Below are 55015 nucleotides of genomic sequence, written 5' to 3'. Positions count from 1 at the left end.
CCGGCCTCGGCGATCTTCTCCGTATCGGCGCCCTGCAGCGCGAATATCCCGCCCACGCGGGAGGTTTCGCCATCCGGCCCGGTCAGGGTCGCGCCGTCCTTTATCGCGCCGCCCAGAACCCGCGCGATGGACAGCTTGCCGCTCTGCCCGGCATGGAGCGTCTTGGCGATATAGGCCGCCGCGCCTTCCGCTCCCTCCGCGCCCAGGCGCCTGGCGGTTTCGGCCACGTCCGGCGTCTCGTGCCGCAGCGCCTTCATCAGCCGCCGCACGCCGAACCCGTTGGCCGCCGAACCAAAAAGGACCGGCACAATCTGGCCGGCCCTTGTTTCCTTGATCAGGTCTCCGAACACCTCGTCGCGGGAGGGTTCGATATCGCTCAGCAATTCCTCCATCAGGTGATCGTCGAAATCGGCCAGCTGCTCCAGCATGTGGAAGCGCGCATCGGCCTCCCGCTCGGTCTCGCCTTCCGGAATCTCCGCCTGTTCGGAGGGGCCGTCCGGGCGATAGATGAAGGCCCGCTCCAGCGCCAGGTCGATAAAGCCGGAGATGGACTCGCCGTCCCGCAGCGGGATCTGCCGCGCCACCAGCGGCGCTTCGCTGACCGCCTGCAGGGATTCCAGCAGGCCGCGCACGCTGCCCCGCGCCTGATCGATCTTGTTCACGAACAGCATGTGCGGCACGCCCAGCCGCTCCAGCCGCTTCATCGCGGGGTGCAGCAGCGCCGCCTTGTCGGCGTCCGGCTCGCACACCACCACCGCCATGTCGGCGGCCGGCAGGGCCAGCTCCGCATCCGCGGAAAATTCTATGGAGCCGGGCGTATCGATGATGCGATAGGCGTCGCCCATCCAGTCCAGCCGCGCGAAATTCGTCTCCGTCGACATTGCGCGCTCTTTCGCCTCGGCGCTCTGGTCGCCGACACCGCCCCGGCGCCCCGTTGCGCCGGCCGCGGCCAGCATCGCTTCCATCAGTGCGGTTTTGCCGGACCCGTAAGGTCCGGTCAGTGCAATAACCCGGGGAGTTTCAGAGAGTCTGTCAGCCATTGGTTCACCCGCCTTTCGCCCGTGATCGTGTTTTCGCACCGGGCTCGCGGCGGGCCGCCGCGGCCCAACACACAAGAAGAGGATTTATCGTTTCAGGCATTTGCGCCGCGCGCAAGAAAAACGAATCGATTCCGCGGCAGGAACGCCCCCCGCGCTCAGGCGTTTGAAGGCGAGGAATCAACCCCCGGGAGACGCCCCATGAATAACCGGACCGTCATTATCATCGTCACGCTGGTCGCCGTTCTGGCGGCCGCCTTCGTCATCTATGTCGTCGCCACCCAGCCTTCGGGCAGCACCGAACTCCCGGCGCTTGAAACGCCGGAAGTCGAAACGCCCGATGTCGATGTGGATGTCGACGAAGTCACGGTCGAGGACGAGGAATAGCGCCCTATTTCAGGGCCGCGCAGAACCGCTTGATGCGCGCCAGCGCCTCGGTCAGCACCTCGGTCGAGGTGGCGTAGGAGACGCGGAAATGCCCCGGCGCGCCGAACGCCGCGCCGGGCACCGCCGCGACTTTCTCTATATCCAGCAGCGCCGCGCAGAACTCGATGTCGTCCTCCAGCACATCGCCATTGGGCGCTTTCTTGCCCAGCGCCGATGAACAGTCGGGGAAGGCGTAGAACGCCCCTTCCGGCTTCAGGCAGGCCAGCCCGTCCGCATCGTTCAGGCCGTTGACCACCAAATCGCGCCGTTCCTGGAATATGGCGGCGCGCTCCGGAATGAAGTCCTGCGGCCCGGTCAGCGCCTCCACCGCCGCCCATTGCGAGATGGACGCGGCGTTGGACGTGGTCTGGCTCAGCGCCTTGCCCATCGCCTTGATCAGGTCCGCCGGCCCGCCGGCATAGCCGATCCGCCAGCCCGTCATGGAATAGGCCTTGGAAACGCCGTTGATGGTCAGCGTGCGCTCATAGATATCCGGGCACGCCGCCGCCAGAGAGGCGAAGGTGAAATTGTCATAGACGATGTGCTCATACATATCGTCGGTCATCACCCAGACATGCGGCGCCTTGGCCAGCACGTCGCCCAGCGCCTTCAGCTCGTCCCGCGTATAGGCCGCGCCGGTCGGGTTGGACGGCGAATTGATGACCACCCAGCGCGTCTTCTTGGTGATCGCCTTTTCCAGTTGCTCCGGCTTGATCTTGAACCCGGCCTCGATGCCGGCCGATACGATCACCGGCTTGCCGCCGGCCAGCCTCGCCATCTCCGGATAGCTGACCCAGTAGGGCGCGGGCACGATCGCCTCGTCCCCCGGATTCAGCGTCGCCAGAAACGCGTTCCAGATCACCGCCTTGCCGCCGGGCGACACGCTGATCTGTTCATTGCCGTATTCCAGATCGTTCTCGCGCCGGAATTTCTGGGCGATCGCGCGCTTCAGCTCGATAATGCCGTCCGTATTGGTGTATTTCGTCTCGCCCCGGCGGATCGCCTCGATCGCGGCGTCCTTGATATTGTCCGGCGTATCGAAATCCGGCTCGCCCGCGCCAAGACCGATCACGTCATGCCCCGCCGCGCGCATTTCACGCGCCTTGTTGGTCACCGCCAGCGTGGCGGAGGGCTGAACGCGCTTGAGAGCTTCGGAAATCGGAACGCTGGGCATGGAATCGCCTTTCCGCAGGTGCGAAGGAAACGCGGACGCTAACCGCGCCCGCGTCAAAACGGAAGTGGCCGCAGCGCGTCCCGGCGCCCTTTTGCCCGCATTTGTCTACAAATCGCCCCGTGCGCGCTCCGCATCCCGCCCCTTTTCCGGCTCAGGTTCAACACTCGCCGGGGGGCGACGATCGTGGGGACGACGACATGAAAACCGCCCAATACACAACGCGCCGCTGGCTCTTTTACTGGGGCTATGCGGCTTTTTTCATATGGCTCATCACGCTATCGCCCGCCGCCCGGGCGCAGGACTTCGTGCGCATGGGGGATCCGGACTCCGGCTCCCTCCTGCTCAAGACCGATACGCCCGGCGAATATCTGGAAGCGCCGCAGGTCGCCGCCGATGTCTTCATTGACGTCACCGGCCCGATCATCCGCGCCCGCGTGACCCAGCGTTTCGAGAACCCGTCCGACAAATGGGTGGAGGGCGTCTATGTCTTCCCCCTGCCTGAGGATTCCGGCGTCGACCGCCTGAAAATGCAGATTGGCGACCGCTTCATCGAAGGCAAGATCAAGGAGCGCCGGGAAGCCCGCCGCATCTATGAGGACGCCCGCGAGGCCGGCCAGCGCGCCGGACTGGTGGAGCAGGAACGCCCGAACATTTTCACCAGCTCGGTCGCCAATATCGGTCCGGGTGAAACCGTGGTCATCCAGATCGAGTATCAGGACACGGCCCGTCTGAAGAACGGCGCCTGGTCGCTCCGTCTGCCGCTGGTCGTCGGCCCGCGCTATATCCCTGAGCCGACGCCCTTTATCGGCGTCTCCTATGACGGGACGCCGGAATTCCAGGTGTCGGATCCCGTGCCGGACCGCGGCCGCATCACCCCGCCCTTCCTGTTCCCGCACGACGAACCGGACGGCAAGGTGCGCCTGCCCGTCAATATCGAGGTGGACCTGAAACCCGGCTTCGCGCTGGGCGAGGTAACCAGCCCCTATCATCACGTGAAGATAGAAGACCGCCGCGATGGCGAGGCTGCGCAAGTCACGCTCGGCGGCGGCCCCATTCCGGCCAATCGCGACTTCGTGCTGAACTGGCGCGCGGCGGACCTCAACGCCCCGCTGGCCTCGCTCTTTACTGAGGAGCGGGACGGCGAAACCTACCTGCTGGGCGTCATTGCCCCGCCCGTTCGCCATTCCGCCGAGCCGCCGGCCCGCGAGGTCATCTTCGTCATCGACAATTCCGGCTCCATGGCCGGTCCGTCCATGCCGCAGGCCAAGCAGGCGCTCTCTTTCGCGCTGGAGCGCCTGACCCATCGCGACAGCTTCAACATCGTGCGCTTCGACGACACGTTCGAGGAAATCTTCCCCGCGCCGCTTCCCGCGACCGAGGAATCCATCGCCCATGCGCAACGCTTCGTGGACAGGCTGACCGCCGATGGCGGCACGGAAATGCTGCCGGCCCTCAAGGCGGCCCTGGCCGATACCACGCCGCGCGACGGTCGCCTGCGCCAGGTCGTCTTCCTGACGGACGGCGCCATCGGGAACGAGGCTCAGCTCTTCGAGACCATCAAGGCGGACCTTGGAGACTCCCGCCTGTTCACGGTCGGCATCGGCTCCGCCCCGAACTCCTACTTCATGACGCGCGCGGCGCGGTTCGGGCGCGGGACCTTCCTGCATATCGGCGACGTGAACGAAGTGGCGGAGAAAACCACCGAACTCCTGACCCTGCTGGAAAACCCGGCCCTGACGGACCTTGCGCTGGACGCCGGCGGCGCACTGACCGCCATATCGCCGTCGCCGCTGCCCGACCTCTATGCCGGCGAGCCGGTCACTTTCACGGCCATGCTGGACGGCGAGCTGACAGGGCCGCTCAAGGTCTCGGGCAATTTCCGCGGCCGCGACTGGGTGGAGACGCTGGATCTCTCGCAGGCCGTGCCCGGCAAGGGCGTCGCCAATCTCTGGGCGCGGGACCGCATCGCCGCGATTGAGGAGCTGCGGTTTGAGCCGCGCGCCGATTACGAGGTGATCGACGCCGCCGTCCTCGAAACCGCCCTCGCCCACTCGCTGGTCAGCCGCCTGACATCACTGGTTGCCGTGGATGTCACCCCGGCCCGCCCGGACGGTGAAACGCTCACCACGGCGGAAGTCCCGACCATGCTGCCTGATGGCTGGGAGTTCGAGAAAGTCTATGGCGACAGCCTCGGTCAGGGCCGCATGTACAAGGCTCAGGCCAATGCGCCGCAATACGCCGCCCTTCATGCCGCGCCGCCTCCTGCGCCATCGCCTGCAGCCGGGGAAGCTGACCTCGCCCCGGCCGCCGGGATGCCGTTGCCGCAAGGCGCGCTTCTTGTCCCGCTTCGTCTCACGGCGGGGCTGGCGCTGATCGCGCTGGCCGCCCTCCTTGCGGCCGGCGCGGCATGGCGGGGACGGGTCCGGTGCGCCTGACGCGCATCGCCCCGTTCGCGCTCGCAGCGGCTCTGGCCGCTGCGGGCGCAGCCCTGTTCGGGCAGGGGCTGTATCTCTCCGCCAAGGCGGAGGTCGCACAACTGCTTCTGAACCGGGCCTGGGACCGCTCCGTGCAAAGCCACACGGCGGCAAAGCCCTGGCCCTGGGCCGATACATGGCCGGTCGCCCGCCTGTCCGCTCCGCGCCTGAAACAAAGCGCGGTCGTTCTGGCCGAAGCCGGCGGCGAGGCCATGGCGTTCGGCCCGGCCCATCTCAGCCAGACGCCGCAGCCCGGCGCGCCGGGCGTCAGCGTCATCGCCGCCCACCGCGATTCCCATTTCGCCTTCCTGAAGGATCTGAAGGCCGGCGACACTCTGGTTCTGGAGACCGGGGACGGCCAGAAGGCGTTCAAGGTGACAGGGTTCGAGGTGGTGGATCATCAGGCCTCCGGCATTCACCCGGACGGCGGCCCGCCGCGTCTGGCGCTGGTCACCTGTTATCCCTTCGGCGCCATGCAGCCCGGCCCGCTGCGCTATGTCGTCTGGGCGGAGCCGGAGCCCGAACCCGCACGCACCGCTCGCCCCGCCGCGCGCCGCAAGGCATCATGACCGCAACGCGAATCAAAACGGGGTTGAACAGGTCATGGCGGGCACCGAACAGGAAGATTTCTGGCGCGGCGATTTCGGCGACGCCTATGTCGACCGCTCCAAGGGCGCGGAACTGGTCGCCGCCCGCACCGCCCTGTGGACCCGGATCCTGAAATCGACTTCGGGCGTGGAAAGCGTCACCGAGTTCGGCGCCAATATCGGCCTGAACCTGCGCGCCCTTTCAACCCTGCTGCCGAACGCGCAATTTAACGGCGTCGAAATCAACGCCAAGGCCGCCCAAGAGCTGCGCAAGCTGGACCGGACCCGCGTGCTGGAAGGCTCCATGCTGGACACCGCCCCGGGCCAGCCCGCCGACCTCGCCTTCACCTGCACGGTCCTCATTCACATCAACCCGGACCGGCTGGCGGACGCTTACGCCCAGATCGCCAAGGCCGCCGGGCGCTACGCCGTGATATGCGAGTATTACAATCCGGCCCCGGTCGAGGTCAGCTATCGCGGCCATTCTGAGCGCCTGTTCAAGCGCGACTTCGCCGGCGAATTCATGGAGGCGCACCCGCAATTTGCGCTGCGCGACTATGGCTTCGTCTATCACCGCGACCCGAATTTCCCGGCCGACGACTTCACCTGGTTCCTGATGGAGCGGACATAAAGAAACGCCCGGGACGCTGCGGCCCCGGGCGTTCCAGCGCCCTTCCGGAAAAGCGCTTGGGGAAGGCTTACGGAAGGATCACTTCGTCGATGACGTGGATGACGCCGTTGGAGGCTTTCACGTCGGCCTTCACGACATCAATGCCGTTGACCGTCACGCCGTCCGTGCCGTCAATCATCAGGTCGCCGCCATTCTTGGCGGTCACGGTCAGCTCCTGACCGTCCAGGTCCTTGGACCAAGTCTTGCCGTCCACGACGTGCAGCAGAAGGATGCTCTGCAGCTGATCCTGGTTCTCCGGCTTCAGCAGGTCTTCAACCGTGCCGTCCGGCAGCGCGGCGAAGGCCTCGTCCGTCGGCGCGAACACCGTGAACGGGCCGCCCGTGGCCAACGTCTCGGCCAGGCCCGCGGCCTGCGCGGCGGCCAGCAGAGTCTCGAACTGGCCGGTGGCGGCCGCCGTGTCGACGATGTTCTGCTTCTCTTCCATGGAGGCGGACTTGTCTTTGCCGCCGTGATGGTCGGCATGGGCCGCGCCGGCGCTCAGCAGGGCGGCGGTGGCGGCGGCTGCGAAGATGCGTTTCATTGTATCAAACTCCGTTGCTTGGGTGGGTTGCTTTCCCCCCGTACCCGCGTCCCTATACGCAGTCCGGATGCGCTCCGGATTATGTGAAACCGCCGTATCGACGCAGCCAGAAATCGCTCTATCTCCCATGAACTTTTCCTCTGACACAGCCGCCCCCGCGCACCCGGATGTCCTCGCCGCCATGGCGGAGGCGAACGCCGGTCCCGCGCCCAGCTACGGCAATGACGCGCGGACCGAAGCCCTGCGCGCGCGCCTGCGGGAGATTTTCGAGACGGACGATCTCGCCGCCACGGTCGTAACGTCCGGCACCGGCTCCAACGCCCTGGCGCTCAGCCTCCTCACCCCCGGCCACGGCGCCGTGCTCTGCCATGAGGCGGCGCATATTCACGAGCATGAGCGCGGCGCGCCGGAATTTTTCACCGGCGGCGCCAAGCTGCAGCTTCTCGAAGGCGACCACGGCCGCATCGCCATGCCCGCGCTGGAAGCGGCGCTGGCCCATCGCAACCCGGACTTTGTCCACGAGTGCCCGGCTTTCGCCCTCTCCGTTTCCAACCTCACCGAATTCGGCACGGCCTATAGCGCGGAGGCCGTCGCCGCCCGCGCCGACGCCGCGAAAGCCGACGGCCTTTCGGTTCATCTGGACGGCGCGCGCTTCGCCAATGCGCTGGCCTTCACCGGCGCGTCTCCGGCGGAGATGAGCTGGCGCGCCGGCGTGGACGCGCTCTCGCTCGGCTTCACCAAGAATGGCGGCATCAGCGCCGAAATCGTCATCCTGTTCGGTGAGACCGCCGCGAAATTCGGGGAGCTGGAGGCCCGCCGCAAGCGCGCCGGCCTGATGCCGCCCAAGACCCGCTTCACCTCGGCCGAGGCGCTCGCCATGCTGAAGGACGGCCTCTGGCTGACCCTCGCCGCCCGCGCCAACGCCAGCGCCCGGGCGCTTGCCGAGGGCTTTGCCGCCATCGACGGCGCGGAAATCGTCCACCCGGTAGAGGGCAATCTGGTCTTCGCCCGCCTGCCGCAGCCTGTGATCGACCGCCTTCAGGGCGAGGGCGCGGCCTTCTACCCGCTGGGCGGCGACCGCGTCTGCCGTTTCGTCTGCTCATGGGCGACCACGGAGGACGAAATCACCGCCCTGCTGGACGCTGCGCGAACCTGATCGCCGCCTCGCGCGTTGAAGGGGGCAACTCCCCGATACGCCAGAGCGAGAGGCAAGATCATGGAACTCAATCCCGAAACCGTCTGCGGCCTTATTCTTCAGGTCCGCCAGTTCGACGGCAAATCGCAGGAGCCGATCACCGAAGGCTCCAACCCCTCCGACACCGACGCCGGCGACGTCCCCTACAAGGAGACGCTGGAAGAAACGCCCGCCGATTCCATCGAGAGCGTCATCCGGTCCGAAATCGGCGCCATGAACCATGAGGAGCAGCGCGAACTGGTCGCCCTGTTCTGGATCGGCCGCGGCGATTTCGAGGGCGAAGAGTTCGAAGCGGTCAAGAAACAGGCCGCCGAACGCGAGGACGGCTCGACCATCGACTATCTCCTGAACGAGCCGCTACTGGGCGATCATCTCGCCAACGGCCTCGCCGCCATCGGCCAGCCCTGCCAATTCTGAAACTCCGAACTGGACAGGCGCGCGGCAAAACCCATCTTCGCCTTCCATGGTTGAAGACGAACGCCTCAAGAGCCTGAACGACAAGCCCGCGAACGCGGACGGCGCCTATGTCCTGTACTGGATGCAGGCGTCCATGCGCACCCGCTATAACCACGCCCTGTCCGAGGCCATCGCCCGCGCCGAAAAGCTGGAGAAGCCGGTGGTCGTGGGCTTTGGCGTCATGGACGACTACCCTGAGGCCAATGCCCGCCACTACGCCTTCATGCTTCAGGGCCTGGCGGACGTCGCCGCGAACCTGAAAGACAAGGGCATCCGCTTTGTCCTGCGCCACGGCCACCCGGCCGATGTGGCGCTGGAATTGGCCAAGGACGCCTGTCTCGTCATCTGCGACCGCGGCTACACCGCGCACCAGAAAGCCTGGCGCGACACGGTCGGCGAAAAAGCCGGCGTCCAGGCCATACAGGTGGAATCCGACATCGTCGTCCCGGTCGAGACCGCCTCCGACAAGCTGGAAAGCGCGGCCCGCACCATCCGGCGCAAGATCAATGACCGGCGCGACGATTTCATCCAGGAAATGCGCATCCCCTCCCCGTCCAAATCCTCCCTCACGCTGGGCGGGCTGGAGGGTCTGGACGCGTCAGACTGGGAAGGCGTGCTGGACAGGCTGAAGCTCGACCGCGCCGTCAAACCGGTCAGCGATTTCACCGGCGGCGAGGAAGCCGGCCAGCGCCTCCTCAACACCTTCATCGACGACAATCTGGCGGATTACGCCGACCGCCGCTCCGTCCCGCATGACGGCGCGGCCTCCCGCCTTTCCCCCTATCTCCATTTCGGCAGTCTCTCCCCGGTCGAGATCGCCCTGAAGTGCAAGAACGCCATCGCCCCGCAGAGCGAGGGCCTGAGGTCCTTTCTGGAGGAGATGATCGTCCGCCGCGAGCTCTCCATCAATTTCGTCAATTACTGCCCGGACTACGACAAGTATTCCGGCGCCGTCCCCGACTGGGCGCAAACCACGCTGAAAGCCCACCGCCCCGACGACCGCCCCCATATCTATACGCGGGAGGAGATGGAGGCCGCCGACACCCATGACGATATCTGGAACGCGGCGATGACCGAGATGGTGGAGCGCGGCTATCTCAACAATCACGTCCGCATGTACTGGGTGAAGCGGATCATGGACTGGACCAACACGCCGGAATACGCCCACGAGACCGCGCTCTATCTAAACAACAAGTATTTTCTGGACGGCCGCGACCCCAACAGCTTCTCCAACATCGCCTGGGCCTTCGGCCGCCACGACCGTCCGTTTCAGGAGCGCGCCGTCATCGGCAAGGTCCGCCCCTTCACCGACGCCGCCCTGAAACGCCGCTTCGACGTGAAGGCCTACGTCACACGCGTCCGGGACGGCGATTTGTTTTCCTGATTACCCGTCCAGATTGATCTTCCCCGCCCCTTCGGCGAAACTGCAGGCCGACTAAGGGAAGGTCCTGATCATGACATACCGGAATGCGCCATTCGCCATACTCGCCGCCTTGTTGCTGTGCGTCAGCGCCGCAAGCGCCGCGCAGGATGACGCCGAGCGCATGAACGCGCTGCTCGGCGCCGCCGACAAGGCGACCGCATCCGGAAATCACGAGACTGCGGCAGAGTATCTCGGCCAGCTCCTCAACATGGAGCTGCGTCCCGTGGAGCGGTTCGAAGTGCTCCTGATGCGCGGAAACGCCTACAAGGCCGCCGGAAACACCGAGCTCGCCGCGCAGGACTGGCGGGCCGCTCTGGACACCGGAGAGGCCACGCTCGCCCAGCAACACGCGATCCTCAACGCCACGGCGGCGCTCTGGGTCAAGGCCGACGAGCGTGAACGCGTCGAGGAAATCATCGACAACTGGCCGCTCGAACAACCGCCCAGCGAAGCCCCGGTTTACTACCTCGCCAAGACCTGGACCATCGACCACGAGTTCGGCAATGCGCTGGACTACACGCGCCCGCTCGTGAACTACAGCAACTCACCCAACCACATGGAATATCTGCGCCTGATGCTCTTCCTGCTCACGGCGGAGGGGCGTGACGGCGAAATCGAGAACCTCATCAGCCGTTTCGAGGAACAATGCACCGAGATCCTCAGCGTCTCGGACGCCGACGCCTCCCCGGCGGTCAGGATCGCCGTTCAGTATCCTTATCAGGCGGCCAAGTGGGGCCGCGAAGGCGCCTGTGACATGACGTTCGACGTAAACCGCCGCGGAGAGACGGAAAATATTCGTGCGGATTGCACGAAAGAGATTTTCGAACGGACCTCGATCAAGACCGTGGAGAAGTGGCTCTACCTGCCAAAGATCGTCGATGGCAACACAGAGCCCCGATACGGCATCCAGACCCGCCTGACCTATGACATGCAGGATTAAGGCTTGAGTTGATCACTCTCCAGATCGGCTACCTCACAGGGAGACTCCGAATGAACCTCTCAAGGCCGCTTTGCTTAGTGTTCTGCGCGGTTTTGGTTTCAGTTTGCCTCCCCGTCGCCGCTGCCGCCGCACAGCAAAACGTGGCCGATCAACTCAACGATCTCGTCGGGGCGGCCAACGCCTCGGCCGAGGCGGGCGAGTATGACCGCTCGATAGACTATCTCGATCAGGTGCTCGCGCTGGATCTTCGCCCTGTGGAGCGGTTCGAGGTCTTGCTAATCCGCGCCAACACCAATCGCCGTGCGGGCAATCACAAGGCGGCCGCGACGGACTGGCGCGCCGCGCTGGAGACCGGCGAAGCCACGCCCGGGCAACATGACGCCATCATGGGTGGAATCGCGGATGTCTGGATTGAGGAAGACAATAGGCAGGCATTGGCCGGCCATGTCGCCGCCTGGCAAAATCCGGGGCCTGCCGCTGCGCCCGCCTTATTCTGGCTAACGCGCGAATGGCTGCTCAAAGACGAATTCGATCATGCGCTGGCCTATGCGCGTCCGCTCGCTGAAATCGACCATCCGGATCGCCTCGAACATCTGAAAATTCTTATCGCCTTGCTGGTTCTTGAAGAAAAAACCGCCGAACTGGACGCGCTGATCAGCCGGTTTGAGGATGAAACCACCGCACTGATGAACGTGCCGGACATGGACGCCGAACCTCTTTTCCGCAGAGCCGTGGCTTATCCGGACCGCGCGGCGATGCAAGAGCGAAGCGGTTATTGCGATATGACCTTTGGCGTGAACCCTCGCGGCGAAACCGAAAATATTTCCGCGGAATGTTCGTCGGAGGTTTTCAAGGACATGTCCGTTTCTACGGTGAAGAAGTGGCGCTACCTGCCCCGTATCGAGGGAGGGAAGCTCAAACCCCGCAAAGGCGTCAAAACCCGTCTGAACTACACCATGTCAGAAGGTTCTCGCCGCATGCTCAACCAAAACAGGCCAAAGTAACAATCCGGATCGCCCTTCGGCGCCGCACAAAGACCTCCCGCATGACGTGTGCTAACGTGCGCGTCAACAACCGATCAGGGAGGATTCGCTTATGCCCGCCATGCTTCGTTTCGCCTTAGGCGTTCCGGCCGCGGCCGGCATAGCCATTCTCCTTTTCATCGGAATGCGCGGCCTCATCGCCATCGGGGCCATTCCGGTGGAGGAACCGGAAGTGCGCGAGAAGGTCGATATCTTCCAGAAACCGCCGCCTGATATTAAAGAACCCGTTCGCACTGAACCGGAATTTGTTTCGCCTCCCCCCGCGCCGAAGCGGTTTGAAACGGAAACAAAAGTCACGCCAACGGCGCCGGAGCACAAAGTCGCGGGCATCGTTCCGGCCTTCAGCCTGACCATTGAGGGCGGGGAGACCGGCCCGATCCACATCGACCAGAACCCGCAGCCCATCGTCCGCATCCCGCCATCCTATCCCCCGCGCGCCAGCCAGGCGGGTAAGGAAGGCCATTGCGATCTTGTCTTCGATGTCGGGCTGAATGGCGCGCCCATGAATATCCGCGCCGCCTGCACGGATGCAGTCTTTGCAAAATCGGCGGAACGCGCCGTCGAGGGCTGGAAATACAATCCCGGCGTGCGTGATGGCGCGCCCGTGGTGATGCGCGGCGTCCAGACGCGCATCCTTTTCGACTTGGACGGTTGATCTCCCACCGTCCCTTTCCCGCCGTTCGTCGCTGAAATTTATCGGACGGACGGTTCACTTCCCGGCCGCCATGCGCAAGCTTGGCGGTCGTTTTTTATTCCACGGGGGACGCCGCCATGCAGACCATGCCCACTCAGCAACAGGATGATTCCGGCGGACAGGAAGGCGAACCGGTTGAAAGCGCCGGGGAAACCTTCACCGATGTCACGGAAAGCCTGCAGGAAGTCGGCGTTTCCCTGACCGACTGGGTGACCGGCATCGGTCAGGAAGAGATGCTGGTCATCGGCGTCGCCGTCGGGGCGTTTGTCATCCTTCGGTTGCTGCGCTCCGTCGTGGCGGGCCTGTTGAAGGGCGGCAAGAAAGTGCCCGATCTGGCCTGGCGCAAGATCATCGGCCGCGTCCTCAACTCGACCCATTCCTTTTTCATCCTGATAGCCTGCCTGGTCGCCGCCTCGCCCTTCCTTGGCCTGCCGGACCCGGCCTCCGGCGCGCTGACCGTGATCTTCCGCATCGCGCTCATCATTCAGGCCGCGCTGTGGATCCGTAAATTCGCGCTGGCCTTTGTCCAGCGCCGCGCCGGCGTCGGGAAGGAAGGCGACCCGACAACGCTCGCCAACGCCATTTCGGTCGTCACGGTCATCATCAATGTCGTCGTGGTGGCCTTCACCTTCCTGCTGTTGCTGCAGAACGCCGGCATCCAGATCACCCCGCTGCTTGCCGGTCTCGGCGTCGGCGGCCTCGCCATCGGCCTCGCCGCGCAGGGCATTTTCTCGGACCTGTTCGCCGCACTCTCGATCATCTTCGACAAGCCGTTCGAGCGCGGCGACTTCATCGATTTCGACGGCACCGAGGGCACGATCGAGAAGATCGGCCTGCGCACCACCCATATCCGCTCCCTGACGGCGGAATTGCTGATCGTCACCAACGCCAAGCTGCTCGACACCATGATCCGCAATTACCGGCAGATGAGCGAACGGCGCATTTTCTTCAATGTCGGCGTCACCTATCAGACCCCGCCCGACAAGGCGGAGAAAATCCCGGAAATGCTGAAAGAGGCCATCGAATCTCAGGAAGACGTGCGGTTCGACCGCGCCCACTTCATCGATTTTGGCGACAGCGCCCTGATCTATCAGGCGGTCTATTACGTGCTCTCCCCCGACTTCGTGAAATACCGCAATACGCATCAGGCGATCACGTTCAAGCTGTTCCGGAAATTCGCCGATGAGGGCCTGGATTTTGCCTTCCCGACCCGCACCATCCATTTCTCCGCGCCGGACGGTTCGGGCGTGGACCCGCGGGAATTTGGCGCTTCCGCCGCCAATTCCGGCTCCATGCCGGTGACCGATGGCGGGAAACCGGGCGGCGGCGAAGGCTGAAACCGCTTGCGCGGGGGCGTGTTCGGGCGCATAGCCGCGCGCCGATGAACGCGATTGCACCCATCCCGCCGGGCGATAACGCCCTCACCGCCATGGCTGACGATCTGGCCGGAAAGGGCTGGGCGCGCGCCGATGGCTGGTTCGGGGCGGAGCTTTGCGCCGCCCTTCGCGAAGACGCGCTGGCCCGCTTCATGGCGGAAGAGGACGCGCCCGCCGGCGTCGGGCGGGAGGGCGATTTCACCCTCGACCGCTCGGTCCGCCAATGCCGCCTCGCCTGGCTTGACGGCGGGGACCCGGCGCAATCGGCCTTCCTCGCCCGGGCCGAGGCCCTGCGGCTGGAGCTGAACCGCCGCCTCTATCTGGGCCTGCTGGAGTTCGAGGCCTGCTACGCCTTCTATCCGGAGGGCGGCTATTATGGCCGCCACCGCGACAGCTTCCGCGGCGCCCGCAACCGCGTCGTCTCGCTGGTCCTCTATCTGAACCCGGAATGGGACACGGACTGGGGCGGCCAGCTGATCGTTTATGAGGACGAAACGCCCGTCTCCGTGGATCCCGCCTTCGCCTCGGCCGTCCTGATGCTGTCAGAGGAGACCGAGCACGAAGTCGCCGAGACGCGCCATCCGCGCCTGGCCGTCGCCGCCTGGTGGCGGGTCAATCAGACCGTGGTGCGGGAGACCCCGCTGGCCGCCATCTGAAGGCGCGGCGTCAGGCGTAGCGTTTGCGCCGCCCCATCCCGCCGAACAGGAAGGCGATAAACGCCCCGATCGCGCCGAACACGCCCGCCCCGGCGCCGGCATGCGCCGCGCCGTCCGTGGTGGTCGGCACGGCCGGCTTGTAGTCCTCCACCGTGCGGCCAAGGATCTCCCGGTCCGGGTGGCGCATGATGATCCAGGTGCGCTCGAACGGTCCGGCATTGCGCAGCTCGGCATAGAGGTTCCGCAGATACTCGTAGCGCGCCACGGTTTCCCGCATCCGGCCACCCTGCCCCTGCACGAAATTGCTGCCGGTATTATATTCGTCCAGCGCCTGGTTGCGGTCCAGCCCGCCCTGCGCGGCATCCGCGTCGAACCGTTGCACCACGGCCTCCAGCTCGTCCGCGGCGCCGCCGACGCGCTGGGTGTATTGCTGGCCCAGCTCCGGCGCCTGGGAGGCGCCCAGCGCCCCGGCCGCGGCCATGATGGTGATGAAAGTCTTGGTCGCCATTTGTCCCCGCCCTTGCCGCGCGCGTGGCCGCGCGCTTCATGATCAACACCCCGTTAACGCCGATCATAACGCGAAGTTGCGGCGCACGCACACTATCGCAAAAGAAAAGGGCCGGCGCCTTTTCAAAAGCCCCGGCCCGATCCCGTTGTCTGCCGCGCCTACTCGGCGGGCGTGTAGCTGGCCTTGTAGACTTCCGTCCACTCGGCGTCCTCGTCGCCGGCCGGGCGGACTTTCACTTTCCGCTCCATCGTATCGCCGGTCTTGGCGTGCCAGACCTTGGAGTAATACTCCTCGCCCTTGTCCTTGGTGACCATCGTCCAGCCGTCCTCGCTGACATCCCAGCTCTGCAGCCAGGACATGGATTCCTCGCCCTCGGAATCGACCACCGTCATGCCGTCTTCGTGGTAGCTCATGGTCCAGCTGCCCATCGGCGCCTCGGCGCCGTCGGCGTGCACGGTGACCGTGACCAGGCCGTCATCGGCGTCGACGACGGAGACCGACTCCGTCCCGTCCACCCACTCGCCGGACTCCTTGTCCAGCCGCGAATATTCGCCGTCCCATTCGCCGACGATGTCGCCGGCCCAGGTTTCGGCGTCGGCCTCGGTCCAGCCGGCGGCCTTGTCCTCTTTCATCTCGTCCGGATTGGCCATTGCCGGGGCGGCCATCAGGGCGGCGGCGCCCGCATAAAGTGCAATACGCATCATGTCTTCACTCCCCACTCTTTTATCGTGGGAGGGCGGCGCGGCGCCGGGATGGCGCGGCGTCCACGCTCCCGATGCCGCGCATTTTACACCAAAGCGCAGGATGGAGTCTCGAAATTCGGGCCCGCAGCCCTTAATTTCACCGCCATGTCCGAAGACTTCCAGCTCGACGACCCGGCCGCCCGCTGGGTCCCGCACAAGCCCGCCCGTCCCGAGAAATCGGAGGGCGGCAAGCGCTTCAAGGTGGTCAGCGAGTTCGAGCCCAAGGGCGACCAGCCCGCCGCCATCAAGGAGCTGGTGGCCGGCGTGAACGCCCATGAGCAGGACCAGGTCCTCCTCGGCGTCACCGGCTCGGGCAAGACCTTCACCATGGCCAAGGTGATCGAGGCGGTGCAGCGCCCGGCCATCATCCTCGCCCCCAACAAGACCCTCGCCGCCCAGCTATACGGCGAGTTCAAGTCCTTCTTCCCGGACAACGCGGTCGAGTATTTCGTTTCCTATTACGACTATTACCAGCCGGAAGCCTACGTCCCCCGCACCGACACCTATATCGAGAAGGACTCGTCCCGGAACGACGCCATCGACCGCATGCGCCACTCCGCCACCCGCGCCATACTGGAGCGGGACGACGTCATCGTCGTCGCCTCGGTCTCCTGCATCTACGGCATCGGCGCGGTGGAGACATACGCCGGCATGGCGCGCACCGTGAAGGCGGGCGACCGCATCGACCCCCGCGAACTGATCCAGCACCTCGTCGCCCTGCAATTCACGCGCAACGACGCCGCCTTCGGGCGCGGGACCTTCCGCGTGCGCGGCGACGTGGTGGAGGTCTGGCCCGCCCATATGGACGACCGCGCCTGGCGCATCGATTTCTTCGGCGACGAGATCGACAAGATCTCCGAGTTCGACCCGCTGACGGGCCGCGCCTACACGGAGCTGGAGGGCGTGAAGCTCTACGCCAACTCCCACTATGTCACCCCGCGCCCCACCCTGAATCAGGCCGTGCAGCAGATGAAGCGCGACCTGAAGGAGCGCCTCGCCTGGTTCGAACAGCACGGCCAGCTTCTGGAGGCCCAGCGCCTGCAACAGCGCACCGAGTTCGATATCGAGATGATCGAGGCCACCGGCTCCTGCCCCGGCATCGAGAACTATTCCCGCTATCTCACCGGCCGCCAGCCGGGCGAGCCGCCCCCCACCTTCTTCGAATATCTGCCGGAGGACGCGCTGGTCTTCGTCGACGAATCCCACGTCGCCATCCCGCAGATCGGCGCCATGTACCGGGGCGACTTCAACCGCAAGAAGACGCTGGCCGATTACGGCTTCCGCCTCCCCGTCTGCCTCGACAACCGCCCCCTGAAGTTCGAGGAGTGGGACGCCATGCGCCCGCAGACCCTCTCGGTCTCCGCCACGCCGGGCAAGTGGGAGCTGGAACAGACCGGCGGCGTCTTCACCGAACAGGTGATCCGCCCCACCGGCCTCATCGACCCGCCCGTGGAGGTCCGCCCCGTCTCGAAGGACGGCTTCTCACAGGTGGATGACGTCATCGCCGAGGTGAAGGAAACCACGGAGAAGGGCTACCGCACCCTCATCACCGTCCTCACCAAGAAAATGGCCGAGGACCTGACCGAATACATGCATGAGCAGGGCGTGAAGGTCCGCTACATGCATTCGGACATCGATACGGTGGAGCGGATCGAGATCATCCGCGATTTGCGCCTTGGCACGTTCGACGTGCTGGTCGGCATCAACCTGCTGCGCGAGGGGCTGGATATCCCCGAATGCGCCCTCGTCGCCATCCTGGATGCGGACAAGGAGGGCTTCCTGCGCTCCGAGACTTCGCTGGTCCAGACCATCGGCCGCGCCGCCCGGAACGTGGACTCAAAGGTCATCCTCTACGCCGACAACATCACCGGCTCGATGGAGCGCGCCATGGCCGAGACCAGCCGCCGGCGGGAGAAGCAGGAAGAATTCAACGCCGAACACGGCATCACCCCGCAATCCATCAAGCGCAACATCGCCGACATCATGGACAGCGTCTATGAGAAGGATTCCGTCACCGTCAAAAAATCCCTCCCCGGCATGGCCGAGGACGCCGAGGCCTACAAACCCGGCGACAATCTCCAGGCCGTCATCAAGGACCTCGAGAAGAAAATGCGCGAAGCCGCCTCAAACCTCGAATTCGAGGACGCCGCGAAATACAGGGATCAAATCAAGAAGCTGGAACAGGCCGAGGTGTTGGGGGACGTCGTTTGATCCTGTTAAACCCTAAGGAGCGCCCGAAGGGCACGTCACGAAAGGCCGCGACCAGATCAAGAGCTGGAACAGGCGGAAGTGCTGGGGATGTGGTTTAAAGCGTCATGCTCGTAATAAAGCCGAATCGATTAGCTTTTTCGAAAGCAGGCCTCTGTGTTGGTGGATAACCTTCCTACCCAATTTATCAATATCCACGCTATTTGAACTGGCCTTAACACCTTTCAAACACTTAAAGATAATAACGAGGCGCTGTTCGAGGATATGTCCAGGCATTTCCACAAACCACTTTGGTAAAGAGTATTTCAAACCATTCAGCGTTTCAATATTTTGTGCCCCTTCTGACACTATTTCAAACTCGTCAGCTATCCTTTTGCAAATGCTATCTACTATAAACTGCGCATTATTAGAAATATAATCGGCAGTTAGCATGTAATTGTCAATTTCACCAACATCCAGACCAGCAGCCCCGTAACCCTCGGATCGTGCTAAAGAAGCCAGTATCAACGGATCCAATAAAAAGTTTTCTAGCGTGTAGCGTTCCCCCGCCCCTGATATATAAATACTTTTTTCATGAAATTCGTTATTGTCATAGTCAATTATTCCAACGATTGAATCTATGCCATTACCTCTTATCAACCGAACTACATCAATAACCCCCTCTCTAGAAGATTTACTTGAAAGAGCTATGTAATTTAATTTCGGTAGACCCGCATAGCCTTCTGACCAGAAGTGGCTCGCATACAATAATTCGTAAAATTCTTTATCCTTAAAAGATTCGCATACTACAGAAATGTCATCATCAGTGAACACCTTAAAATACGGCACACCGTCTGTTAACCTGCTAAGTGCTGTATGGCGATCTGAAGCGACAGGGACCCTTTTATCATAGTCCATCAGAAAAAGGTTTTCGGGGAGCGCAAAACTCACTGTCGCTATGGAATGCGTAGCAAGAACAATGTGGATATTATTATTATCCTTTATTAGTTGCTCCATTATATCTATCATTTTTCTAGAATATGTTGGGTGTAAAAATGCGTCCGCCTCATCTAATAAAATCAAACTTGGGAATGATACGTTATATGTTTTTTGAAATAAAAATATAGCAAGTGCAAGCAAGGTTCGTTCACCGCTAGAAAGATTTTCTATATCTACAGAGCTTTGCCCCACGCCCTTAAACTTAAAGGCCCCTCCCGCGACAACTTCCTTATGACTGGACGATAATTCCAACCCCACCTCAGACAAAGATTGTTGAATTCGCTCCCAAGGCGGCGGGCCATAGGACTCTTCAAACCTCTCCAAAGATATGCTTTCCATGTCCTTATCTATATACTCTTCGTTCAAATCCCCTTGCTTTACCGCAAATGCCCAGCGTTCAGTAGATCTTACAAATTCACGACAAATATCATAAGCTCTATATATTAAACCTATCTCTGTTTTCAGGACGAGCGCCTCGTTATCAACGGAAATCGTAGGCTTTGATAAATATAATATAACATCGAAAGTAGACACACCATTGTCGTAGAAATTTTCGTTCGATGATAATTCTTTTGCCGCCTTGAAAAATACATGCGCGACCGAATCATAGTCAAAATCTAATTTATTCTGAATAGTAAGCGGCTCATTCATATAAGAATGATAATTCTTAGTCGACGATCGAATTAACTCTACATATTCTTTTATTTTAATTATCGCCTGCTCAAGCGTTCTGAGTGTTTGGTAGATTTTTTGGGTTTCTCGTGTGCTTAGGTTTCCAGAGAATTCACTTTGATCAAATAAAGCTATCGAGTGTATCTCCTCATCATTGAGTATCGCCTTAGCGGTTCGGCCCTTGATTGCTTTTAGTAAGTGGGTTTTTCCGGAACCATTTTTCCCTGTAAGGATAGTTAACCTTGGGAGATCAATCTCAAATGGCTTGAGAGATTTTGATGAAACGCTAAGTTTGATCTGCATATGTTGGCCTGTCAGGCTGACAATGGAAACGGAATTGATGGCAACTTTGGCGCGGTCATCTCCCTACGTCAAAGTGTCGTGTAACAATATTTAGTTTTACTCTTAGCCCCTTATAAACGGTCGCGGATCGACGCCCTTCGCCGCTAACCGCTCGCGGATCCTCTGTTCGACAAGGCGGTCGACCTCCTGGTTGAATTTCTCCTTGAGGGCCTGTTCCTCGGCCCGGCGTTCGGGGGAGCGCTCATGGCGCAGGCGGCGGGCCGCGGCCGCCTCGGACCGGGCCGCGCGATGGCGGGCGAGCGCGTCCGCCAGCTGCGCCGCCTCCCGCGCCCGCCCGGCCTTCACCGCCGCCTTCACCCCCTGCCCCAGCGCGCATGTAAGGTCGGCCCGCTTGCTCTCCGCGCGCTTGCGCCCGCGCGTCCGGCGTTTCGTCGGTGTCGTCATGCGCCAAGCATAACCCCGTTCCGCCCGCCGGGGATGAATGGGCAATTATCAGACGGAAACTCCCCAAACACCTCCCCTCCCCCTCGTGGGGAGGGGATCAAGGGGTGGGGGGCGTCTAACAAACCCAACCCCGTTGCGGATCAACCTCATACGCCCCCTCATCCGGCCTGCCGGCCACCTTCTCCCACGAGGGGAGAAGGAACGCCGCCACCGCGCAAACGCCCCCTTTCATCCAAGGCGCCTTGGCCGCCGCTATACTCCTGCCCGTTTCCGTCATGGGGAGGGGGCCGGGCCCGGCTTCCGGCCCGATGGAGACGGCGGCTTTAAGGCGACCGCCCGCATTCCAGCCGGAACGGGAAGGACCTTTGCGCTCCGTCAGGCGCCAGTCTGAGGCTGAAATGCCCTGGCTATTAAGACTCTGACGGGTATGCGGATGGAGAGGCCGGTCGAGGCGACTCCCGCCCTCCGCAAACGCCGCCGCGGCGCGTCAGAGGTGGCGCGAAACGAAAACACATACGGTTCCCGGCGTCCCCTCACCGACGCGCCGCACCCTCCCCGCCCACGCCCTCCGGCTTGACCGGAGGGTCCAAGCTCCGCGCCACAAGGCGACGGAGACAGAGGCGTTCAAAGATTGAGCTGACGAAAGAAACAGTCCCCTCGCCCCTTTAGAAGGGGAGAGGGCAATGAAGCCCCAAAGCCCAAAGGTTTTGGCCGGCTGAATGGGTGAGGGGATGGCGGGCAGGATAGAGCACACGGGTTCAACAAGCCCCCTCACCCTTTCGCGCAAAGCCAGGCCGCTCACGCGCCTTGGGCGCTCAAAACCCTCTCCCCCTCGCGGGGGCGAGGGTGAAGCGCGCCGCCTAAGCCGCCTGGCCGTCGCCGGTCATGCAGAAGACATTGAGCTTGTTGCCGTCGAGGTCGCGGAAATAGCCGGCATAGAAGCCGGGCATGGCGCGCGGGCCGGGCGCGCCCTCGTCCTGTCCGCCCAGCGCCAGCGCCTTGGCGTGGACGCGGTCGACCGTGTCGGTGTCCGGCGCCTCCAGCGCCACCATGACGCCGTTGCCGACGCTGGCCGCCTTGCCGTCGAACGGCGTGGTCAGGCCGAGGCCCGGCTGGTTCATCGCGCCCCAGGCGACGAATTGCTCGTCCTCCATCATGCGGCCGTAATCGCCGAGCTCTTTCAGGAGGTGGTCATAGAATTTGGCGTTCTTCTCGAGATCATTGGTCCCGAGCGTGACATATCCGATCATGGGGGCGTCTCCTCGCTTTGGTTTTGTGTTCCGCATTTGTTCCAGAACGGGCGCGGTTCGCAAGTTAAATTTTGAAGACGGGCGGCAATGGCGGCGCAAAAAGAAACGGGGCCGGCGTTTCCGCCAGCCCCGTCTCGAATTTTTATCGCGCTGGAATGCGCGAGAAACGCCAGCTGGCGTTACTCGGCCATTTCCAGGTTGATGGCGCGGTCACCTTTGCCGCGGCGGTCAGGCTCGGTGTCGAAGGACACGCGCTGGCCGTCCGCCAGGCCGGGCAGGCCGGAATTCTGGACAGAGGAGATGTGAACGAACACGTCCTTCTCGCCGCCGTCCGGCGTGATGAAGCCGAAGCCCTTGGAGGTGTTGAAGAATTTCACCGTGCCGGTGTGTGAAGCCATTGTAAGGTCTCTTTCCTGATAAGCATGCAAATCCGCATCGGGCCTCATGCCCATGGTTCGGACCTGCTTTCAATTACGGCGAAAGCCCCGCCGCAGGGTACGCGCAAGTTATGTGTCGGTGTGGGGAAAGAGGTTTTTGTCTCAACCGCCGGTCCCGTTCGCCGGGAACAGGCGGGCACTTAATGGCTCCGCCGGGCCGTCACGCCCTTTACGCTCGGGGTCTATATACATTTTTCGCGCCGGCCGGCCAAGCGGAATTACTTATGGCTCAGGCGGCGGCGGTTTCCCGCCCGGCGCGCATCAGGAAATTGATGGCGAACAGCACAACGCCCAGCATGATCGCCAGCGCCGAGACGCCCAGAACCGGACCCGCCGTCTGCGGCGGCAATCCGCCGCCGAACATCAGGAACAGCATGGACAGCATCACCGTCACCCCGACCCCGTGCAGCGCCAGGTGCGCCCACGCCATCCACCCGGCCAGCATCGGCCAGGCGCGATAGCAGAGGCCGAACAGGAACGCCCCGATCCAGCCCAGCGCCAGTGCGTGAACATGCGTCACCCGCTGCGTCAGATCCCCGGACGCGCCCATATGCTCGCCCAGCCCCATGCCGCCCAGCGCGGCCAGAATACCGAACAGGATAAAAAGCTTGTCGACCTTGAACATTGTTTGCAGCCCTCCCCGGCCAAGCGGCGCGATTATAGCCGCGCCGGGCGGGCTGCAAATATAAAATTGAAAAGACCTAGCCGAATTCTCCGCCGGTGCTGCGCGGCTTCATGCGGATCAGGCGGGAATCCGCCACCGCCGCCTGCCGGTGCTTCACAGCTCTCTGGTAGTCCGGATCGGTGACCATCTCCAGAAAGGCGGAGGCGTTGGGATATTCGGCAATGAAGGCGGCGTCCCAGCTCTCCGTCTCCGGCCCGATCAGCATGTTGTCCGGCCGCCCGGCCCACGCTATGCGCCCGCCGACCCGCGCGAAGACCGGCCCGCTCTCCTTGCCGTATTCGCGATAGGCCTCGGCCCCGGTCGCGCTGCGGCCGTCCTCGTATTCCGCGGCGTCGCGGAACCGGACCAGGTTCAGCATGTGGATCGGCTCGTCCCGCGGCAGGTCCTTGAACGCCTCGAACGCCGCGCGTTCGGGATCGACATGTCCGGTCATCTCCGCTCTCCCTCGTCTTTTATGGGGCGAGAGCCTAGCGGCGGCAGGCGGCGCTGCAAATGGGCGCGTTGCGCATTGACGCCGCCAGCGCGCGCGGCCAAGACCCTGCCCATGAGCAGCATCGACATAAAGGGCCATGTCGCCCCCGGTTTCGAACCCGCCGCCGAGGCTTTCGCGAAGAATTTCGAGGATGGGCTGGAGGCCGGCGCCAGCTTTGCCGCGCAAGCGGGCGGCGAGACAGTCATCGATATCTGGGCCGGAACCGCGGTCACGAAAGTCGACAAGCCGTGGAGCGAAAACACGCTCGCCCCGGTCTTCTCCACCGGCAAGGCGGTCACCGCGCTGGTTATCGCCTCGCTAGCCGAACGCGGCCTGATCGATTACGACGCCCCGCTGGCCGATCTCTGGCCGGACTTCGCGCAACACGGCAAGGGCGAAATCACGATCGCCCAGGCGCTCAGCCATCAGGCGGGCGTGCCCGGCTTCCGCGAAGAAATGGATCCCGCCGACTGGTTCGACATGGACGGCATCGCGGCAAAACTGGCGGCCGAGCAGCCGTTCTGGGAACCGGGAACGCAGTCCGGCTACCACGCCATCACGTTCGGCATCATCGCGCAGGAAATCGCCCGCCGGTCAGACGGCCGCACCATCGGAACCATCCTGCGCGAGGATTTCGCCGAACCGAACGGCCTCGACCTGATCATCGGCACGCCGGAGGCCGAGCATGAACGCGTCGCCGCCATGGAGAAGCCCAAAGGCTATCCCGATTTCGGCAAGGTCGGACCGGAAACCCGCGCCGCCTTCCTGCAGCCCTGGTCCTCCCCCGGCCGCCGCGGCTCCGCGGCGTGGCGGGAATCCGAATTCCCGGCCGCCAACTGCCACGCCACGGCGCGTTCGCTGGCCGAATTCATGAACCTGATCGCCCGGCGCGGCCGGCTGGGCGGCACAGGCGTGCTGTCGGACGAGACGTTCGCGGCCATGACGAAAGAACGCATCCACGGCCCTGACCGCGTGCTGCCCTTCGATATCGCCTGGGCCGCCGGCCTGACACTGAACCGCCCGGACGAGGCGGACTGGTTCGGACCGGGTGAACAGGCGGCGGGGCATTACGGCTTCGGCGGCTCCTGCGCCTTTGGCGATCCGGAGCGCGAAATCGCCGCCGCCTACGTGATGAACCAGCAAGGCCGCGTGCTGGTCGGCGACGAGCGGCCGCGGCGCATCATCCGGGCGCTCTATGGCGCGCTTTGATGGCGCGGGCCTGAACAAATGCTCATTTGACGAAGCGCACGGCGGCGGCGCAGGCTGATTGCCGCAAATCGTCAATGTGGGGATTGATCATGCGCCTTCTGCTTACCGCCTGCGCCTTCGCCATCCTCGCCGCGCCCGCGCTGGCGCAGGAGGAGCAATCCGCCCCGCCACCGCCGCCTGGCTGCGAAGACCCGGCCTTCCGGCAGCTGGATTTCTGGATCGGCGACTGGTCGCTGAGCTGGGACAAGGCCGACGGGTCCAAGGGGCGCGGCACAAACTCCATCAGCCGCGAATATGACGGCTGCGTTATCTATGAGGAATTCTCCTCCCCCGAAATGGAATTCGAGGGGATGAGCGTTTCCACCTATGACCGCACCATCGAGTCCTGGCGGCAAACCTGGGTCGACGATCAGGGCGGCTATTACGATCTGGTCGGCGGCCCGGCCGAAGGCGAAGATCACGCCTTTGCGCTGGAGCTGGCGCGTCTTTCGGACGACACCCCCTATCTGCGCATGATCTGGCAGGACGTCACCGAAGACTCCCTGACCTGGCGCTGGCAGGGCAAGACTGGACCCGGCGCCGAATGGACCGACCGCTGGGTCATCGAGTACGCGCGCATCACGCCCTGACACTGACCAAAGAATGTTTTGAGCCGCGCTGACAGACCGCCGGATTGACGCACAATTATATTTCCATATATCTGGATATATCGAATCTATAGTCGAAAGCTTTCGCCATGCCCGCCGACAAGGACGCCCCGTTCAATGCCCTGTTCCTGTGCACCGCCAACTCGGCGCGGTCGATTCTGGCCGAGGCGATCCTGAACCGCGAAGGTCGGGGCCAGTTTCGCGCCTTTTCCGCCGGATCCTCGCCCAGGGGCGAAGTTCACCCCTATGCGTTGGATTTCTTGCGCAACCAGAACCATGACGTAGCGGATCTACGCTCCAAGAGCTGGGAAGAATTCGCGGGCGATGGCGCGCCAGAAATGCATTTCGTCTTCACCGTCTGCGACAACGCCGCCGGGGAGACCTGCCCGGTCTGGCCGGGCCAGCCCATGACGGCGCATTGGGGCGTTCCCGACCCCGCGGCCAGCGGCGGATCCGAGGCCGAGCAACGCCAGGCGTTTGCGGAGGCCTATCGGCAACTGAACAACCGGATATCGGCTTTTGTGAACCTGCCGCTGCGCAGCCTCGACCGGATGGCGCTGAAAACGCGTCTGGACGAAATAGGAGACGGGGGATGAGCCGAATGACCGATACGCGAGCCGCCCTGGCCGCCTTTTCCGCCCTGTCCCAGGAGACGCGGCTTGAGGCCTTCCGCCTGCTGGTGAAGGCCGAGCCGGAGGGTCTTCCCGCCGGCGAAATCGCGCGCCGACTGGACGTGCCGCAAAATACCATGTCCGCGCATCTTTCGACCCTCACCGCGTCGGGCCTTGTGCTGTCGCGCCGCGAGGGCCGGTCGATCATCTACCGCGCCGATCTGACCGCCATGCGCGGCCTGACCGCCTTTCTGCTGGAAGACTGTTGCCGGCTGGACCGCGAGACCAGCGCCCCGGCGCTGGCCTGTCTGGCCGCCGCCGGCTGTGAAACTGACAAAAACGGAGCCTGCTGATGAAACGCACCCATATCCATGTCGGCGTCAGCGACCTGACCGCCGCCATTACCCGCTATTCCGCCCTGTTCGGCGCCGCGCCGGTTCTGGTGAAGGACGATTACGCCAAATGGCTGCTGGACGATCCGCAACTGAATTTCGCGATCACGACACGGGACGGAAAACCCGGCGAAATTTCCCATCTGGGCATCCAGCTGGATAGCGAGGAGGAGCTGGACGCGCTGGCGGCCGGTTTGCGCGATGTCGACGCCCCCTTGAGCGCCGACCGGGATGCGCATTGCTGTTACGCCAAATCCGACAAGGAATGGACTGTCGATGCAGACGGCATCGCCTGGGAGCTGTTCGTCACGCATGAGCAGGATGAGAGCTTCGGCGAAGATCGCGCGCCCCGCGCCGCCGGACCCAAAAACGGCGAAACCGCCAAGGTCTGCTGCGGCTGATGGCTGACATGAGCAAGAACAACGCCGGGGACGCGCCCGGCGGCATCGGGCTGTTCGAAAAATGGCTGTCGGTCTGGGTCGGGCTTGGCATCGTGGCCGGAGTTTCACTCGGCTATCTGGCGCCCGCCCTGTTCGGCTTTCTGGCGGAGCTGGAATTCGCTTCGGTGAATTTCGTCGTGGCGGTGCTGATCTGGGCGATGATCTATCCCATGATGGTGGCCGTCGATTTCGGCAGCCTGCATGAAATCGGGCGCCGCCCGAAGGGGCTGATCGTGACGCTGGCGGTGAACTGGCTGATCAAGCCCTTCACCATGGCGGCGCTGGGCGTGCTGTTCTTCCGCTATGTCTTCGCCGGTTTCATTCCACCCGACGACGCCACGCAATATATCGCCGGGCTGATCCTGCTGGGCGTGGCGCCATGCACCGCCATGGTGTTCGTCTGGTCGCAACTGACGCGCGGCGACCCGGCCTACACGCTGGTGCAGGTGTCGGTGAACGACGTCATCATGATCTTTGCGTTCGCTCCGATCGCGGCCTTCCTGCTGGGCGTGACCGACATTGCCGTGCCGTGGGACACCCTGCTTCTATCGGTCGGGCTTTATGTGCTGGCCCCGCTGGCCGCGGGCGCGCTGACACGGCGTATTTTCTTTCGGCGCGCCGCAACCACGGAGAAGGCGGAAGCCGGTCTTGCCGCCTATACAGAGCGGCTAAAGCCGGTTTCCATGCTGGGTCTGGTGGCCACGGTCATCGTGCTTTTCGGGTTTCAGGGCGAGGTGATCCTGCAACGCCCCTTCCTGATCGCGTTGATCGCGGTCCCGCTGCTGATCCAGACCTACGGAATTTTCGTGATTGCCTATGGCGCGGCCTGGCTGTGGCGGATTCCGTTCTCCATCGCCGCGCCCTGCGCCCTGATCGGCACGTCCAACTTCTTTGAGCTGGCCGTGGCGGTGGCGATCAGCCTTTTCGGCCTGAACTCCGGCGCCGCGCTGGCGACCGTGGTCGGCGTGCTGGTGGAGGTGCCAGTTATGCTGTCCCTTGTGGCGATTGCAAACCGGACAAAAAGCCATTTTCCGGGGTGACAAGAGGCGCGGTCTGGTGAAAAACCCTCCCCTGATCACTGAAATGGGGCACTGGGGAGGGCAAACCATGATCCGCACGATTGTCATGACCGCGCTGCTGGCGACGGGCGCCGCGGCGCAGACGACCACGACAACAACTACGACCACGGAAGAAAAACCGGTCAGCTTCGGCGGCATGACCGGCACGGAAACGCGGTCCACCAGCAATACGCAATCATCTTCGCGGTCCGGCGGATCGTCGGGCGGCTTTTCGTTCAACACGGCGCAGAATTCGGGCTCTGCGGTCGCCAACCAGAATCGCAGCCAGAACCAGAACGCCGACGAGGCGCTGGGCGAGTTCCTGGGCGCGTTGTTCGGCGCGCAGCCGCAACAGTCATCGGGGACGCCGCAAGGCGACCGGCAATGGCGCTATGCAATCTCCCGGTCGGGATCGACGCTTTGTCACGTGACCCTGCACGAATATCAGGTCTCCAGCGGCAGCGGCCGCTATGCGACGCCGGGCGCCGATTGCCCGCGCGAGTGGCTGGGCGTGCGCAGCTATCAGATGAACACAAGCTCGGGCGAGTTGCGCCTATATGACGGCGCCGCGACGGCGTGGAGCGGGCGGCGCACCAGCAATGAACGCTATGAAGGGCGCGGCCCGGACGGCCAGACTTACACGCTTTCCATGACATCGCGCTCCGACACGCCGGGTGGCGACTGGAACGATACGCCGCGCTATGATTTCGACCCGGAAGACCTTTATGGAAGCTGGCGGATGAGCAAGCCCGACAGCTGGTCCAACTGCACCGTGGAATTCCCGCGTCCCGACACGGACAATGCGTCCCGGAAGCCGAACGCGGTGAACGCCCCGGCCGGTTGCCCCGGACAGGTGATGTTCGCCAAGCAGTGGTTTGTCAGCGATGGCGAACTGAAGCTGGCGGACAATTTCAACAAGGTGAAAGCCTCGCTGCGCCAGACCGGGCGCAATAGCTGGGAAGGCCAGACCGACCGCGGCGAAGCGATCCAGATGCGGCGCTAGACGAACGCCGCGTCCGGGTCTTCGGGCAGGACCTTCTCGACATAATCCTTCAGACGACGGGTTACGTCCTCCGGCTCGCCCTTCAGCTGTTCCGGCTGGATGGGCGGGCCGAAGGTGACGCGGGATTGCCGTCCCTTCCGCACCAGCATTTCGTGGAACAGCGTCATGTCGCGCAACGGCTCGCTGACCTTGTCGGCCAGATAGTAGAGGCGCGATGACCGGCCCGTCATGTGGACGGGCAGGATCGGCGCGCCCTTGCGCCGGGCCAGCGTCACCGCCGTCGGCTCCCACGCCGGATCGCGCAATTCGCCGTCGCGATACTTGGCGATGCGGCCCGCCGGGAAAATCACGATGGCCGCATCGCGCTCCAGCGCCTGCAGGGAAAGACGCAGCGTCTCCTTGGTCTTGCGGCGGTTGCGCTTGTGGGCTTCCCACTCCACCGGGATCAGAAACTCGTCAAAGCGCGGGGCCACGCGAAACGCGTCCGAATTGGCGAAATAGACCAGGTCGTTCCGGACAGGCCGGACCAGGTCGTCGATCACTACGCCATCCGCGATGCTGGTCGGATGATTGGAGACGATAAAGACCGGCCCGGTTTCCGGTATACGGTCGGCGCGCACCGGGTCCAGATCCATGTCCAGAATGCCGCTGACCCAGCGGATCGCCTCGACCCCGTGCATGTGGTGCAGGGCGTCGGCCATCTCCACCGCGCGGTCATAGCCCAGCAGCTTGTAAAGAAGCGGCCGGACCAGCGGCCATGACCAGTCGTCCATCCAGCCCCTGGCGCGCTGTCGCAGCAATTCTTCCACCACCTCGCCGCCCGGCTTGTCATCGGGGCGCCGCTCGAACGCGGAGTCCTCGGGCGGGGTGAGAATCGGCTCAGTTGTCATGCCAGCGAAGATGGGATCGATTGCCTGCGCTGCGCAAGCGCAGCGCCGCGATTGGCGCCGCGCCGTCCAAGGCGTTATCACTCCGCCAAAGATATTTTCAAAAGCATAGCGAGGAAGCCCTCCATGACGCGCGAGATCACGCATTTCATCAATGGCGAACACGTCAAAGGGACGTCCGGCCGGTTCAGCGATGTCTTCGACCCCAATACGGGCGAAGTTCAGGCCCGCACCCCGCTGGCCACGGCCGAGGAAGTCGCCAGGGCCGTAAAGTCCGCCGAGGAAGCCCAGCATGAATGGCAGGACGTGAACCCGCAGCGCCGCGCCCGCGTGCTGTTCGCGTTCAAATCTCTGGTCGAAAGCCATATGGAAGAGCTGGCTGAGCTTCTCTCCAGCGAGCACGGCAAGGTAGTCGCCGACTCCCGCGGCGACGTGCAGCGCGGTCTGGAAGTGATCGAGTTCGCCTGCGGCATCCCGCACCTTCAGAAGGGCGAATATACCGACTCCGCCGGTCCGGGCATTGATGTCTATTCCATGCGCCAGCCGCTGGGCGTGGGCGCGGGCATCACGCCGTTCAATTTCCCGGCCATGATCCCGATGTGGATGTTCGGCATGGCCATCGCCACCGGCAACGCCTTCATCCTGAAACCGTCCGAGAAAGACCCCAGCGTGCCGATGCGCCTGGCCGAGCTGTTTATCGAGGCCGGCGGGCCGAAAGGCCTGCTGAATGTCGTGCACGGCGACAAGGAAGCGGTGGACGCCATTCTGGAGAACGAGACGATCAAGGCGGTCAGCTTTGTCGGCTCCTCCGACATCGCGCACTACATCTATTCCAAGGGCACGGCGAACAATAAGCGCGTCCAGGCGATGGGCGGGGCGAAGAACCACGGCATCATCATGCCGGACGCCGACATGGATCAGGTGGTCAAGGACCTGGTCGGCTCGGCCTATGGCTCCGCCGGCGAGCGCTGCATGGCGCTGCCCGTGGCCGTTCCGGTGGGCAAGGACACGGCCGACGAGCTGGTCGAACGCATGATGGCGGAAATCCCGAAGCTTCGCATCGGCGTCTCCACTGACAAGGACGCGCATTACGGCCCGGTCGTTTCCGCCGCGCACAAGCAGAAGATCGAGTCCTATATCAAGATGGGCGTAGACGAGGGCGCGGACCTGCTGGCCGATGGCCGGGGCTTCACCCTGCAGGGGCACGAAGACGGCTTCTTCGTCGGCCCGACCCTGTTCGACAATGTCACGCCGGACATGCAGTCCTACAAGGAAGAGATATTCGGCCCCGTGCTGCAGATCGTGCGCGCAGACGACCTTGAGGAAGCGGCCCGCCTGCCCTCCGAGCACCAGTACGGCAACGGCGTGGCGATCTTCACCCGCAACGGTCTGGCCGCCCGCGAATTTGCGGCCAAGGTCAATGTCGGCATGGTCGGCATCAATGTGCCGATCCCGGTGCCGGTGAGCTATCACAGCTTCGGCGGCTGGAAGCGTTCGGCCTTCGGCGACACCAACCAGTACGGCATGGACGGCGTGCGCTTCTGGACCAAGGTGAAGACCGTCACCCAGCGCTGGCCCTCCGGCGACATCGGCGACCAGGCATTCGTTATTCCGACGTTCCAGTAGGTCCCAATAGTGGGTGAGTCCCCGGAAGCGGCGAAAGCCGCTATCCGGGGTCCATTCGGTCTGGAAAGGACTGGATCCCGGATCGGCTTCGCCGTCCGGGAGCTTCCGTTTTCTCTGCTTTGAAGCGCGGCTATAGTCATCACCATGACCACATTCGAATTCCGCACCGTCCCGCACATTGTCTCCGAACCCGGCGCGTCGAAGCGGCTGGCGGCGCTCGCCGGACCCGCCCTGAAAGACGCGAACCGGGTGTTCATCGTGACCGACAAGGGCGTGCGCGGCGCGGGCCTGCTGGAGGACGCGGCGGGCGGTCTGGAAGACGCCGGAATCGCGGTCGAGATCTATGACGGCGTGGTGGCGGACCCGCCGGAACGGGTCGTGCTGGAGGCCGCCGGAAAAGCAAAGGCGTTCGGCGCCGAGGCGGTGATCGGGTTTGGCGGCGGCTCCCCCATGGACACCGCCAAGCTGGTGGCCCTGCTGGCGGGCGGCAATCAGGCGCTGTCCGAGATGTACGGCGTCGGCAACGCCACGGGGCCGCGCCTGCCGCTGATCCTGATACCCACCACCGCCGGAACAGGCTCCGAAGTCACGCCCATCGCCGTGGTGACGACCGGCGAGACGACCAAGATGGGCGTTTCCTCCCCGCCGCTTTATGCCGATATGGCGGTGCTGGACGCGGACCTGACGCTGGGCCTGCCCAAGCACGTGACGGCGGCGACCGGCATCGACGCCATGGTCCACGCCATCGAATCCATCACCTCGAAAGTGAAGCGCAATCCGGTGTCGGAGGCGCTGGCGCTGGCCGCGCTTTCGAAGCTGCACGGCGCCATCGAACGCGCCTGCGCAGACGGCGGAGATCGCGAGGCGCGCTCCGACATGCTGACAGGGGCGCTGCTGGCCGGGCAGGCCTTTGCGAACGCGCCCGTGGGGGCCGTGCATGCGCTGGCCTATCCCATCGGCGGCATTTTCCATGTGCCGCACGGGCTTTCCAACAGCCTGGTCCTGCCGCACGTGCTGCGCTTCAATCTGGATGTCGCGGGGGCTGACTATGCCCGCATCGCGGGCCATCTGGGCCTGCCCGCAAAAGCCGGCGCGCTGATCGAGGAGTGTGAGCGCATCGCGGAAGCGGTCGGCATCGAGCGGCGGCTGACCGAGGTGGGAATCAATCACAACGACCTGCCGCGCATGGCGGAAGACGCCATGCTGCAGACCCGTCTTCTGATGAATAATCCGTGCGACGTCACGCAGGACGACGCGCTGAAAATCTACACGGCGGCGTTGTGAGCAACCAGCAACGCGGGTTCCGCGCCGACTACGCCGCCTTCGAGCCGCTGGATACGCGCTGGGCCGATAACGACATCTACGGCCACGTGAACAACGTCGCCTATTACGCCCTGTTCGATACCGCCGTGAACCGGTTCCTGATCGGGGCCGGGGTGCTGGACATCCATCATGGCGAGACCATCGGGCTGGTGGTGGAGACCGGCTGCAAATATTACCAGCCGCTGGCCTTCCCGGACCGGCTGGAGGCGGGCCTTCGCGTGGCGCGGCTTGGCAACAGCTCCGTCCGCTACGAGGTCGCCATCTTCCGCGAGGGGCAGGAGGACGCCGCGGCCGAGGGGCATTTCGTCCATGTCTATGTGAACCGCGAGACGCGCCGCCCCGCCCCCCTGCCCGACGATTTCCGCGAGGCGCTGACCCCGCTGCTGAAGGATGAGTGACGCCGCCTTCATGGCGCGCGCGATGGAGCTGGCGCGTGCGGCGGCAGAGGCGGGCGAAGCTCCCATCGGCGCGGTGATCGTGGACCCCGAGAGCGGGGAGATCGTTGCAGAGGCGCATAACGCCCCCATCGCCAAACATGACCCCACCGCCCATGCCGAGATCCGCGCCCTGCGCGCCGCGGCCAGGGCGCGCGGCAATTACCGCCTGACCGGCCTGACCCTCTATGTAACGCTGGAGCCCTGCGCCATGTGCGCCGGGGCGATCAGCCACGCCCGTATCGGACGCGTGCTCTATGGGGCCGGCGATCCGAAAGGCGGCGCGGTGGATCACGGCGCGCGCTTCTTCGAACAACCGACCTGCCACTGGCGGCCGGAGGTCGAGAGCGGGGTGATGCGGGAGGAATCCTCCACCCTCCTGAAGGATTTCTTCCGGGCGCGGCGCGCGACAAAATCTTAAAGTTTTTATTGAAACTCGATTGATCCTTATTGACATTCAATAAGGTTCTGTTTCACTCCCGCCATCTACTCTGGAGGGAGGAGCCCCTGATGACTCTCAAATATCTGCTTGCAGCATCCATGCTGATTACGCCCGCCGCCGCCCTGGCGCAGGACGATGTCCCGCTGATCCCGCGCGAGGACATTTTCGGAAACCCGGAGCGCGCGCAGGCGCGCATCGCCCCCGAAGGCGACGCCATGAGCTTTATCGCGCCGGTCGACGGCGTGCTGAATGTCTGGGTCGCGCCGGAAGGCGATCTGGACGCCGCCGCCGCCATCACCAGCGATGACAGCCGCGGCATCCGCAATCATTTCTGGACGCCCAATGGCGACAGCCTGCTCTACATGCAGGATGTCGGGGGCAATGAGAATTTCCACCTCTATCAGGTGGACCGCGAAGGCGGCGAGGCGCGCGACCTGACGCCGATGGATGGCGTGCGGGCGCAGGTTTACGCCATGAGCTACGACCACCCGGATGAAATCGTGGTCGGGCTGAACGACCGCAATCCGCAGCTTCACGACGCCTGGAAAGTCGATCTTGAGACCGGCGAGCGCGAGCTGGTGTTCGAGAATCCGGGTTATGCCGGCCTGCTGTTCGACGACGAGCTGGCCGTCCGCGCCGCCATGCAGCAAACGCCCGGCGGCGGGTTCAACATCATCTCGCTGGACAGCGAGGAGCCGAAAGTCCTGATCGAACTGGGGCCGGAAGACGCTCTGGCCTCCAACGGCCTTGGCTTCAACGATGCGGGCGATGCGTTCTACATGCTGGACACGCGCGGCCGCGACAAGGCGGCGCTGGTCCTGATCGACGCCGCCACGGGCGAGACGCGCGAAGTGATCGCCGAGTCGGAAGTCGCCGACATTTCCAATGTCCTGTTCGATCCGATGACGAACGCGCCGCTGGCCTATGCGGTGGAGAAGGAGCGTGTGGAATGGACGCCCCTGAACCACGAGATCGCGGAAGATTTCGCCGCGCTGGACGCCGCCCTGACCGGCGACTTCACCGTCACCAGCCAGAGCATGGACAACACGGTCTGGATCGTGGCGGAGGATTCTGCGGAAAGCCCGGCCACTGTCTGGCGCTATGACGCCGTGAACAACAGCGCGGAGCGCCTGTTCACCATGCGCCCGGCGCTTGAAGACGCCCCGCTGCAACCCATGCAATCGGTGACCATTCCGTCCCGCGACGGCATGGAGCTGGTCTCCTATTACACCCTGCCGCCGGGATCGGACGCGGACGGCGACGGCGTTCCGGAGGAAGCCCAGCCGACCCTGCTGTGGGTGCATGGCGGCCCGTGGGCGCGCGATTCCTACGGCTATAATTCCGTCCATCAGTGGATGGCCAATCGCGGCTACGCCGTGCTGTCGGTCAATTATCGCGGCTCCACCGGCTTCGGGAAAAACTTCATCAATGCCAGCCATGGCGAGTGGTCCGGCAAGATGCATGACGACCTGATCGACGCCGTCGACTGGGCCGTCGAGCAGGGCATCGCCAGGGAAGACCAGATCGCCATTGGCGGCGGATCCTATGGCGGGTACGCCACGCTGGTCGGCGTCACCTTCACGCCCGACACGTTCGCCTGCGGGGTCGACATTGTCGGCCCGTCCAACCTGGTCACGCTGATGGAAAGCTTCCCGGAATACTGGAAGCCCTTCCTGGACGCGACCTTCTATCGGGGCATTGGCGACCCGGCGACCGAAGAGGGCCGCGCGGAAGCGGAGAAGCGCTCCCCCATCAACAAGGTGGACGCCATCAGCGCGCCTCTGCTGATCGGCCAGGGCGCCAATGATCCGCGCGTCACGGTGATTGAATCCACCCAGATCGTCGACGCGATGACCGAAAAGGGCATCCCGGTGACCTATGTGGAATACCCGGACGAGGGCCACGGCTTCGGACGGCCGGAGAACTCCATCTCCTTCTTTGCGGTGATGGAAGGCTTCCTGTCCGAGAACTGTCTGGGCGGACGTTACCAGCCGGTCGCCGGCGCGCTGGAAGGCTCCAGCGTGGCGGTGAAGACCGGCGCGGAGGACGTTCCGGGCCTCGCCGAAGCCCTTGAAGGCTTCGAACCGACGGTCGCCAACTAGAGACCTGACTTTACGGGACGGGCGCCGCCTCGCCGCCCGTCCCGGTTTCTGCGCCGGTCCCTGCCAGGACCGGCGCTTTCTTTTTCCAACACAGGCGCGACGCGCTATGGTCCCGCCCATGACCGACGCCGCCGACGCCCCGACCGAATCCTCGCCCCCGCGGCCCTGGCCGGGCGCCGGGATCCTCTACATGATCACGATCCTGCTGTTCTCCGCCCTGATGGGCGCATTCGTGTGGGAGCTGGTGATCGAGCCGGGCCTTGTCGCCATTCGCACGCGCGCCGGTCTGGGCGCGGAGCTGACGGCCTATATCGGCCGGGCCAGCGAGCAGGCGATTCTGCTTTCCCCCGCCCTCTTCCTTGCCTCCGCCCTGTGGTCCGTCTCCGCCATTCTGCGCCGCGCCCGCCTGACAGGCTTCACCTATGCCAGCGCCGGATCGCTGGCCGATGCGGGCGCTGCGATGATGTGGGCGGGCGGCATGGAATTTATCGGCATCCCGACGCTGTGGGCATGGACGCATGACCGGATGGGCCGTGTGGTGCTGGACTTCGATCTCTCGGCGCTGGCCCTGATCGCGCTGGGCGCGACGGTCATTTTTGCTGGTCACGCGCTGCGCCGGCGCACGGTCTAAACCGCCAGCAGGACCGCCCGGGCCAGATAGATCACGCCGATCCCGGTGACGATCAGGCGCGTCCATTTCTTGAAATTGGCGTCAGAGAACAGGTTCAGCACCCGCGTCCCGGCCCAGGTTCCGGCAATGGCCAGTGGCGTGGCCAGCGCCAGCACCCATAAGGGCGGCAGGCCCGCCGCGCTGGCCCCGGCCAGCATGGGCGCGCCGTAATAGGCGATCTTCACGCCATGCGCGATCACCTGGCTGGCCGCCTTTGTGGCGACGATTTCATGGCGCGTCAGCGGCGTGCGCACGAAGAACAGGTCCAGCAGCGGCCCCGACACCCCCGCCGCCACGTTCATCCCGGTCACGCCCAGCCCGCACGCGGCCGCATGCAGCGGCTTTGCCGCATCAAACTCGAACCATGATTTCGGAATCCAGAGCAGACCGGGCAGCAGACCCAGCAGGACGAACACCATGAAGCGCGAGGGCGTGAAGGCGGCCAGCGCCAGCGCGCCAACGGCCGCCGCGGCGCCGATCACATAATACCCCATCACGTCCCAGCGCACATGGCGCAGCAGGAACAGCGCGCGCGATCCGTTGGAGACGCTCTGCACCAGTCCGTGCGTCACCATCGCGGCGGGCACGGGCATGATGAAGGCCAGCACGCCCATCAGCATCAGCCCGCCCGCCATCCCGAAAATCCCGGATATGGCGGCGGTGACGAATACGGCGATGAGAAGAATCGCGATCATGCCCGCCCTGATACGGCGCCCGCGCCGGGCAATCCATCGCGCCCCGGACGCCGCCAAACCGGAAAATCATGCCTGAAAACAATAAATTATATTTTTACAGGAAATAATTATTGTCATACAATAATTTGTATGAGAGCGTCCGGGCCGAAAAGAAAGGACAGGCGCATGAGTGAACGGACAGAAATTTCGAAAGACACGCGGGACAGCGCGCTCTGGCTGAGCGTCGTGGCCTGGGGCCTGTTCGGCCTGATGGCGGTGGATATCGGCAATGTGATCCGTGAGCGCATTGGCGCGCTGAGCCCCGGCGGCGATGGCTGGCTGTATATCGGCAACCAGTTCGGTCTTGGCCTGGTGGAGGCGATGCCCTCCATATTCCTGCTGTTCGCCCTGCTGGGTTTCGCGCATCTGTTTCGCCGTTGCAGCGAGGGGCAGATATTTACCGAACGCAACGTCAAGACGCTCCGCGGGGGCGGCGACTCCCTGCTGCTGGCGGCGGCGGCCAGCGCCCTGGTCACGCCGACGCTTATCGAGTGGATAAGCGGCAATCCCGGCGGCCTGCATTTCCAGGCCAATGACCTGACGCTGGGCGTCGGCGCGATGGGGCTGGCGATCCGCGGCATTGCGCACATCTTCCGCGAGGGCGTCCTGATCAAGCAGGAAAACGACGAGTTCGTCTGATGGCGGCCGAGATTGAAGTAACGCTGGACGTGATGCTGGCGCGCCGGAAAATCCGCTCCAAGGAGCTGGCGGCCGAAATCGGCATGACCGAGGCCAACCTCTCCCTGCTCAAATCCGGCAAGGTGAAAGGCGTCCGGTTCGACACGCTGGCCCGGCTCTGCGAGGCGCTGGATTGCGAACCGGGCGACCTTCTGGCTGTCAAACGCGGCGATTGACCCTAAGGTCATCTCGACCCGGCGCAGGCGCGCCGCTAATCTCGCGCTTGCACAACAGAACTCGCGAAGGGATGGCCGCTAGAATGGATTTCGCACACTCCGAAAAGACGAAGGAATGGATGGACCGCGTCCAGCGCTTCATGGACACGCACGTCTATCCGAACGAGGACACCTATGTCCGGCAGCATGAAGAGGCCGGCAAATGGGAAATCCCGCCCATCGTGGAGGAGCTGAAAGCCAAGGCGCGCGATGAAGGGCTGTGGAATCTCTTCATGCCGGAATCCGAACACGGCGCGGGCCTGACCAATCTGGAATACGCACCGCTGGCCGAGATCATGGGCCGGGTCTCCTGGGCCTCGGAGCTGTTCAACTGCGCCGCGCCGGACACCGGAAACATGGAGGTTCTGGACCGCTACGGCACCGACGCGCAGAAGGAAAAATGGCTCAAACCCCTGCTGGCCGGCGAGATCCGCTCCGCTTTCCTGATGACCGAACCGGCCGTCGCCTCCTCCGACGCCACGAATATCGAGTGCTCGATCACACGTGACGGCGACCATTATGTCGTGAACGGCCGCAAATGGTGGTCTTCCGGCGCGGGCGATCCGCGCTGCGCCATCTATATCGTGATGGGCAAGACGGACCCGGACGCCGACCGCCACAAACAGCAGAGCCAGATTCTGGTCCCCGCCGACGCGGAAGGCGTCGAGGTGAAACGCGCCCTGCACGTCTTCGGATATGACGACGCCCCGCACGGCCACATGGAAGTGGCGCTGAACAATGTGCGCGTGCCGGCGGAAAACCTGATCCTCGGCGAAGGCCGGGGCTTCGAAATCGCGCAAGGGCGGCTTGGCCCGGGCCGCATCCATCACTGCATGCGCACGATCGGCGCGGCCGAGCGGGCGCTGGAGCTGATGGTCCGCCGCCTGATGAGCCGCGAGGCGTTCGGCAAGCGCATTTCCGAACACTCTATCTGGGAGCAACGCATCGCCGAGGCCCGCCTGGAGATCGAACAGGCCCGCCTGCTGACGCTGAAAGCGGCGTGGATGATGGACACGGTCGGCAACAAGGCCGCCAAGGGCGAGATCGCCATGATCAAGGTGGCCGCCCCGCGCGTCGCCCTGAAGGTCATCGACGACGCCATCCAGGCGCATGGCGGCATGGGCGTTTGTCAGGACACCCCGCTGGCGGGCATGTATGCCGGCATCCGCACGCTGAGAATCGCCGACGGCCCGGACGAGGTGCACAATCGCGCCGTCGCCCGGATCGAAATGAAAAGGCTCGGAAACGGCTAAATAATTCAGTGTGTTACGGCTTCATGTCACGTTCAGGCGGGATTTGCTTCTCTATGCTCACGTGAAAAGCACGAGAGAGACGAGAAAAGGATACGCCATGCGCACCGCACTTCTATCGACAGCGTTGGGCGCCGTAGCCATCGCGCTGATTCCTGCGGCGGCCTCGGCTCAGCATTACGGGTCCTCCTACGGCCAGTATGGCCAGGGCGGCTACCAGTATGATTGCGACGACAACCGCGCGGAAAACGCCATCATTGGCGGACTTCTGGGCGCGGTGGCCGGCGGCGTGATCGGCGCATCCGTGGACGATGACGACGACGACCGCTATCGCGGCCGCCGCTACGGCTATAGCCGCCATCGCGGTTACGACCGTCACCATCGCGGCAATGACAATAGCGGCACGGTCGCCGGCGCGGTGATCGGCGGCGCGCTGGGCGCGGCCGTCGGCGCCTCGACCGGCAAGCGCGAATGCGCCCCGGTCCATCGCGGCTACAATGCCGGCTATCAGCAGGGCGGTTACGACCGCTACGGCAATGCCGGCTACTACCCGAACGACCGCTACGCCTATGAGCGTCGGGACGTCTATTATGGCGATGTCCGTCACGACCCGCGCTATGACGACCGCTACTATGGCGACCGTCATGATCCGCGCTACGACGACCGCTATTACGGCAACGCGCAATACGGCTATCAGCAGCCGCAATACGCCCAGCCGCAGGCTCAGGTCTATTCCGCGCAGTCGGTGACCTATAGCAGCGGGCGCAACTACGCCGACGTGCTGGCCGAGCGCCAGGGCGACTATAGCGCGAGCGCCACAACCTACAGCCAGACCACGCCGGAATCGCGCCTGCTGGGCGGCCGGTAGGTCCATCCATCCTTTAAACGGCTGAACTTTATGGCCGGGGCGGCGTTGCCCCGGCCATGTCTTTTGGACCGTCCGAAAAACCGCGAAACACGCTGGACCGCTGGGTCCGTTCGCGCTGGACCACGCCGGCGCTGGCGCTGGGCGAAGTTCTGGAAACCACTATCCTGCCCTGGCCGATCGAGGCGCCGCTGGCGGCCCTCATGTTCGCGCACCGCAAACGCATCCCGCTCTATCTGGCGGTCGTGGTGGCCTCCACGCTGGTTGGCTCGGCCCTGATGTACTGGGCGGGCTACCACGCGGCCGACGCGCTGTCCGGCAATCTGCCCTTCCTCAGCGAACAGGACATGCAGGCGTACGAACAGCGATACGCCGACGCGGGATTCTGGACGATCGTCAGCGGCGGGATTTTCCCCGTTCCGTGGCAAATCGTGACACTTTCGGCTGGCGCGGCCGGCTATAATTTTGGCCTGTTCATGCTGGCCAGCCTGATTGGCCGCGGCCTGCGCTTCGGCCTTCTGGCCGCCGCGGTGGCCCTGTTCGGACCGCAGATCACGGAATTCTGGAAAAATTCCTCCAGGACCCGAAAAACCGCCATCTGGGTTCTGGCGATTGCCGCCGTCTGCGCGTGGATTTTGCTGCTCTTCCTGTAACAGGAATTGAATCGCGCCGCGTCTCAAGCATTGTAGCGGGTATGAAAACTGCGCTCATCACCCACGCCGATTGCCTCGCCCATCAGGTGCCCGACGATAACCCGGAAAAGCCCGAACGCCTGCGCCGCGTTCTGGCCGCCATGGAGGGGCCGGACTTCGCCGATCTGATCCGGCTGGAGGCCCCGCTGGCCGATGACCGCGACATCCTGCGCGTCCATGACCGCCAGATGTGGGCGGAAATGACGGGCAAGGAACCCGCGACGCCCGGCGAGTTTCACGAAATCACCTATGACACTTTCCTGCATCCGGCGCGCTGACCGCGGCCCGCCGCGCCGCGGGCGCAGGGCTGCGCGGGGCGAAGGGCGTGTTCGACGGCGAGTTCGAGGCCGCTTTCTGCGCCGTGCGCCCGCCCGGCCATCACGCTGAACCGCGCCAGATGATGGGGTTCTGCTTCGCCGGGTCCGCCGCCATCGCCGCAATGTGGGCCGTCGAGGAAGGCCACGCCCGCCGCGTCGCGGTGATCGATTTCGACGTGCATCACGGCAACGGCACGCAGGCCGCTTTCTGGAGCCGGCCGGAACTGTTCTTCGGCTCCATCCACAAGGCCCCGCTCTACCCCAATACCGGCCACCCGCATGAGCGCGGCGAGCACGACAATATCCGCAATGCCCCGTTTGGCGCGGGGATCAGCGCGCAGGCCTGGCGCGATCTGGCCGAGGAATCGCTGCTGGGACCGCTGGATGCGTTCGCGCCCGACCTGCTGGTCATCTCCGCCGGGTTCGACGCGCACCGCGACGACCCGCTGGGCGCGGGGCCGGTGACCGAAGAGGATTTTGCCTGGATCACGGACCGGCTCGTCGATATCGCCCGCCGGCACGGTCAGGGGCGGCTTGTTTCCCTGATGGAGGGCGGATACGACTTGGATGCGCTCGCGCGGTCCGCCGCCGCCCATGTGCGCGCGTTGCTGGACGCCTGAAGAGGGGCGCGTCCGGCGCGCAGCTGATCCCCCGCCCTCGGCAGACACGATGAACCATTCGCCGACCCAACCCGGCCGCGAAGATCCGGACTCCCGCGCCGTCATGGCGCCGCCCGCGCCGGGCGCGATCACGCTGGCGCGTCACGGACGGCCGGACGCGGACCGCACGGTGCGGATCAACGCAAAGGGTTATGGGGAGTGGTGGGCGAACTATGACCGCGTCGGCCTGCGTGAGGACAGCAAGCCGCCGCGCGACCTGATCGAGGCAGTGAAGAAGGCCGATATATTGCTGGCCAGCACCCTGCCCCGCGCCATCGCCACCGCCCACGCCGTTGCCGAGCCGGAGCGGATCGAGACTCTGCCGATCTTTGTGGAGGCGCCGCTGCCGCCCCCGCCTTTGCCGGGCCTGTTCCTGAAACCCCCGACCTGGGGCGTGCTGTCCCGGATCGCGTGGTGGCTGGGCTATAGCGGCGGAACCGAATCCCGGCGCGAAGCGGAAGTGCGCGCCGAGTCGGCGGCCGATCACCTGGTCCAGACCGCCGCATCGGGCGCGGAAGTGCTGCTTTTCGCGCATGGCTGGTTCAATCGCATGCTGCGGCCGGCCTTGAAACGGCGCGGTTATGATTGCGTGGTGGACGGCGGCGATTCCTACTGGTCCTATCGCCGTTATGAGCCGGTTCAGAGCCGCGTGGACGGCGCTGACCCCGGCCGTTAAGCTGATTTCAAGCCTGCCCCAAAAGAGAATTATTCATGTCCGATACTGCGGAAAAATCCCCTCCCGACGTCTCCACGCTGAGCTTCGAGGCGGCTCTCAAAGAGCTGGAATCCATTGTCGAGAAACTGGAGCGGGGCGATGTGGAGCTGGAAGAATCCATCGCCATTTATGAACGTGGCGCCGCCCTGAAAAAGCATTGCGAGGACAAGCTGAAAGCGGCCCAGATGAAGGTCGACAAGATCGTCTTCGACGAAGACGGAGCGCCCAAGGCCGAACCGGCCGGGCTGGACTGACCGCGCAATGGCCAAACCCGCAGACGAGATCCAGTTCGACGACTTCCAGAAAGTGGATATTCGCCTCGGCACCGTCGAACGCGCCGAACCCTTTCCCGAAGCCCGCAAGCCGGCTTTCAAGCTCTGGATCGATTTCGGGCCTGACATCGGCGTGAAGAAAAGCTCCGCCCAGATCACCGATCACTATACGGTGGAGCAACTGACCGGACGCCGCGTCATGGCGGTGGTGAATTTCCCGCCGCGCCAGATCGGCCCGTTCATGTCGGAAGTCCTGACGCTGGGCGTGCCCGACGATCAGGGCCGCATCGTCCTGCTGGACATTGACCGCGACGCGCCGGACGGCGCGCGCATGTTCTAGGAAAGAAAGAATCTTGAGGACATGTCGCGCGTGACCACTTTCCACGAACAGCTTGAGGAAACCGCCGACCGCGTGACAGTCGCGCTGGACGCCCTGATCCCGCGCGCCGACGGACCGGAGTCGCGCGTCATCTCCGCCATGCGCTACGCCGCGCTGGGCGGGGGCAAACGCCTGCGCCCCTTCTTTGCGCTGGAATGCGGCCGCCTGTTCGACATGGACGAGCGCAGCCTGCTGCGCGCCGCCGCCGCGCTGGAATGCGTACACACCTATTCGCTGATCCATGACGATCTGCCCTGCATGGACGATGACGACCTGCGCCGGGGCCGCCCCACCGTGCACAAGGCCTATGACGAGGGCACGGCCGTGCTGGCGGGCGATGCGCTGCTGACCCTGGCCTTCGAGATTCTGTCCCACCCGGACACCCACGGCGCGGCGCATGTGCGCTGCGAGCTGGTCTCCCGCCTGGCCCTGGCCTCCGGCGCGCGCGGCATGGTGGGCGGCCAGATGATTGATCTGGACGCGGCCGAGCATGACGAGGCGGACATCCATATCGTCACCCGCATGCAGCGCATGAAGACCGGCGCCCTGATCGCCTACGCCGCGGAAATCGGCCCCGTCATGGCCCGCGCGGACGAGGATGACCGTCAGGCGCTGGCCGGCTTTGCCCATGATCTGGGTCTGGCCTACCAGATCGCGGACGATTTGCTGGACGCGGAAGGCGAGGCTGAACGGGTTGGCAAGGCGGTCGGCAAGGACACCGGCCTAGGAAAAGCCACGTTCGTATCCATTTTAGGTACAGAGAAGGCGCGCGAGCAGGCGCGGATGCTGGCCGAACAGGCCAAATCGCATCTCGATCCGTTCGGATCCCGCGCCGAAGCCTTGAGGGATGCGGTCGATTTCGTGCTAGACCGTTCAAATTGAAGCTCAATCAACGGTCGGTCCCGGCGCGGCGCGGCCGTTAGAAAACGAATAATATGAAGCCCGACACCCCGCTGCTGGACAAAGTTCAAACTTCCGCCGACCTGAAAGGCCTTTCAGTGGCGGAGCTGAAACAGCTCGCCGGCGAATTGCGCAACGAGACCATCGACGCGGTCTCCACCACGGGCGGGCATCTGGGCGCGGGGCTGGGCGTGGTCGAGCTGACGGTCGCCATCCACCACGTCTTCAACACCCCCGACGACAAGCTGATCTTCGATGTCGGTCATCAATGCTACCCGCACAAGATCCTCACCGGCCGCCGCGACCGCATCCGCACCATTCGTCAGGGCGAGGGCCTGTCCGGCTTCACCAAGCGCAGCGAGAGCGAATATGACCCGTTCGGCGCCGCGCACGCCTCCACCTCGATTTCCGCCGGGCTTGGCTTTGCCGTTTCCCGCGACCTTCAGGACAAGGACAATAATGTCGTCTGCGTGATCGGCGACGGCGCCATGAGCGCCGGCATGGCCTATGAGGCGATGAACAATGCGGGCCACCTGAAATCCCGCATGATCGTGATCCTGAACGATAACGACATGTCCATCGCCCCGCCGACCGGCGCGATGAGCGCCTATCTGGCGCGGCTGGTTTCCTCCAAGCCCTATTCGTCCTTCCGCAAGCTGGCCAAGGGCGTGGTGAAGTCCATCGGGCTGGAAGAACCCGTCCGCCGGGCCGAGGAATATGCCCGCGGCATGGTGATGGGCGGCACGCTGTTCGAGGAAATGGGCTTCCACTATGTCGGCCCCATCGACGGCCACAATCTGGAACACCTGGTCCCGATTCTGGAAAACGCCCGCGATCTGGACGACGGCCCGATCCTGGTCCACGCCGTCACCCGCAAGGGCAAGGGCTATGAGCCCGCCGAGAACGCCGCCGACAAGTATCACGGCGTCTCCAAGTTCAATGTCGTTACCGGCGAACAGCAGAAAGGCGCGGCCGGCGCGCCCAGCTATACCAAGGTGTTCGCCAACGCCTTGGTGAAGGAAGCCGAGAAGGACGACCGCGTCTGCGCCATCACCGCCGCCATGCCCTCCGGCACCGGCCTCAATGTGTTTGGCGAGAAATTCCCGGACCGCTGCTGGGATGTTGGCATCGCCGAACAGCACGCGGTCACCTTCGCGGCAGGCCTTGCCGCCGACGGCATGAAGCCGTTCGCCGCCATCTATTCCACCTTCCTGCAGCGCGGCTACGATCAGGTCGTCCATGACGTGGCGATCCAGAAACTGCCCGTTCGCTTCGCCATCGACCGCGCCGGTCTTGTCGGCGCCGACGGCCAGACGCACGCGGGCTCTTTCGATGTGGGTTATCTGGGCGCCCTGCCCGGCATGACTCTGATGGCCGCCTCGGACGAGGCGGAGCTGACCCGCATGGTCGCCACCGCCGCCGCCATTGATGAAGGCCCCAGCGCCTTCCGCTATCCGCGGGGCGAGGCCGAGGGCGTCGAAATCCCCGAGGACGCGCAGCCGCTGGAAATCGGCAAGGGCCGCATCGTCCGCGCGGGCGCCACCATCGCCCTGCTGTCTCTGGGCGGTCGTCTGGGAGAAGCGAAGAAGGCCGCCGACATGCTGGCCGCACAGGGCTTCTCCACCACCGTGGCCGACGCCCGGTTCGCCAAGCCGCTGGACGAGGACCTGATCCGCCGCCTGGCCAGGGAACACGAAACGCTGATCACCATAGAGGAAGCGGCCATGGGCGGCTTCGGCGCGTTCGTTCTGCAATTCCTGGCGCGTGAAGGCGCGCTGGATGCAGGTCTGAAAATCCGAACCCTGCACCTGCCGGACATCTTCCAGGATCACGACAAGCCGTTCCTGCAATATGACGCCGCCGGCCTGAACGCCCGCCATATCGCCGCCAGCGCCATAGAGGCGCTGGGCCGGGGCGACGTCGCCGCCCTGCCGTCCGCGAAAACGGCCTGACGCTCGTTTCAGCTTAACTTCCCGTAATGTGCGGTTCTGTCGCTGGACTTCCCGGCGGCGGACCGTTTTTCTTACGCCCACTATCGGGAGGGATATTCATGAAGATAAAGCGTTTTTCAGCCGCTCTGGCCGCGGCCGCCATCCTTTGCACGCCCGCCGCCATGGCGCAGGACAATGAGTCCGGCGACAGCAGCGCATCCGCCGACATTCCGGAGCCCGCGCAGTCGGAGAAATCCGGCAGCGTCCGTATTGGCGGCCAGACCATCAATTATGATGTCGTCGCCGGCGAGACCTATCTGAAGAACGACAAGGGCGAACCCGTCGCCTCCATCTTCTCGACCTCGTACATCCGCAAGAATGGCGACCGCAGCCGCCCCGTCCTATTCGTGTTCAATGGCGGGCCGGGGTCCGCCTCGCTGTGGCTTCACATGGGCGTCTTCGGCCCAAAACGCGTGGTCATCCCGTCCGACGGCAGCGATGACGGCGCGCCGCCCTACGATCTCGGCGACAACCCCTATTCCATGCTGGACGTGGCCGACATGGTGTTTATCGACCCGGTCGGCACCGGCTGGAGCCGCGCGCTCGGCGACACCGACCCGAAGGATTATTACGGGCTTGAGGAGGACGCGGATTCGCTCGGCCGGTTCATCCGCTTGTGGCTGACCGAGAATGGCCGCTGGAACTCCCCGAAATACCTGGCGGGCGAAAGCTATGGCACCACCCGCGCCGCCGCGCTGATCGACGAGCTTCAGGGCGGCTGGACGGATGTTTCCCTGAACGGCGTGATCCTGATTTCCGCCGTTCTGGACTTCCAGTTCTCCCGCTACGGCAAGGGCAACGAGATGGTCCACGTCTCCTACATACCCTCTTTCGCCGCCATCGCCTGGTATCACGGCAAGATCGACAAGAGCGCGTGGAACAATGATTTCGACGCCTTCACCGAGGCTACCCGCGAATTTGCGATCGAGGAATACGCCCCGGCCCTGCTGAAAGGCGCGATGCTGGAAGACAGCCGCCGGCGCGAAATCATCACGAAACTCTCCGGCTTTACCGGGCTCAGCGAAACCTATCTGCGTCAGGCGAACATGCGCGTGAACAATATGCGCTTCATGAAGGAGCTGCTGCGCGACGAACAACGCTCCACCGGCCGCCTCGACGCCCGCTATACCGGCATCGATTTCGATGCGGCGGGCGAGCGTTTCGACGCCGATCCGTCTTCCTACGGCATTGACGGCGCCTATACGGCGGCGGTGAACGACTATCTGACCCGTGAGCTGGATGTGCCGATCACCCGCGATTACCGCGTGCTGGACGGCGAACCGGGCAGCAACTGGAACTGGTCCGCCAAAGACAGCGGCGGGTGGCCTGCCTACGTCAATGTCGGCCCCTGGATCAGCGAGGGAATGCGCCAGAACTCGGAGCTGCGCATCATGCTCGCTTCCGGCTGGTATGACCTCGCCACGCCCGTTTTCGGCGCCGAGCTGGCTCTGCAGCGCGACGACATCCCGCAGGACCGCATCACCAAAACCTATTACCAGTCCGGCCACATGATGTACGTGCACCAGCCCTCTCTGGAGCAGCTCAGCGAGGACATGCACGACTTCGTGGCGGCGGGTTCGCGCTAGGGCCGATCAGGGCGCGGTCACCCCGGCTCGGGGCACTGAATAAAGACCGCGCCATCGCCCTTGATCGCCACGCCGCCCAGCGTCAGTTCGCCATATTCCGGCGGCATGACGGCCAGACCGTCAACCCCGCGCCCTTCGACGGGAAGTTCAAGCGCGTCGAAAACGAACCGCGGCTCGTCGCCTTGCGCCACATACCCGGTGCGCGGCGAGCCGTTGAGGCTCGTCTCGACCGTGAGATCGCCCGCCGGGTTCAGATTGATGTCGAAGTCTGGCTTACGGCAATCGCCGCCTTTTACGGCCCAGGGATGCTCCAGATAGGCCGTATCGACGCCGTGCGGCTCGCCCGGCTGCATGACCGGGTCTTCTTCGGCCGGCGGAGGGTCTGATTGTCCGTTCTCCGGCGGCGTCTCAGCCTCTTGAGATTGCGGCTCCTGCGCGGCCTCGCAGGCGGTCAGCAGGGCCAGGCCCGTCACGATGGCAATGATTCGCATGAATGGCGTCCTCCTTGCGTTCGTTTCGGAAATCCAACGCAAAGGCCGCCGCGCCTGATCCAGCCGCTATTCAGCCGCCCGCGCATCGCCCGGCGCAGGCCCGGGTTCCGCGCGTTCCGCCCGCCGCATGGTGCGCAGGAAGGGATAGAGCGCGGCCAGTGTCAGCAGCGCCGCGGCCAGGAAGGGCGCGCCCGGGAAATAGACCGGCGCGTCATCCCCCGCGAACACGCCGAACAGGAAGGTGGACATCAGCAACGGTCCGGCGATGGCCGCCAGGCTGCGCAGGCTGGCGATGGCGCCCTGCAATTCGCCCTGCTGGCTGTTGGAGACCTGATTGGACAGGATGCCCTGCATCGCCGGTCCGCCAATGCCGCCAACCGCGCCCACGGCGATCAGCACATAGACCATCCAGCCGGACGTCGCCCAGGCCAGCCCGGCGTAGAAGACGATGCTGATAAGAAAGGCCAGCGTCACGGCCCGCGTCTCGCCCAGCGCCGGTATCGCCACCCGCGTCAGACCGCCCTGCACCGCCGCGCCGGTCAGCCCGACAAACATCAGCGACAGGCCGATTTCCGCCGGCGACCAGGCGAATTTCGCCTCGGCGTAATAGGCCCAGGTGGCCGGAAGGGCGTAATGGCCCAGCTGGAACAGGAACAGCGCCGCGGCCACGCCGATCACCACTGGATAGGCGCGCAGGGTCAGAAGGCTGCCCAGCGGGTTGGCGCGCCTGATGTCAAACGGCCGGCGCTGGGCTTTCGACAGCGTTTCCGGCAGCACGAAGAAGCCATAGATCAGGTTCAGGAAAGCCAGCGCGGCCGCCGCGAAGAACGGGATGCGCGGCCCGATTTCCCCCAGAAAACCGCCCATTGCGGGCCCGATGATAAAGCCGAGGCCAAACGCCGCGCCCAGGATCCCGAAATTGGCGGAGCGTTTTTCGGGCGGGCTGACATCGGCGATATAGGCGCTCGCCGTGGTGAAGGTCGCCCCGAATATCCCCGACAGGAACCGGCCCAGAAACAGCCAGGCGAGGCTGGGGGCCAGCCCCATCAGCCCGTAATCGATCCCGAAGCCCAGCAGGGAAAACAGCAGCACCGGGCGCCGTCCGAAACGGTCCGATAGCGAGCCGACAAACGGCGCAGCAAAAAACTGCACGATGGAATAGAGGAACATCAGCGCGCCGCCGAATACCGCCGCGCGCGCGATCCCCTCCCCCGTCAGCTCCATGATGAGCTGGGGGATGACCGGGATGATAATCCCGAGCCCCGTCACATCGATCAACACGGTGATGAAGATGAACAGGAGCGCGTGCTTGCCGGGCGTCCGCGTCATGGGCGGCCTCTATCGCGCGAATGGGCCGTTTTGCCTAGCGCGCAATTGCCGCGCACGGGACGGCAATCGCAGTCAGTGGCCTTCGAACGACAGCAGGGACTGCATGGCGACGCCCTGACCTTCCAGCCGTTCGCGTCCGCCCAGCTCCGGCAGCTCGATCAGGAAAACCACGCCCGCAATCTCCGCGCCCGACCGCTTCAGCAGTTTCACCCCCGCCTCCGCCGTGCCGCCCGTCGCGATCAGGTCATCGACCAGAAGCACCCGCGCGCCCTTCGGCGCGGCGTCCTCATGCATCTCCAGCTCATCATCGCCATATTCCAGCGCGTAGGACTCGGTCAACGTCCTGTGCGGCAGCTTCCCCTTCTTGCGCAGCGGTATGAAGCCCGCCTTCAGGCGCGTGGCGATGGCCCCGCCCAGGATGAAGCCCCGCGCCTCGATCCCCGCCACAAGGTCGATTTCCTGCCCCGCAAACGGTTCCGCCATGCGGGCTACGGCTTCCTCGAACGCCTCGGCGCGCGCGAACAAGGTGGTTACGTCGCGGAACAAAATTCCCGGCTTCGGGTAGTCCGGGATGGTTCGGATCGTCTCTTTCAGGTTCATGCCCGGCTTCTACTATGATCTTGAGGAAGTTCGAACCCTGAGCTGAAAAAAGACATTTCAAGGAGCAATTATGAGTGGAATCAAAGACAAGGTCGTGGTCATAACCGGCGCCTCCAGCGGCATTGGCGAGGCGATTGCGGAGCGGCTCTCCAAAGACGGCGCCAAGCTGATGCTGGGGGCGCGGCGGGAAGACCGCCTGAAGTCGCTGGCGGAGAAGCTGGGCGGGGACACCGCCTATCACGTCACCGACGTCACCCGCCGCGATGACGTTCAGGCGCTGGCCAAGGCCGCCATCGACAAGTTCGGCCACATCGACGTGCTGATCAATAATGCCGGCGTCATGCCGCTTTCCTTCCTGTCAGAAGGCAAGGTGGATGAGTGGGACAAGATGATCGACGTGAACATCAAGGGCGTCCTTTATGGCGTCGACGCCGTGCTCGGCCACATGCTGGAACGGGAAAGCGGCCAGGTGATCAATATCGCCTCGACCGCCGGCCATCGCGTGGTCAAATCCGGCGTCGTCTATTGCGGCACCAAGCACGCCGTGCGCGCCATTTCAGAGGGCTTGCGGATGGAAACTGCGGGCAAGATCCGCTCGACCATCATCTCCCCCGGCGCGGTGGAGACGGAGCTGGGCAACGACATCTCCAACGACCAGATCAAGGACCGCGTGAAGACGATGCAGAAGGACACCGGCCTGAAGCCGGAAGATATCGCGGAGGCCGCCGCCTACGCGATCTCCCAGCCCGATTCGGTCTCGGTGAACGAGGTTCTGATCCGTCCCACCGTGCAGGAGGGCTGAACGCCCTATTCCGGCGTATCGCCACGCAGGTCCGGCAGGTCGGCGGGGGGATTATTGGGCCACATTTCATCATCGGCCCGGTAGACAATCTCCCCGTCCACCACGGTCATCACCGCCTTGTTGCGCAGAATGTCCTCTTCCGGCTCTGACATCAGGTCATCGCGGAACACGCTGAAATCGGCCCGCATGCCGGGCGCGATCATGCCCAGCTCGTCCTCGCGGAAGCTGGCGTATGCCGGCCAGACCGTGAACATTTTCAGCGCCGTCTGGCGGTCCACCGCTTCCTCAGGCTGCCATCCCTCGCCCTGGAACCCGTCCAGCCCCTTGCGCGCCACCGCGCCATAGAACTCGATCCGGGCGTCGCCGCGCTCAACCGGCGCATCGGAACCTGCGGCGACGATTGCGCCCGCATCAATCAGGCTCTGCCACGCATAGGCGCCCTCCAGCCGTTCCTGCCCCAGCCGGTCGGGCGCGAAATAGAGATCGCCGATGGCGTGGCTGGGCTGCATGGAGGCGATGACGCCCAGGCTGGCGAAGCGTTCGATATCCGCCGGGTCGACGATCTGCGAATGCTCGATCCGCCAGCGCGGATTGCGCACCGCCCGCTCATCCGGCGGGACCGCGACGAAAGCCTGGCTATAGAGGTCCAGCACCTGCCTGTTGGCGGCGTCGCCAATCGCATGCGTGGCGATCTGGATGCCCTCGCGCAGCGCCTTCTCATAGAAGGCCAGCGCCTTTTCCTCGTCCAGGAACAACAGCCCGGTCGTATCGGGCCGGTCCGTATAAGGCTCAAGCAACGCCGCCCCGCGGGAGCCAAGCGCGCCGTCCGCATAGACCTTGTAGGCCCGTGTCACGTTACGGCGGTCCGGGCTGCCCCACGGCCCGTCCTCCAGCAGCACGTCATTGCCCCAGTCCAGGGCGTTGTAGACGCGGATCGGCAATTCCCCGGCGGCCGCCAGCTCGTCCAGGTCCCGCGCCTGCGCTTCGGTCACGGACATGTTGTGGATGCCCGTCCAGCCATATTCGGCCATGGCCTCCGCGCCGATGCGCAGCGCCTCGCGCCGTTCCGCATCGCTCATCTCCTGCACCAGCGCCTCGACCGGCGCCATGGCCGCGTCGATCAGGATGCCGTTCGGCTCGCCGGCTTCGCCGCGCTCGATCCGGCCGCCCTCGGGGTCTTCGCTATCGGCCGTGATGCCGGCCGCCTCCAGCGCCGCGCTGTTGGCGACCAGCGCATGACCGTCGGCGCGGCCCAGCAGCACCGGGCGATCGTCAACGACGCCGTCCAGATCCTCCCGCGTCGGCATCCGGCCTTCCGGCCACTGCGTCTCGATCCAGCCACGCCCGGCGATCACGCCTTCGGGGTGGTCCTCCGCCCAGCGTTCCAGCCGCGCCAGCATGCCGGCCAGCGATTCCGACCCTTCCAGATTCAGCGTCAGCTCCCGCTGGCCAATGCCAATCAGGTGCGCGTGGGCGTCGGTGAAACCCGGAAACATCACCGCGCCGCGCAGATCGACAATCTCGGTCTCCGCGCTGGCCATCTCCAGCGCCGCGTCCTGAGCGCCGGTGAACGCCACCACGCCGTTCGCCACCGCGACGGCTTCCGCCCGGGGCGTGTCCTCGCTTCCGGTATGGATCACGCCGTTGAGGAATATCCGCTCCGGCGCCTCGGCCGGCGCGTCAGCGTCCTGCGCGTTCGCGGCGCAGGCGGAAAACAGGGTCAGGGCGGCGATCAGAAGGCGCATGAAGAACCTCGATACGAAAAGAACGGAATAATGAATTGCCGCGCATAGAAGCGCCCGAACCGGGCGGGCGCAAGGCGGCGCAAATGAAAACGGGCGGCCCGCCATGGACCGCCCGTTTCAAAACCTGGAATTGAAGCCGGTTGCGGCCTACTCGACTTTCTCGAGCAGCGTTTCGCGGTCGGCTTTTTTCAGGGCGCGCTTGATGCGCTGCGCCTGATCGGACAGCTGATCGACCTTGGCTTTCGCCAGATAGTGATCCAGCCCGCCCATCTTGTCGACGGTGCGCAGGGTCGCGGCCGAAACGCGCATGGAGAAGCTGCGGCCCAGCTTTTCCGACGTCAGCGTCACATCGCACAGGTTCGGCAAGAACCGGCGCTTGGTCTTCTTGTGGGAGTGCGAGACATTGTTTCCGGAAACCGGCCCAATACCCGACAATTCGCAGCGGCGCGCCATGGCGTCACGTCCTCTCGATGTTTGCGTTTCGCGCAAAAAACCTTATTTCGCGCCAAGCGTCCAATGCCTGTCGCGGAAGCGGGGCATTTAGCCTTATGCCCGAAGCGGGTCAAGACACAGGGGCACTGGAAAGGCGCCCCGCGCGCGCCAAAGACTTTTTCACGCCGTAATTGCGGGATTAAAACACGCCCATGAGACACAAGCCATTCCTTCTTGCGCTGGCCTCGGCCGCCATGCTGGCCGCGCCGCAACAGGCGAAGACCGCTGATGACGCGCCGCAGGCTTCCAGCGAAACGCTGCTGCCGCGCGCCATCGACGCGCAATATTCCGGCTATCTGCTGGGCATCAAGGTATTGAACGCCTCGCTGGACGCCCGGCTTTCCGGCGGCGAATACGAATCGGACGCGCTGTTCGAAACGGCGGGGCTGGTGCGCTGGTTCAAGAAGGCGGAGATCGAGGCCGAGGTGGAGGGCGAGATGGATCGCTCCTACCCCAAGCCGAAAAACTATCGCCACATGAACGCGGCCGGGTCCAAGGACCGCACGATCGAGATCACTTTCACCGGCGATGACGTGATCTCCGACGTGAACCCGCGCTTTGGCAGCATGGGACAGCCCCCCGCCACCCGCGAGGAACGGCTGGAGGCGGTCGACGCCCTGTCCGCCATCCTGCAGATGGCGCTGAACGCCAACCGCCACGCGGACCGCCCTTGCGGCTATGACGCCCGCGTCTTCGACGGCAAGCAGCGTTACGATCTGCGCATGATCTATGAGGGCGATTACGAGGCGAAGCTGAAGGGCTATAAAGGCCCTGTTACCTCCTGCAATGTCTATTATATCCCCGTTTCGGGCTTCGACCCGGAAGACCTGCCGGACGAGGATATGGAGAATACGCCCCTGCGCGTGTGGTTCGCGGACACCCCGTCCTACGGCGTATCCATGCCGGTGCGGTTCGAGCTGCAGCTGGATTTCGGCAAGGCGGTGATCGAGATTCGCGATCTGGACATTGCGATGGGCGACTCGCTGGCCGGCGCCGACGCGCTAGACTGAAGGCCTTCTGATTCGAGGAGAGCTGCAAACATGAGCGCGCTCCAGACGACTCTGCGCGCCGCGCTGGGCCCGACCAATACCGGCAAGACGCATCTGGCGGTCGAGCGCATGCTCGGCCACCCCACCGGCATGATCGGCCTTCCGTTGCGCCTGCTCGCCCGGGAAATCTATGACCGGGTCGTGGCCGCCAAGGGCGCGGGCGCCGCCGCCCTGATGACCGGCGAGGAAAAGATCGTCCCCGGCAATCCGCGCTACTGGATCTGTACGGCGGAGGCGATGCCGCTGTCCCAGCCGGTCAGCTTCATGGCCATCGACGAGGCGCAGCTGGCCGCCGATCCCGAACGCGGCCACATCTTCACCCACCGCATGACCGGGTGCCGGGGAACACAGGAAACCATGATCCTGGGCGCCGAAACCCTGCGCCCGCTGGTCCGCCGCCTGGTCCCGGAGGCGGAGATCGAGACGCGGGAGCGATTTTCCACCCTCTCCTATGCCGGGCACAGCCGCATCACCGCCCTGCCCCGGCGCTCCGCCATCGTCGCCTTCTCGGCGGAGGATGTTTACGCCATCGCCGAACTGATCCGCCGCAAGCGCGGCGGCGCGGCCGTGGTGATGGGCGCGCTCAGCCCCCGCACCCGCAACGCGCAGGTGGAGCTGTTCCAGTCCGGCGAGGTGGATTACCTCGTCGCCACCGACGCCATCGGCATGGGCCTGAACCTGAATGTCGATCATGTCGCCTTCGCCCGCCTCACCAAGTTTGACGGCCGCAAGCGCCGCCGCCTCGTCCCCGCGGAGATGGGCCAGATCGCCGGCCGCGCGGGCCGCTTCCGCCAGCCCGGCACGTTCGGCACGACCGGCGACGCGCCGGAGCTGGATATCGAGGACGTCAAGCGTCTGGAAAACCACCAGTTCAAACCTCTGGAGCGGCTGGAGTGGCGCAATTTCGATCTCGATTTTTCGTCGATGGACGCCCTCAACGCCTCGCTGAACCGCCCGACGCCGGACGAGGCGCTGGTCCGCGTCCGGCACGCGCTGGACGAACAGGCCCTGCAAATGC

Annotated in this window: 60 protein-coding genes (1 of these 60 cut by a window edge); 42 read left to right on the top strand and 18 right to left on the bottom strand. The window is 64.3% G+C overall.

From position 1 onward, the window contains the following. Positions 1–1040, bottom strand: the 5' portion of a protein-coding gene (locus H2040_RS01875; protein WP_287153902.1) for an elongation factor G. The gene continues 976 nt to the left of window position 1, outside the view; only the first 1040 of its 2016 coding nucleotides appear in the window; its start codon is at positions 1038–1040; the stop codon falls past the left edge of the window. 198 nt (positions 1041–1238) lie between these two features. Here H2040_RS01875 and H2040_RS01870 point away from each other — a divergent pair, with 198 nt between their 5' ends. After that, positions 1239–1424: a hypothetical protein gene (locus tag H2040_RS01870; protein WP_022696424.1), complete on the top strand. Its 186-nt coding sequence runs from the start codon at positions 1239–1241 to the stop codon at positions 1422–1424. 4 nt (positions 1425–1428) lie between these two features. On the opposite strand, the gene H2040_RS01865 is transcribed toward H2040_RS01870, so the two are convergent. Beyond that, the gene (locus tag H2040_RS01865; protein ID WP_287153900.1) at positions 1429–2637 is read right to left on the bottom strand and encodes a pyridoxal phosphate-dependent aminotransferase; all 1209 of its coding nucleotides are present in this window, start codon (positions 2635–2637) and stop codon (positions 1429–1431) included. Between the two features lie 197 nt (positions 2638–2834). Here H2040_RS01865 and H2040_RS01860 point away from each other — a divergent pair, with 197 nt between their 5' ends. Genes H2040_RS01860 through H2040_RS01850 form a run of 3 tightly spaced genes read left to right on the top strand, consistent with a single transcriptional unit; the run spans position 2835 to position 6329 of the window. Then, a complete protein-coding gene (locus tag H2040_RS01860; protein ID WP_287153898.1) occupies positions 2835–5072 on the top strand; it encodes a marine proteobacterial sortase target protein in 2238 nt (745 codons plus the stop codon). Beyond that, positions 5045–5680 carry a class GN sortase gene (locus H2040_RS01855; RefSeq protein ID WP_287153896.1) on the top strand — a complete coding sequence of 212 codons (636 nt, stop codon included), beginning with the start codon at positions 5045–5047 and terminating at the stop codon, positions 5678–5680. The genes H2040_RS01860 and H2040_RS01855 overlap by 28 nt, the downstream gene beginning before the upstream one ends. 34 nt (positions 5681–5714) lie before the next feature. Next, the gene (locus H2040_RS01850; RefSeq protein ID WP_287153894.1) at positions 5715–6329 is read left to right on the top strand and encodes a pseudaminic acid biosynthesis-associated methylase; all 615 of its coding nucleotides are present in this window, start codon (positions 5715–5717) and stop codon (positions 6327–6329) included. 67 nt (positions 6330–6396) lie between these two features. Here H2040_RS01850 and H2040_RS01845 read toward each other — a convergent pair whose 3' ends face one another. Continuing rightward, on the bottom strand, positions 6397–6909 hold the full coding sequence (locus tag H2040_RS01845) for a fasciclin domain-containing protein (protein ID WP_287153892.1): 513 nt from the start codon (positions 6907–6909) through the stop codon (positions 6397–6399). 127 nt (positions 6910–7036) lie between these two features. Between H2040_RS01845 and H2040_RS01840 the strand changes: the two genes are divergently transcribed. The 8 genes from H2040_RS01840 (at position 7037) to H2040_RS01805 (ending at position 14692) form a co-directional block, all read left to right on the top strand. Beyond that, entirely contained in the window at positions 7037–8065 is a 1029-nt protein-coding gene (locus H2040_RS01840; RefSeq protein ID WP_287153890.1) for a threonine aldolase family protein, read from the top strand. 60 nt (positions 8066–8125) lie between these two features. Then, a complete protein-coding gene (locus tag H2040_RS01835; RefSeq protein WP_022696419.1) occupies positions 8126–8521 on the top strand; it encodes a DUF3775 domain-containing protein in 396 nt (131 codons plus the stop codon). Positions 8522–8567: 46 nt separating this feature from the next. After that, entirely contained in the window at positions 8568–9944 is a 1377-nt protein-coding gene (locus H2040_RS01830) for a deoxyribodipyrimidine photo-lyase (RefSeq protein ID WP_287153886.1), read from the top strand. 70 nt (positions 9945–10014) lie between these two features. Beyond that, positions 10015–10923, top strand: a complete 909-nt coding sequence (locus H2040_RS01825) for an energy transducer TonB (protein WP_287153884.1) — start codon at positions 10015–10017, stop codon at positions 10921–10923. Between the two features lie 50 nt (positions 10924–10973). Beyond that, positions 10974–11927 (top strand): energy transducer TonB, encoded by a 954-nt coding sequence (locus tag H2040_RS01820; protein WP_287153882.1) that lies wholly within the window; start codon positions 10974–10976, stop codon positions 11925–11927. Between the two features lie 91 nt (positions 11928–12018). After that, positions 12019–12621, top strand: a complete 603-nt coding sequence (locus tag H2040_RS01815) for an energy transducer TonB (protein ID WP_287153880.1) — start codon at positions 12019–12021, stop codon at positions 12619–12621. 116 nt (positions 12622–12737) lie between these two features. Continuing rightward, entirely contained in the window at positions 12738–13997 is a 1260-nt protein-coding gene (locus H2040_RS01810; protein WP_287153878.1) for a mechanosensitive ion channel family protein, read from the top strand. Positions 13998–14041: 44 nt separating this feature from the next. Then, positions 14042–14692, top strand: coding sequence for a 2OG-Fe(II) oxygenase (locus H2040_RS01805; RefSeq protein ID WP_287153876.1), 651 nt, complete (start codon positions 14042–14044; stop codon positions 14690–14692). A 10-nt stretch (positions 14693–14702) separates the two neighbouring features. Here the strand turns inward: H2040_RS01805 and H2040_RS01800 are convergent, their stop codons facing one another. Further along, positions 14703–15200, bottom strand: coding sequence for a DUF2937 family protein (locus tag H2040_RS01800; protein ID WP_022696412.1), 498 nt, complete (start codon positions 15198–15200; stop codon positions 14703–14705). Between the two features lie 158 nt (positions 15201–15358). Continuing rightward, positions 15359–15904 (bottom strand): hypothetical protein, encoded by a 546-nt coding sequence (locus tag H2040_RS01795; RefSeq protein ID WP_287153873.1) that lies wholly within the window; start codon positions 15902–15904, stop codon positions 15359–15361. A gap of 144 nt (positions 15905–16048) precedes the next feature. Between H2040_RS01795 and uvrB the strand changes: the two genes are divergently transcribed. Further along, positions 16049–18154, top strand: coding sequence for an excinuclease ABC subunit UvrB (gene uvrB / locus H2040_RS01790; RefSeq protein WP_287153870.1), 2106 nt, complete (start codon positions 16049–16051; stop codon positions 18152–18154). 102 nt (positions 18155–18256) lie between these two features. Here the strand turns inward: uvrB and H2040_RS01785 are convergent, their stop codons facing one another. The 6 genes from H2040_RS01785 to H2040_RS01760 form a co-directional block, all read right to left on the bottom strand. Next, on the bottom strand, positions 18257–20104 hold the full coding sequence (locus H2040_RS01785) for an ATP-binding protein (RefSeq protein ID WP_287153869.1): 1848 nt from the start codon (positions 20102–20104) through the stop codon (positions 18257–18259). A gap of 102 nt (positions 20105–20206) precedes the next feature. Continuing rightward, positions 20207–20548 (bottom strand): hypothetical protein, encoded by a 342-nt coding sequence (locus H2040_RS01780; RefSeq protein WP_287153866.1) that lies wholly within the window; start codon positions 20546–20548, stop codon positions 20207–20209. A gap of 860 nt (positions 20549–21408) precedes the next feature. Further along, a complete protein-coding gene (locus H2040_RS01775) occupies positions 21409–21798 on the bottom strand; it encodes a VOC family protein (protein ID WP_287153864.1) in 390 nt (129 codons plus the stop codon). A gap of 179 nt (positions 21799–21977) precedes the next feature. Beyond that, positions 21978–22196, bottom strand: coding sequence for a cold-shock protein (locus tag H2040_RS01770; protein WP_022696407.1), 219 nt, complete (start codon positions 22194–22196; stop codon positions 21978–21980). A gap of 268 nt (positions 22197–22464) precedes the next feature. Next, on the bottom strand, positions 22465–22860 hold the full coding sequence (locus H2040_RS01765) for a hypothetical protein (protein ID WP_022696406.1): 396 nt from the start codon (positions 22858–22860) through the stop codon (positions 22465–22467). A gap of 76 nt (positions 22861–22936) precedes the next feature. Further along, positions 22937–23353, bottom strand: coding sequence for a DUF1330 domain-containing protein (locus H2040_RS01760; RefSeq protein WP_287153861.1), 417 nt, complete (start codon positions 23351–23353; stop codon positions 22937–22939). A 111-nt stretch (positions 23354–23464) separates the two neighbouring features. On the opposite strand from H2040_RS01760, the gene H2040_RS01755 reads away from it, so the two are divergent. The 7 genes from H2040_RS01755 (at position 23465) to H2040_RS01725 (ending at position 28752) form a co-directional block, all read left to right on the top strand. Next, positions 23465–24601, top strand: a complete 1137-nt coding sequence (locus H2040_RS01755) for a serine hydrolase domain-containing protein (RefSeq protein ID WP_287153859.1) — start codon at positions 23465–23467, stop codon at positions 24599–24601. Positions 24602–24690: 89 nt separating this feature from the next. Next, on the top strand, positions 24691–25230 hold the full coding sequence (locus tag H2040_RS01750) for a hypothetical protein (RefSeq protein WP_287153857.1): 540 nt from the start codon (positions 24691–24693) through the stop codon (positions 25228–25230). Positions 25231–25337: 107 nt separating this feature from the next. After that, on the top strand, positions 25338–25844 hold the full coding sequence (locus tag H2040_RS01745; RefSeq protein WP_287153856.1) for an arsenate reductase ArsC: 507 nt from the start codon (positions 25338–25340) through the stop codon (positions 25842–25844). Positions 25845–25849: 5 nt separating this feature from the next. Next, positions 25850–26212: an ArsR/SmtB family transcription factor gene (locus H2040_RS01740; protein WP_287153854.1), complete on the top strand. Its 363-nt coding sequence runs from the start codon at positions 25850–25852 to the stop codon at positions 26210–26212. Further along, a complete protein-coding gene (locus H2040_RS01735) occupies positions 26212–26652 on the top strand; it encodes an ArsI/CadI family heavy metal resistance metalloenzyme (RefSeq protein ID WP_287153851.1) in 441 nt (146 codons plus the stop codon). Before H2040_RS01740 ends, H2040_RS01735 begins: the two co-directional genes overlap by 1 nt. Before the next feature lie 8 nt (positions 26653–26660). Further along, positions 26661–27731 (top strand): ACR3 family arsenite efflux transporter, encoded by a 1071-nt coding sequence (gene arsB, locus H2040_RS01730; protein WP_287153849.1) that lies wholly within the window; start codon positions 26661–26663, stop codon positions 27729–27731. Positions 27732–27798: 67 nt separating this feature from the next. Next, positions 27799–28752: an AprI/Inh family metalloprotease inhibitor gene (locus tag H2040_RS01725; protein WP_287153847.1), complete on the top strand. Its 954-nt coding sequence runs from the start codon at positions 27799–27801 to the stop codon at positions 28750–28752. On the opposite strand, the gene H2040_RS01720 is transcribed toward H2040_RS01725, so the two are convergent. Continuing rightward, the gene (locus tag H2040_RS01720) at positions 28749–29642 is read right to left on the bottom strand and encodes a 1-acyl-sn-glycerol-3-phosphate acyltransferase (RefSeq protein ID WP_287153844.1); all 894 of its coding nucleotides are present in this window, start codon (positions 29640–29642) and stop codon (positions 28749–28751) included. The genes H2040_RS01725 and H2040_RS01720 overlap by 4 nt on opposite strands. 123 nt (positions 29643–29765) lie before the next feature. Between H2040_RS01720 and H2040_RS01715 the strand changes: the two genes are divergently transcribed. The 6 genes from H2040_RS01715 to H2040_RS01690 all read left to right on the top strand — a co-directional run bounded on the left by H2040_RS01715 (position 29766) and on the right by H2040_RS01690 (position 36197). Further along, a complete protein-coding gene (locus tag H2040_RS01715; protein WP_287153842.1) occupies positions 29766–31265 on the top strand; it encodes a CoA-acylating methylmalonate-semialdehyde dehydrogenase in 1500 nt (499 codons plus the stop codon). A gap of 144 nt (positions 31266–31409) precedes the next feature. Beyond that, complete coding sequence (locus H2040_RS01710; RefSeq protein WP_287153840.1) at positions 31410–32549, top strand: iron-containing alcohol dehydrogenase; 1140 nt, start codon at positions 31410–31412, stop codon at positions 32547–32549. Then, positions 32546–32986, top strand: coding sequence for an acyl-CoA thioesterase (locus H2040_RS01705; RefSeq protein ID WP_287153838.1), 441 nt, complete (start codon positions 32546–32548; stop codon positions 32984–32986). Before H2040_RS01710 ends, H2040_RS01705 begins: the two co-directional genes overlap by 4 nt. Further along, positions 32979–33443, top strand: coding sequence for a tRNA adenosine(34) deaminase TadA (gene tadA, locus H2040_RS01700; protein ID WP_287153836.1), 465 nt, complete (start codon positions 32979–32981; stop codon positions 33441–33443). The genes H2040_RS01705 and tadA overlap by 8 nt, the downstream gene beginning before the upstream one ends. 89 nt (positions 33444–33532) lie before the next feature. Beyond that, complete coding sequence (locus H2040_RS01695) at positions 33533–35566, top strand: S9 family peptidase (RefSeq protein ID WP_287153834.1); 2034 nt, start codon at positions 33533–33535, stop codon at positions 35564–35566. A gap of 118 nt (positions 35567–35684) precedes the next feature. Continuing rightward, positions 35685–36197: a hypothetical protein gene (locus H2040_RS01690; RefSeq protein ID WP_287153832.1), complete on the top strand. Its 513-nt coding sequence runs from the start codon at positions 35685–35687 to the stop codon at positions 36195–36197. Here the strand turns inward: H2040_RS01690 and H2040_RS01685 are convergent. Then, complete coding sequence (locus H2040_RS01685) at positions 36194–36931, bottom strand: TSUP family transporter (RefSeq protein WP_287153830.1); 738 nt, start codon at positions 36929–36931, stop codon at positions 36194–36196. The two genes, H2040_RS01690 and H2040_RS01685, sit on opposite strands and share 4 nt — an antisense overlap. A 165-nt stretch (positions 36932–37096) precedes the next feature. Between H2040_RS01685 and H2040_RS01680 the strand changes: the two genes are divergently transcribed. The 13 genes from H2040_RS01680 to H2040_RS01620 all read left to right on the top strand — a co-directional run bounded on the left by H2040_RS01680 (position 37097) and on the right by H2040_RS01620 (position 47489). After that, complete coding sequence (locus H2040_RS01680) at positions 37097–37609, top strand: DUF2975 domain-containing protein (RefSeq protein ID WP_287153828.1); 513 nt, start codon at positions 37097–37099, stop codon at positions 37607–37609. Next, entirely contained in the window at positions 37609–37824 is a 216-nt protein-coding gene (locus H2040_RS01675) for a helix-turn-helix domain-containing protein (RefSeq protein WP_022696388.1), read from the top strand. Before H2040_RS01680 ends, H2040_RS01675 begins: the two co-directional genes overlap by 1 nt. 83 nt (positions 37825–37907) lie before the next feature. After that, complete coding sequence (locus H2040_RS01670) at positions 37908–39116, top strand: acyl-CoA dehydrogenase family protein (protein ID WP_022696387.1); 1209 nt, start codon at positions 37908–37910, stop codon at positions 39114–39116. A gap of 97 nt (positions 39117–39213) precedes the next feature. Beyond that, the gene (locus tag H2040_RS01665; RefSeq protein ID WP_287153822.1) at positions 39214–39981 is read left to right on the top strand and encodes a hypothetical protein; all 768 of its coding nucleotides are present in this window, start codon (positions 39214–39216) and stop codon (positions 39979–39981) included. A gap of 56 nt (positions 39982–40037) precedes the next feature. After that, positions 40038–40631, top strand: coding sequence for a YqaA family protein (locus H2040_RS01660; protein WP_287153820.1), 594 nt, complete (start codon positions 40038–40040; stop codon positions 40629–40631). 41 nt (positions 40632–40672) lie between these two features. Continuing rightward, positions 40673–40948: an arginase family protein gene (locus H2040_RS01655; RefSeq protein WP_287153818.1), complete on the top strand. Its 276-nt coding sequence runs from the start codon at positions 40673–40675 to the stop codon at positions 40946–40948. A 47-nt stretch (positions 40949–40995) separates the two neighbouring features. Next, positions 40996–41607 (top strand): arginase family protein, encoded by a 612-nt coding sequence (locus H2040_RS01650; RefSeq protein ID WP_287153815.1) that lies wholly within the window; start codon positions 40996–40998, stop codon positions 41605–41607. A gap of 49 nt (positions 41608–41656) precedes the next feature. Next, positions 41657–42322 (top strand): histidine phosphatase family protein, encoded by a 666-nt coding sequence (locus tag H2040_RS01645; RefSeq protein WP_287153813.1) that lies wholly within the window; start codon positions 41657–41659, stop codon positions 42320–42322. Positions 42323–42357: 35 nt separating this feature from the next. Then, complete coding sequence (locus tag H2040_RS01640) at positions 42358–42615, top strand: exodeoxyribonuclease VII small subunit (RefSeq protein ID WP_287153811.1); 258 nt, start codon at positions 42358–42360, stop codon at positions 42613–42615. 7 nt (positions 42616–42622) lie between these two features. Next, positions 42623–42973 carry a tRNA-binding protein gene (locus tag H2040_RS01635; protein ID WP_287153809.1) on the top strand — a complete coding sequence of 117 codons (351 nt, stop codon included), beginning with the start codon at positions 42623–42625 and terminating at the stop codon, positions 42971–42973. A gap of 30 nt (positions 42974–43003) precedes the next feature. Further along, complete coding sequence (locus H2040_RS01630; protein ID WP_287153807.1) at positions 43004–43894, top strand: polyprenyl synthetase family protein; 891 nt, start codon at positions 43004–43006, stop codon at positions 43892–43894. 53 nt (positions 43895–43947) lie between these two features. Beyond that, on the top strand, positions 43948–45864 hold the full coding sequence (dxs, locus tag H2040_RS01625) for a 1-deoxy-D-xylulose-5-phosphate synthase (RefSeq protein ID WP_287153805.1): 1917 nt from the start codon (positions 43948–43950) through the stop codon (positions 45862–45864). Between the two features lie 98 nt (positions 45865–45962). Continuing rightward, a complete protein-coding gene (locus H2040_RS01620; protein ID WP_287153780.1) occupies positions 45963–47489 on the top strand; it encodes a S10 family peptidase in 1527 nt (508 codons plus the stop codon). A 17-nt stretch (positions 47490–47506) separates the two neighbouring features. Here H2040_RS01620 and H2040_RS01615 read toward each other — a convergent pair whose 3' ends face one another. The 3 genes from H2040_RS01615 to H2040_RS01605 form a co-directional block, all read right to left on the bottom strand. Further along, positions 47507–47980, bottom strand: coding sequence for a hypothetical protein (locus H2040_RS01615; protein WP_287153778.1), 474 nt, complete (start codon positions 47978–47980; stop codon positions 47507–47509). Between the two features lie 66 nt (positions 47981–48046). Next, the gene (locus H2040_RS01610) at positions 48047–49309 is read right to left on the bottom strand and encodes a TCR/Tet family MFS transporter (RefSeq protein WP_287153776.1); all 1263 of its coding nucleotides are present in this window, start codon (positions 49307–49309) and stop codon (positions 48047–48049) included. A 72-nt stretch (positions 49310–49381) separates the two neighbouring features. Next, positions 49382–49909, bottom strand: a complete 528-nt coding sequence (locus tag H2040_RS01605; RefSeq protein ID WP_287153774.1) for an adenine phosphoribosyltransferase — start codon at positions 49907–49909, stop codon at positions 49382–49384. A gap of 70 nt (positions 49910–49979) precedes the next feature. On the opposite strand from H2040_RS01605, the gene H2040_RS01600 reads away from it, so the two are divergent. Continuing rightward, positions 49980–50711 carry an SDR family oxidoreductase gene (locus H2040_RS01600; protein WP_287153772.1) on the top strand — a complete coding sequence of 244 codons (732 nt, stop codon included), beginning with the start codon at positions 49980–49982 and terminating at the stop codon, positions 50709–50711. A gap of 5 nt (positions 50712–50716) precedes the next feature. On the opposite strand, the gene H2040_RS01595 is transcribed toward H2040_RS01600, so the two are convergent. Next, positions 50717–52456, bottom strand: coding sequence for an amidohydrolase (locus H2040_RS01595; RefSeq protein ID WP_287153770.1), 1740 nt, complete (start codon positions 52454–52456; stop codon positions 50717–50719). A 147-nt stretch (positions 52457–52603) separates the two neighbouring features. Further along, positions 52604–52909 (bottom strand): 50S ribosomal protein L28, encoded by a 306-nt coding sequence (rpmB, locus tag H2040_RS01590; protein ID WP_022696372.1) that lies wholly within the window; start codon positions 52907–52909, stop codon positions 52604–52606. A gap of 191 nt (positions 52910–53100) precedes the next feature. On the opposite strand from rpmB, the gene H2040_RS01585 reads away from it, so the two are divergent. Together H2040_RS01585 and H2040_RS01580 are read left to right on the top strand one after the other, a co-directional pair. Beyond that, positions 53101–53958: a DUF3108 domain-containing protein gene (locus tag H2040_RS01585; protein WP_287153766.1), complete on the top strand. Its 858-nt coding sequence runs from the start codon at positions 53101–53103 to the stop codon at positions 53956–53958. A 30-nt stretch (positions 53959–53988) separates the two neighbouring features. Next, positions 53989–55015, top strand: a 1027-nt coding sequence (locus tag H2040_RS01580; protein WP_287153764.1) for a helicase-related protein, incomplete at its 3' end; no start/stop codon positions are given.

The organism is Euryhalocaulis sp. (assembly GCF_013911995.1).
In the GTDB taxonomy this organism is placed as follows: domain Bacteria; phylum Pseudomonadota; class Alphaproteobacteria; order Caulobacterales; family Maricaulaceae; genus Euryhalocaulis; species Euryhalocaulis caribicus.
Note: the sequence above shows the minus strand (reverse complement) of the source record. Positions and strands in the feature narration are given on the sequence as shown.

Bases quoted from the DNA above. Each gene is read 5' to 3' on its own strand.
- H2040_RS01815 (WP_287153880.1), top strand. From the start codon at position 12,019: ATGCCCGCCATGCTTCGTTTCGCCTTAGGCGTTCCGGCCGCGGCCGGC.
- H2040_RS01820 (WP_287153882.1), top strand. From the start codon at position 10,974: ATGAACCTCTCAAGGCCGCTTTGCTTAGTGTTCTGCGCGGTTTTGGTT.
- H2040_RS01760 (WP_287153861.1), bottom strand. From the start codon at position 23,353: ATGACCGGACATGTCGATCCCGAACGCGCGGCGTTCGAGGCGTTCAAG.
- H2040_RS01785 (WP_287153869.1), bottom strand. From the start codon at position 20,104: ATGCAGATCAAACTTAGCGTTTCATCAAAATCTCTCAAGCCATTTGAG.
- H2040_RS01835 (WP_022696419.1), top strand. From the start codon at position 8,126: ATGGAACTCAATCCCGAAACCGTCTGCGGCCTTATTCTTCAGGTCCGC.
- H2040_RS01635 (WP_287153809.1), top strand. From the start codon at position 42,623: ATGGCCAAACCCGCAGACGAGATCCAGTTCGACGACTTCCAGAAAGTG.
- arsB (WP_287153849.1), top strand. From the start codon at position 26,661: ATGAGCAAGAACAACGCCGGGGACGCGCCCGGCGGCATCGGGCTGTTC.
- H2040_RS01670 (WP_022696387.1), top strand. From the start codon at position 37,908: ATGGATTTCGCACACTCCGAAAAGACGAAGGAATGGATGGACCGCGTC.
- H2040_RS01685 (WP_287153830.1), bottom strand. From the start codon at position 36,931: ATGATCGCGATTCTTCTCATCGCCGTATTCGTCACCGCCGCCATATCC.
- H2040_RS01870 (WP_022696424.1), top strand. From the start codon at position 1,239: ATGAATAACCGGACCGTCATTATCATCGTCACGCTGGTCGCCGTTCTG.
- H2040_RS01775 (WP_287153864.1), bottom strand. From the start codon at position 21,798: ATGATCGGATATGTCACGCTCGGGACCAATGATCTCGAGAAGAACGCC.
- H2040_RS01725 (WP_287153847.1), top strand. From the start codon at position 27,799: ATGATCCGCACGATTGTCATGACCGCGCTGCTGGCGACGGGCGCCGCG.
- tadA (WP_287153836.1), top strand. From the start codon at position 32,979: ATGAGTGACGCCGCCTTCATGGCGCGCGCGATGGAGCTGGCGCGTGCG.
- H2040_RS01640 (WP_287153811.1), top strand. From the start codon at position 42,358: ATGTCCGATACTGCGGAAAAATCCCCTCCCGACGTCTCCACGCTGAGC.
- H2040_RS01695 (WP_287153834.1), top strand. From the start codon at position 33,533: ATGACTCTCAAATATCTGCTTGCAGCATCCATGCTGATTACGCCCGCC.
- H2040_RS01690 (WP_287153832.1), top strand. From the start codon at position 35,685: ATGACCGACGCCGCCGACGCCCCGACCGAATCCTCGCCCCCGCGGCCC.
- H2040_RS01850 (WP_287153894.1), top strand. From the start codon at position 5,715: ATGGCGGGCACCGAACAGGAAGATTTCTGGCGCGGCGATTTCGGCGAC.
- H2040_RS01600 (WP_287153772.1), top strand. From the start codon at position 49,980: ATGAGTGGAATCAAAGACAAGGTCGTGGTCATAACCGGCGCCTCCAGC.
- H2040_RS01825 (WP_287153884.1), top strand. From the start codon at position 10,015: ATGACATACCGGAATGCGCCATTCGCCATACTCGCCGCCTTGTTGCTG.
- H2040_RS01845 (WP_287153892.1), bottom strand. From the start codon at position 6,909: ATGAAACGCATCTTCGCAGCCGCCGCCACCGCCGCCCTGCTGAGCGCC.
- H2040_RS01750 (WP_287153857.1), top strand. From the start codon at position 24,691: ATGCGCCTTCTGCTTACCGCCTGCGCCTTCGCCATCCTCGCCGCGCCC.
- H2040_RS01585 (WP_287153766.1), top strand. From the start codon at position 53,101: ATGAGACACAAGCCATTCCTTCTTGCGCTGGCCTCGGCCGCCATGCTG.
- H2040_RS01865 (WP_287153900.1), bottom strand. From the start codon at position 2,637: ATGCCCAGCGTTCCGATTTCCGAAGCTCTCAAGCGCGTTCAGCCCTCC.
- H2040_RS01745 (WP_287153856.1), top strand. From the start codon at position 25,338: ATGCCCGCCGACAAGGACGCCCCGTTCAATGCCCTGTTCCTGTGCACC.
- H2040_RS01795 (WP_287153873.1), bottom strand. From the start codon at position 15,904: ATGATGCGTATTGCACTTTATGCGGGCGCCGCCGCCCTGATGGCCGCC.
- H2040_RS01800 (WP_022696412.1), bottom strand. From the start codon at position 15,200: ATGGCGACCAAGACTTTCATCACCATCATGGCCGCGGCCGGGGCGCTG.
- H2040_RS01655 (WP_287153818.1), top strand. From the start codon at position 40,673: ATGAAAACTGCGCTCATCACCCACGCCGATTGCCTCGCCCATCAGGTG.
- H2040_RS01715 (WP_287153842.1), top strand. From the start codon at position 29,766: ATGACGCGCGAGATCACGCATTTCATCAATGGCGAACACGTCAAAGGG.
- H2040_RS01665 (WP_287153822.1), top strand. From the start codon at position 39,214: ATGCGCACCGCACTTCTATCGACAGCGTTGGGCGCCGTAGCCATCGCG.
- H2040_RS01680 (WP_287153828.1), top strand. From the start codon at position 37,097: ATGAGTGAACGGACAGAAATTTCGAAAGACACGCGGGACAGCGCGCTC.
- H2040_RS01855 (WP_287153896.1), top strand. From the start codon at position 5,045: ATGGCGGGGACGGGTCCGGTGCGCCTGACGCGCATCGCCCCGTTCGCG.
- H2040_RS01740 (WP_287153854.1), top strand. From the start codon at position 25,850: ATGACCGATACGCGAGCCGCCCTGGCCGCCTTTTCCGCCCTGTCCCAG.
- uvrB (WP_287153870.1), top strand. From the start codon at position 16,049: ATGTCCGAAGACTTCCAGCTCGACGACCCGGCCGCCCGCTGGGTCCCG.
- H2040_RS01720 (WP_287153844.1), bottom strand. From the start codon at position 29,642: ATGACAACTGAGCCGATTCTCACCCCGCCCGAGGACTCCGCGTTCGAG.
- H2040_RS01735 (WP_287153851.1), top strand. From the start codon at position 26,212: ATGAAACGCACCCATATCCATGTCGGCGTCAGCGACCTGACCGCCGCC.
- H2040_RS01605 (WP_287153774.1), bottom strand. From the start codon at position 49,909: ATGAACCTGAAAGAGACGATCCGAACCATCCCGGACTACCCGAAGCCG.
- H2040_RS01645 (WP_287153813.1), top strand. From the start codon at position 41,657: ATGAACCATTCGCCGACCCAACCCGGCCGCGAAGATCCGGACTCCCGC.
- H2040_RS01675 (WP_022696388.1), top strand. From the start codon at position 37,609: ATGGCGGCCGAGATTGAAGTAACGCTGGACGTGATGCTGGCGCGCCGG.
- H2040_RS01615 (WP_287153778.1), bottom strand. From the start codon at position 47,980: ATGCGAATCATTGCCATCGTGACGGGCCTGGCCCTGCTGACCGCCTGC.
- H2040_RS01770 (WP_022696407.1), bottom strand. From the start codon at position 22,196: ATGGCTTCACACACCGGCACGGTGAAATTCTTCAACACCTCCAAGGGC.
- H2040_RS01610 (WP_287153776.1), bottom strand. From the start codon at position 49,309: ATGACGCGGACGCCCGGCAAGCACGCGCTCCTGTTCATCTTCATCACC.
- H2040_RS01755 (WP_287153859.1), top strand. From the start codon at position 23,465: ATGAGCAGCATCGACATAAAGGGCCATGTCGCCCCCGGTTTCGAACCC.
- H2040_RS01595 (WP_287153770.1), bottom strand. From the start codon at position 52,456: ATGCGCCTTCTGATCGCCGCCCTGACCCTGTTTTCCGCCTGCGCCGCG.
- H2040_RS01805 (WP_287153876.1), top strand. From the start codon at position 14,042: ATGAACGCGATTGCACCCATCCCGCCGGGCGATAACGCCCTCACCGCC.
- H2040_RS01810 (WP_287153878.1), top strand. From the start codon at position 12,738: ATGCAGACCATGCCCACTCAGCAACAGGATGATTCCGGCGGACAGGAA.
- H2040_RS01840 (WP_287153890.1), top strand. From the start codon at position 7,037: ATGAACTTTTCCTCTGACACAGCCGCCCCCGCGCACCCGGATGTCCTC.
- H2040_RS01830 (WP_287153886.1), top strand. From the start codon at position 8,568: ATGGTTGAAGACGAACGCCTCAAGAGCCTGAACGACAAGCCCGCGAAC.
- rpmB (WP_022696372.1), bottom strand. From the start codon at position 52,909: ATGGCGCGCCGCTGCGAATTGTCGGGTATTGGGCCGGTTTCCGGAAAC.
- H2040_RS01620 (WP_287153780.1), top strand. From the start codon at position 45,963: ATGAAGATAAAGCGTTTTTCAGCCGCTCTGGCCGCGGCCGCCATCCTT.
- H2040_RS01780 (WP_287153866.1), bottom strand. From the start codon at position 20,548: ATGACGACACCGACGAAACGCCGGACGCGCGGGCGCAAGCGCGCGGAG.
- H2040_RS01710 (WP_287153840.1), top strand. From the start codon at position 31,410: ATGACCACATTCGAATTCCGCACCGTCCCGCACATTGTCTCCGAACCC.
- H2040_RS01860 (WP_287153898.1), top strand. From the start codon at position 2,835: ATGAAAACCGCCCAATACACAACGCGCCGCTGGCTCTTTTACTGGGGC.
- H2040_RS01660 (WP_287153820.1), top strand. From the start codon at position 40,038: ATGTCTTTTGGACCGTCCGAAAAACCGCGAAACACGCTGGACCGCTGG.
- dxs (WP_287153805.1), top strand. From the start codon at position 43,948: ATGAAGCCCGACACCCCGCTGCTGGACAAAGTTCAAACTTCCGCCGAC.
- H2040_RS01765 (WP_022696406.1), bottom strand. From the start codon at position 22,860: ATGTTCAAGGTCGACAAGCTTTTTATCCTGTTCGGTATTCTGGCCGCG.